We start from the raw sequence: 57127 nt of genomic DNA, 5'->3' as shown, positions 1-57127 counted from the left end.
GAGTGCGATAAAGATCGTGACGCCGGTACAGGCAGCCGAGCAGCTGATCCAGCGGGCCGGCAGTCATCCTTGCCTGCGACTATGGGATCAGCAGGGAAACGTTCTACCAGTACCTGCGCGACGCCAAGCCAGCGGGAACCCTCTCCCGCACCGAGCCGCCGCTCTTGCCGTTACTGGTAAGCGTGCATATTCGATTTCGAACTAATCGTGCTTTCTGAGGCGTGTCGTCCGACTGGGCACACTCCAACCTGCCGTCAGGCACCCACCCGGAACACCGTCATAATAGAATCCAAAGAAGGCTCCTTTACGCCTTTCCTCAAAGGGTCTAAGACTTGAACCTGACACAATGGCGAAAAAGCAGCGCCTTACGCGGCCCGGGTCTGAAAAGCCTGAGCACCTGATACTTGCATACCGACACCAAGTGATATCGACTTATGTGAGATCTGTGCAGCCTACTGCGTCAGTTGTAGCGTGGTACCCACGTGGACAAGGTGTGTGAGCTCCAAGCATGAAGAAGAGCAAGGCGCAAACGCCTGGAAGGTCTCTCGCTGGAGGGCCTAAGTCATCTCGTCGGCAAATGTTGGGAACTGCTATCGGTGCAGTCCTCGCGGCTGCCGTGGGTGCTTCCGCATCAACGAGCAGCGGGCGTGGGGACCGGGAGCGCTTCGTTAGTGTCACCGGAGGACAGTTCATACGCAATGGTGATCCTTGGCGGTTCGCGGGAACGAACTGCTACTACCTGCAGGGAAGCCCGCACGAGGTTATCGACGAAGTCCTCCACACCGCCGCTGCAATGGGTTTGAGTGTCGTGCGGTGTTGGGCCTTCAACGACGGTCCGGACCGGGACATGGCACTCCAACCCGCCCCTTTCGTGTACCCGGAGGATGCCTTCGACTCGCTCGACTACACAGTATTCAGGGCAGGTGAACTGGGTCTGAAGTTGGTTCTTCCCCTGGTCAATAATTGGCCCGATTTCGGAGGTATGCAGCAGTACGTTGCTTGGTATCTCGGTCTTCCTGACGATTCGTACGCCGAAAACCTTCACCACGACCGTTTCTACACAGACCCGTCGATTCGTGCCTGTTTCATGGCTTATGTCAAACACGTCATTACGCGAACCAACCGTTACACGGGTTTGCGGTACAGCGAGGACTCAACAATTATGGCGTGGGAGTTGGCTAACGAACCCAGGAACCGCTCGGACCAGTCTGGTCACGGAATTTATGCGTGGGCTGACGATGTGAGCACGTATATCAAGGTCCTTGCACCGCATCAGCTGGTCGCGGTCGGCGATGAAGGTTTTGGGTTGCCAGAGCTGGGAGACAAAGGCTACCCCTACAGTGCCAGCGAAGGAAACAGATGGCCGGCTCTGACTGCGTTGAGTGCCATCGACTACGCAACTGTGCATCTCTATCCTCAAAACTGGAACCAATCGTCCGCTTTCGGGATAGATCCCGTTGCATGGGGCAAGCAATGGATTGCCGACCACGCAGCTTTGGGCCGACAGGTGGGTAAACCAGTTGTTTTGGAAGAGTTTGGTCTGAAAATCGACACTGATACCGGTATTCCATCGTCTGATGCAAGAGACTCCGCATATGAAGAATGGTTAGTATCGGCAGAAGATTCAGGTTTCGCAGGCACGCAGTTTTGGGTCTTAGCCGTAAAGACGGATGCCGGCAGAACGCCCACGTTGGAAGATGGTTATCAGGTTGTCCATCCCAGTCCGACGTCCACTGTTATTGCAAACCATGCTCTTAGACTGAGTATGCGCGCCTATTGAGGACGTGATGCTTTAGCTAAGCAGCGAGAACTTCGCTGTGCTGGCCGTTCCACCTTCGTCCTCGTGGAATTTGACCTCAAGTCCGTGAGGTGTTTTTTCCCAGTTATGAGGACTTGAAAGCATTTGCCATGCTGCACGCCATGCAGCAACGGAGTGCAGGATCCAGTAAACCGGATTGAGGAGGGCGAAGATCGCGACCCTCCAGCCGTGTCTTCGCCACGTGACTATCCCTGATACAGAAATCATCATGGCGTTGCCGAACAACATGGACAGGGTGCCGCCCACCAGGAGCCAACCCGGCAGGACGAGGCCGACGAATTGGTATCCGATATAAGTCACGACAGTGAAGCCCAAGACCAAGGGGTAAGCAAGAAACGCAAGGGGTGTTCCCAGGATGAGGCCCAGAAACCCTATCGAACCTGCCAATCCCGTGCACTGCACGTAGCGGATGGAGTTTCGGGTATTGACGGCGGCGGTCAACATATAGCCTTTGATCCATCGAGTGCGTTGTCTGATCCATGCGGGTACTTGGGAGCAGGCTTCCTCCCAAGTGGTGGAATCTATCACCCCCACTCGGTAGCCTTCGACAGCAGCCCTCAGGCCCAGATCTGCATCTTCCGTGACGTTCCAAGGATCCCAGGCGCCGATCTCTTTCAGGAGCGTAGTGACGAAGTGGTTTGACGTTCCCCCCAAAGGGAGCGGAATGCCTGATCTTTCAAGCCCGGGGAGCATGGAGTCGAACCAGTGGGTGTATTCGATGGCAAACAAGCGCGTCAGAACGTTTTGGTCCGCGTTGAAGTAGTTCAGGGCTGCCTGGACGCATATCAGCCGTTTCCGGCGCGGGGAGAGGTAGGTCCGGTCAAACTCGTCGTCATGGAAAGCGGAGACGGCAGCGCGTAGTTGCCCCGGATCCGGGCGATCCTCGGCATCGTAGATCACAACGTATTTCCCCCGCGCGAAGATAAGACCGTAATTACAGGCTCTGGGTTTGGTTTGTGGTACCCCTCGAGGCACAACAAGGATGCGTACGTATTCCGGTGGCCGCGAGTTTTTGGCGGCTGCAATCGTCTCAGTGTCGTCTTCTTCCAGCAATACCAGCACGTCCAGTTTGGAGCGCGGGTAGTCGAGCCGGGCCAGGTTCGTCAATAGCTTGTCGATGATGTTGGCCTCACGGAAAACGGGGATGAGGACGGTGTAAACGGGCAGGTCGGCATCCGCTATGCGTTCTCTGCAGAGCGAAAGACCTCGGCTGCGCAGTTCGCGTTCACGTTCTTTTGCGGCGGCCCGGTCGTACAGGAAATCGAAGGGTTGCCGGAGACTGGCTAGGGTCTTGAAGGCGATGTTTACCAGGAAGACGAAGTTGGCGGCAGTCAGCAAGGCGATGACAGCGCCTTGGACAGATACTGCAAAGGAAGCCGCGATCGCCGCGAACAGGACGGCAAGGAGCAGCAATTGCCACCAGGTGAGGGCCGTGCGGGCAGAGTCACCTGGGCGCTCCTCGGCGAGCCGGTCGGCCGATTCATACAGGAGTTCTCGGCGAAATGCTCGCTGGACGGCCTGAGTGATGTCCCAGTCTGTTGTAGTTCTGAACAGGATCTTTTTGGCCCCAAAGCGCCGGGTCGCTTCAGCAGTTATCTGGGCGGAAGGTTCAACTGTCGTTGCCACGGTCAGGACGCCGTCCTCTAAACGCCACGGTATCCAGTCCAGCTCAATAACAACGTTCAAGGGCAATGTTTTGACTAGCGCTTCGTCGGGCGGATTGGCGACGAGGTCAATGAGCGGGCTATCCCACTGCCGGGCCAGAGCCGTGTAAACATGGAGCCGGTTGAGGCCGGTTTCCAAAATAATCTGGCGTCCCAGCGGCCCGCCTTCCCTTCGCGCGTTCTCTCGTGCACGCTCGAGCTGCTCAGGTGTAATCAGCCTTTTTTCAAGAAGATCTCGGCCAAGGGCCTGTTCAAGCCCTTCAGCTGCGTCAACAGGCTTGCGGGACATCAATCCACTGTCCTCTGATAAATCCGGTGCGTGGGCGTAGAAAATGCGAGGGCATACCTTGTGCCGAAGGATGGGTTCTGGCTGATTGCCTCGTAAACCATGTCCCTCGGCCCGGTATAGGAGGCTCCACGGCTGGCTTCGACGTTGACAAACACCCACTCCGCATGAAGGGCGGGATCAAAAAGGGCTGGTGCGAAATGATCTCCGGAGGCGCGGTTGTAAAAGTGGTGAAGCGGGATACCCATAACCGGCAGCACAGCGTTTCCGCCTGCGCTCTCATCCATGAGGATTCCACCACTCGTATAGTTGGCTTGCAGCCATCTTGCTGCTTCAGACGAATTTTGGGTGGACTGCGCGAACAGCCTGCCCTCGGCTAAAACTGCCAGGCGGCCAACCGGGTCCTCACTCCACCAGAGGTTTTGAAGCAGCAGTGCTATCACCAGGCCGCTGAGCGCCCAAGGTCGCAACGATCGGGGCCTCGTGATCCAGCTCACGAAGGCGGCAGCAAGTACCGCGAGAAAGGGAACCGCCGTGAGGGCGAACCGGTTGTTCCACCAGCCCGGTGGCAGAGAGTGGTCGTTGTACATCACGGTCTGCCCTAAATATAGGCTCGCCAGGCCGAAGGCATAGGCGCTACCAGTCACTGCAACGAGCAGCGTCATATTGCCCAAGCCGTGTTTAAGGACAAGCACGAACGCTCCGCAGGCCGCCAAAACGAGAGTTACCCAGCCCACTGTTTCCAGCAACGACCAGTGAAAAGTCCACAGGGTCATGCCGAGGTTACCTTTGGTGGTCACCATGCCACCCTCGGTCATCGCCCTCTGCTGGGCATAAGCGGAGTACTCGCCGAACATGAACTCCAGCGGTTTGCCATAGATGGCCCAGTTGTAAGCAAGCCACCACAGGACCGCCCCGACGGGAACCATGGCGTAGCTCCCAGCCATGGTTAGGGCCTCACGCCAGCTCCCTGAGCGGCGCATGGCTACCACGAGTACAAACGCACTGCCTGTCAGCACCAACGCCCATCCCTCATAACGGGAAAGGACAGCTGCCCCTGAAGGGATGCCTGCAAAGACTGCAAGTTCACCGGCACTCATCCGGCGTCTGCTTGTGGCCCAGTGCGCGAGGCCGGCCATTCCCGCCACGAGGCACATGATCAGTACAGGTTCGGTGAGGGCGGTGGTGTAGACGTACAGCACTGCAGGATTCGCCAATAGGACCAGAACGCTGGCGATGCGGCCCCCACGGTTGAAGCCAAGCCGGGCGGTGATGCGGTAGAGAGCCGAAGCGGACGCGGACAAAGCCAGTATTCCGAGGATGCACGCCCCCCATCCTGTTTTGAACATCCACAGGTTTATAACGAAGGGCATCAGGAGTATGTGCGGCATGGGAAGCCATACCGTCCCCAGCTGTTCAAAGCCGGGGGCCTTGCTGTCGAATACTCGTCGGGCGATGGTTAGATGGCTTTGAGGGTCGGGATAGTCCAGGTTGGTGCCCTGGCCGGTCGTGTAAAGGCAGGCGGCATACCCCACAACTGCCGCAATCATGGCAACGGTGGCTGTTCCGGGAATTCGGCGCCCCGATACAGGAGCCGCCATAAGATCCCAGGTTTTTAGGGCATGCGTCAATGCTGCTGCGGGGACCGATTGCACGCGCGCCAACGTGTCAGTTGTCACGGTCGTCCGCCGCTGCGCGCTCCGTTGCTTCTGCGAAGGTATGGGCTTGCTTGCGGTGTCGGCGCATCAACCAGTGCCGCAGAAACAGCGCCAACGCAAGGACAGCTACGACAACAGCCAACCACAGCCCGTAAGGACGGTAGCTGTCCGCCACTTCCTGTTGCGGGACCACGGCCGTGCTGTCCAGCATCACTGGCTTGCCCCCACTTTGGGTCAGAAGCAGGTTCCGCGACAGGGCTGCCCAGCCACCGTCTTGTTGGTGTACGTAGGCAGCCAGGGATCGCTGCAGGGTGTGGCTGGAGTTGGGATCCCGGTCCGGAACCCACGCCCCCAGCATGAGAATGTTGCGTCCGTTGTGCTCGAATGCCTCCAAAACTCCGAACGGCGCGCTTGCTTCAACACCGTACTGCAGGTTTCCAGCGCTTACTGTGCGGAACCCAGAGAGACGGAGCGGCGCCGATAGCTGGTTCGCCGTGTCTGCCGTAGCACCCACCAGCAGACCGGAATCACTCGACCCCAGCAGGGCCCCCGCATCTACCTTGAGCACGTCAAGCAGCTCGGAGGCCTGGCGCTGCAGGGTAGCAACCAGCAGCGCAGCGTTGATGGTATTTGCCTGAGTTGAAGCGCCGCCGTCGTATGCTACGGGTAAGCGGTGGCCAAGTACTTGCGGAAAACGCTCAAATCCTGGGGCTACGGAGTGCCCGCGCACACCGCTTACGGTGCTTTCGGTGGTGTCCAGCGTCATTTCCATTGGCAGGGTGCTGCCTCCTGTGCAGTTGCCGTTGGAGGGCAAGGCCGTGAGCCTGAGCCTCATCCCGTTTCTCGCTTGGACCTTTCCCGCCGGCACGTCTGCCTTGACTTCGAATCTGTCACCCTCAAGTATGCGGGAGCTCACTATATGGTCGTTCCAGTAGACCGTAAGTGCTGCCTGCCCTCCTGCCGGTATGGCAGTGTGGGTGCCTTTAAGGAGGACGGACCAGGACGATACTGGACCGCCGAAGCGTGACTGGCTAATGCCAAGATACGTTTCCTGCGTGCCGTGGCCGGCAAGCTTCATGTTTGACGCTCCCAGTGCTTGCAGCGACTGTTCGAGGCGGGGTGCAGCCTGAAGAGACATGGTCATGTTGGAGACCGCCGAAGCATCGGCCAATGCCGCCGTGTCGCTTGCCAGTGCCAGGCCTGCTGCGCGAAGTTCGTTCCCGTGGCCAGCGAGCGTCAAAGTTGGCCGACCGTCCGCGGCTGACACGCTTGTGCTTACGTTCCCGTCTTCTGAGGCAACGCGGATGGTGCGGGACCCTGCTGGAAGGCTCGCTACTTGAGTAGGGAGCTCTGAGTCCGGAACGGCCAGTATCTGCGCATCCGGGTAGCGGTGCGCCATGGCTGCGGCGACTGCAAGAATTCCGACAGAAACGTCCTCATTAGGATCATCCGGGACGGGTAGCAGGATTGCGGGCACCCCCGGGGCAAGGAACTCCGCCACCGTGGTCGGCAGCACCTCGCTGCCATCAGAAACTATCGATATAGCGCCCAAAGTCGCCACAGAGGAAGGGTCGCCGCATGCGGCACCTGGGCCTGGGACGTACTGCAGGCCAAGCACCAAATGCTGATCGGAGACATTAGCGGCTGCGAGCACGGCATCTAGTGTCACCGTTGAAGCAGCTGGGGCCTCGAGAAGCACGCCCCCGGGAACTGTCACTCGCACGAGGCCCTCGGCACGCCCCGTAACAGATATCGTGCCCTTAACCGCCCGGGGTTGGAGTCCTGGCACCAAAGGAATGGTTATGTGCTGCTCACTTTGGCCGCTGAAAGCAGAAACGGTACGAGCGCCGGCAGGAGAGTCCGGGGTGCCTTGCGCGCTTGCGCTGATTGCACTACTTACAAGGAGTGCACCGACAATAAACGTACCGGCAAACGTAGCGCAAGTCAGAAGACGTCGCACCATCCAAATAACATGGCGCTGAAACAAACGCGAAAAAATCAAGATCCCCTCATTCACATGCGCCACACCGGCCTCAGGGGAATTACGCATTGGGTCTGCGGCGAATTGACAATGGGGTTCCTAACCTTCCGTTCTGCTGCATGGGTCCGTGCCATTCCGGCATTGGTGGACAAACACGATCAAGCGCGATGCGCCGTTTGCGGAACTCGACAAACTATAGACGGACTAACAAAGGAAATGCGCTCCTTAGAAGGAAACCTCCTTAGCGGGGTTGGAGTGCGCGGTGGCGGACTACGCGGGTGGGACGGTAGACCACCCGGCTCGCGAAGAGGAATCGGGCGGTAAACGCTATGGCTAGCGTGATCACCTGGGCATGCAGGGGCCAGACATACAACATCTCAACCAAGAGGATAAGAAACGGCAGACGAATTAGCGCCTCGGCGTTGTTGAACAGGAGGTGCTGAATTAGGCGGCCACGCAGAGAGTTCACTCCGTCGCGCAGATCGCGGAACACGAAGCGCTCCTGGAGCACGAAGTTGTGCAGGATCGAGATCTCTGCAGCAATGACCGCCGCGACTACGTAATTAATCTCGAACACGCCGTGTAGGAGCGCTGCCATGACCAGCAAATTGACGACCGTACCGAACGCTCCTACCGCGGCGAATCTCGTCATTCGGCCCATTCGAAAGCTCGCCCGCTGCTGTATAAAGTGCATTCCGTGACGCAGGGCGGCCTTGCACTCAACGGCCAAATGATCGCCAAACGCAAGGGGCAACTCCCACACGCGCAGGTCCTGGTGTGCCAGGATCTCGGGCCTAATCTTTTCTGCCACGATGCAGCAGCTTTATCTCGAAGATCACGGTAACTCCCGGAGAGTGTTCGCAGTTGCCTGAAACAGGCGTGCTGCTATTGCCCTAGATAGTAATGATGTGTTGCAATCCTCAATGTCCGGTCGGACTATCGTCTGCCCATTAGGGAGACGGCTCAGGGGCATTTGCCCAAAATTATTAGGAATAAACGAGAGCGTAATATTCATTTGCCCAAGCTGGCGGATGTAACCACTGCCCGAGCCGCTTGCGATGCTCATTAGCCTAGGTTGGTGTGTCCCAACATTTATATATGGACGAGTACCTGCTTTTGAAAATAGGGGCTACTTGGATTACTCCTCCTGAGTTCAGAGCTTCCTTCACATCGTTTTCTTCGAGTGCCGGATTCCTATACTCATATGAGCGTGGCGGCTCTCCCCTTAAAACTGAGATGGTTCTCTAAGTTCCCTGTCTGCGGACGACGGGAAATCAGCCCTCCGGGCTTTCTTTGGTTGAGGGTTTTGGCGTTTCGGTGTTTTGCATGTCGCATTTGCAGAACGGCCCGCGTGTCTCGACAGGACGTTTAAGTGGTGGTCTGCGTCGTCTTCGGAACCAGACTCTGCCGATGTCGATGGTGACCTTAGATCCTCCTACCCCGTTATTTAGGGTTTAGCGGCCGGCGCGGCTGAGACCGATACCGGCTCAACTTCGGGCTGCGTGCCGTACTTCAAGATGGATTCCTCAGCAACTTCCTATGAGGTCGCTTGTAGCAAGGCATATTGCGGACCAGAGTCGCAGCACCCGAGGCGAGGACCGCCGACGCGCCCGCTGTTGAGTCCAACGAGGCTTGAGACACCGAGGATGCGGGTTTCGACCTCCTGGCGGGAGTAGCTGGAGCCGGACTTGCCGGAGGACATGGAGACGTTGGTATAGCTGTAGTCCCTTATCAGGTCTAAGAGCCCGGGGGAAGCCTTTTTCGGCCACGTTGCCGCCATAGACCTTGACGTTCGAGACTGACCAAGTTTCCGCATGTTCACCTCGCCCCACAGCTCGAGGCCCAGGGAGCAAGACTGTAGGATACCCATCCGGCTCAGCTCCGGCCATCTGGAGTCCGGGGCGACATCTTCGATAAGGAACCGGGGCCTTCTCGCGTAAGGCCTTGATGCAGGGACCGCCACCGAAAGCTGCTCCAACTGATCCAGTTCCACGGCGCGTTTGCTGCTGCCGGCAGCAGTAGAGGGCTTACGCCTCGCCTTTACGGTGACCGCACGCTCGATATCGTCGCAGGCAGTGTAAAAGCCACGGCCGCCGCAAGTTCTAAAGGCCCGGAAAGGAGCTGCACCGCATTTTTTGCGCCGACCGAAATGTTCTGAAGCTGCGCTCGGGGCTCATTGTCCGTTGGCCTCGGGAAGCCAAGGCTTATTGATCCGCCTGCTGTCTGTATCGGCCTAGAACCTTAAGAAAGCCAGTTCGATCGGCCGGTGTAGCCGTCGGCGTCGTGAACCAGGTTCTGCACTCATGGAGGGTCAGCGAGGGCGACATTTAGGGCACAAGGAGACCGCCATTCACCAGCGTGAATCACAGGCGAAGACTGGGCCCGCTGCCCACAGCCGGGGATAATCCTGATGGGTTTTCCACCGCTACTGCTGCCGAGGGAGCTGTCCCGGTGGCTGCCATTTCCAGCCGTGGATAACCCGGATTGACCCCAACTGCGGACAGCTAGTAGTCGGCTCGGCTCTGGCCGTGGTAGCCAGACGTTGGGCGGGATCGATCAGGTAGGCGCTTTACCCGGCACTTTCGGTTACTTCGGAGTCCGGTTCGGCCCATTCAAAGGCGGCGACGAGGTGTCCCTCGCGACACGACCTCGTCGAGCGTGCAGCCCCTGAGTATCGAGGACGCCGTGAAGGGTTTCTCCGGACGGTAGCCGGGTCACACCTGAGCCCGCATGCAGCCTTTCCCGAACCCGCGGTGCCGCTTGGCGGGCTCCGCCCGGTGCTATTGCACGAAGACCCGCCCCTGCAGTCGCTTTCTTGCGCCCAGCCGCAGGTCCCTCGTGGTGCCCGGGTCGTGCCCCGGACGTCGCCAAGGGGTTGACAGGCTGGAGCTTATGTCTAATGCTTAGACGAAAGTTTGTGCAGTGGCGCACACTCGATTGGAGCAGTCAATGAAAGACATGTATTTCCAGCCCAAGCACGCCGCAATGTCCCGAAGAAGCCTCCTTTTGGCCGGACTGGGAACGGCTATGTCGGCTCCCTTCCTGGCTTCGTGCGCAGGCTTTGACACGAGCGGCGCGGCCGCCGGGGAAGGGACCGTCGGCTTCCTGTCCACCCAGTTCACGCCCGTGGAGGAGAAGCAGCGATACGAGGCAGTGCTGAAGAAGTTCGCGAAGGCACCCGTCGCCTATAACTCCGTGGATCCGGGCGTCTTCTCTTCCACCGTCAGCACCCAGGCTTCTGCCGGTAACGTCAAGACCTCCCTGCTTGGCGGGCTGCACGGTGAACTTGCCCCGCTCGCGGAGTCCCTGGAGGACGTGGACAACCTCCTCCGCGATCTGTCCGGCCGCGGCTTCACCAAGGAGATGCTCGAGCTGACGAAAGTGGGCGGTTCCACATCGCGCTACGTCCCCTGGATGCAGGCCACGTATGTGGTGGCCGTCAACAAAAAGGCCCTTGAATGGCTGCCCTCGGGAGTGGACGTCAACGATCTGACCTACGAGGGTTTCCTTGCGTGGGCGAAGGCGGCAAAACAGGGAGCCGGACGTCCGGTGTTTGGCATGCCCGCAGGCCCCAAAGGCCTGCACCACCGCTTCTACCAGGGCTTCCTGTTGCCGAGCTTCACCGGCGGCCAGATCACTACCTTCCGGAACGAGGACGCTGCCACGGCCTGGACCTACATGCAGGAACTGTGGTCTGCCCTGACACCGGCCTCCACCAACTTCGACAACATGCAGGAACCACTGGCACGTGGCGAAGTCCTGGTGGGCTGGGACCACGTTGCGCGGCTGGTGAACGCACCGGCCAACAACCCGGATGAGTGGCTGATGGTCCCCGCACCGCGAGGCCCCAAGGGCCGCGGCTACATGCTTATCATCGCCGGCCTCGCACTGCCTAAGAACGGCAAGGAAAGGGACCTGGCAGAGAAAGCCATCCGTGCCCTGTCCGAACCGCTGTCCCAGATTGAGACCCTGCGCAGCAACGCTTTCTTCCCGGTCGTCCAGACGGAACTCCCGTCAGACCTGACCGGCGCCATTGCCCTGGAAGCCGCGGCAGTCCGGCGGCAGCAACGATCAGAAGGCGCCCTCCTTGCCCTTCCCCCGGTGGGTCTGGGCGCGAAGGAAGGCGAAGTATCCCAGGTCTTCAAAAACTGCTTCCAGCAAATCTGCCTGGAAAACCGCCCGATCCAGCAGGTCCTCGATACCCAGGCAACCCAGCTCAATACCATCCTGCAGGGCCTTAACGTTCCGTGCTGGGCACCTGATCCGATCTCAACGAAGTGCGAGGTAGCGTAATGGCCGTAGAGGCACCACCAACTCCCGCCGGAACGCTGGCTCCGCCCCGCCGGCGCAAGATACCTCCCGCGGTCCTGCTGATCGCCCCTTCGGTGGTCTTTATGGCGCTTCTCCTGGGCTGGCCTGTCATCCAGGGAATCCTGCAGGCTTTCCGCGATGAAAACGGCTTCACCCTGGATTTCGTCACGCGGATGGTCCAGGACCCCTACTTCTGGCCCGCCGTGCGCAACACCCTGCTGCTCATCGTGGTGATGATTCCGCTGCAGTTCGCTTTCGCGATCGGCATGGCCCTGATGCTGCGGACCAATCCCCGGCTGCACAAAGTCCACTTCTTCGTCTGGGCCATCCCCCTGGCACTGAGCGACCTGGCAGCCGGGCTTGTCTGGCTGGCTATCTTCAACGACCGCGGCTACCTGAACTCGGCCCTGTCATTGTTCGGCATTGAAGGCGGTTCCTGGCTGGCCTACGACAACCAGACCAGCATGTTTATGTGCGTCCTGATCGCTGAACTCTGGCGGGCAACCTCGCTGGTGCTGATCATTGTGGTCGCCGGCCTGCAAGGCATTCCTAAGGACTACGACGAAGCCGCCCAGGTCTTCGGCGCCACGTTCTGGCAGCGGCTGCGGCACGTGACCCTGCCGCTGCTCAAGCCCAGCCTTCAGGTCGCCCTCATTCTCCGGACAATCCTGGCCTTCCAAACCTTCGCCGTGGCGCAAGCCCTCACCGGACAAAACTTCCCCCTTGTAGTGGGCGAGACCTACCGCTGGTACACCGGCCTGCAGAACCCCAACGTCGCCGCTGCGCTGGCACTGGTCATCCTCGTCGTCTCGATGCTGACGTCGATCTTCTACCTGCGGGCACTCCGCGACAAAAACCAGGGAGGCCTCCGATGAGCAGCACACCAGTGGACACAACACCCATTGCCCGGCAGAAACGCAACCGCTTCCTGCTCCAGGCAGCCTGCATCGCCGTCTCACTTTTTATGCTGATCCCCATCTACCTGATCTCGCTGGCGGCGCTGTCCACGAGGGACTCCCTTAACCAGTTTCCGCTGTCGCTGCTGCCCACCAACCTGTCGGTGGAGACGCTCAACGCGTTCCTCGGGTCCACGGGCATCTTCGGGGCCCTGGGCAACTCGCTGATCGTTGGGCTGGGAACACTGCTCTTCGCCGCAATCATCGGGGTTCCCGCCGGTTATGCACTCGCGCGCTACAGCTTCAAGGGCAAAGACCCCTACCAGCTGTTCCTGCTCTTCACGCGCGCCCTTCCCATCGTGGTCCTGTCCGTTCCGCTGGCCAGGCTCTTCCTGACGGTGGACATCTATGACACGACGTACGCCGTGATCCTGCTGCATACCGCGCTTGCCCTGCCCACCACCATCCTCATCTCTGCCAGCGTTTTCCTTAGCGTTCCCATTGACGTGGAGGAGGCAGCCAGGCTCTTCGGCTGCACGCCGCTCGGAGCCTTCGGACGGGTGGTCCTGCCCATGGCACTGCCGGGCCTGGCGGCGGCGTCGATCTTCACCTTCGTTATGTCCTGGAACGAAGTCCTGGGCGCCTCCATTCTGACCCTGGACCACCGCACACTGCCGGCCCAGGTGCTTAGCTCACTGTCCGACTCACCGCTCGCCTACCGGTTCGCCGGCGGCTTTGCGCTGGTCATCCCGTCCATCATCTTCATTGCGCTGATGCGCCGCTACCTCACCAACATGTGGGGCTCAACCATCCGCTAGGTCCGCCCGACCTATCACCGCACTTCAGAAGGAGCCGATCGTGGCTGATATCCAGATCTCCAACCTCGTAAAGACCTATCCGGGCGGATCCGAACGGGCCACCGATGATGTGTCCCTGCAGATCCAGGACGGTGAGTTCACCGTCCTGCTGGGCCCCTCCGGTTGCGGCAAGACCACCCTGCTGCGCATGATCGCCGGACTCGAGCTCCCCGATTCGGGTTCGATTGCCATCGGCGGCCGTGACGTGACCTACCTGCCGCCCAACAAGCGCAACCTGTCCATGGTGTTCCAGTCCTACGCCGTTTTCCCCCACCGCAAGGTCCGCTACAACATCGGTTTCGGGCTGCGCATGGCCAAAGTCCCGGCTGAAGAAATCGAACGCAAGGTTCAATGGGCGGCAGACCTACTGCAGCTTGGCCCGTACCTGGACCGGCTTCCCGCCAACCTGTCCGGCGGCCAGCGCCAGCGCGTCGCGGTGGCCCGGGCCATTGTCATGGATGCCGACGTCCTGCTCATGGATGAGCCGCTCTCCAACCTGGACGCCCTGCTGCGTCTGACCTTCCGCTCGGAACTGAAAAAAATCGTCCAGGACCTAGGCACCACCACCGTCTACGTCACGCACGACCAGAGTGAGGCCCTGTCCCTCGGCGACCAGGTGGCCGTGATGCGCAAGGGCCGCATCGCCCAGCTCGGTGACCCGCTGGACGTCTACGATGCCCCGGCGGACCGCTTCGTGGGCGGCTTCATCGGATCTCCGCCCATGAACTTCATGGACGCCGCAGTCAGCCACGACGGCGGCACCCTGGTCCTGGGCGAACAGCAGCTTATGGCCCCGTCCATCCTGAGGTCCTTCGCCGGAAGGGACGTGCTGTTGGGCGTCCGGGCCGAAAACGTGACGGTCAGAAACGAGCGGTCCTCGGGCGACGTCGCCGCCACGGTCCTGGTGGTTGAACCCATGGGCTCAACCATCCTCCTCACGGTGGAAGTGGATGGCCACACCCTGAAGGTCCAGGCGCCGCCGACTTTCCGGACGGCACCCCACAAAACGATCTGGCTGGGCTTCGCCCCGAACACCATGCGGGTCTACGACCGCGAAACCTCGATGGCACTGGAGGCCAATTGAACCCCGTCACGTCCGTTTCCATGGAAGAGCTCCGCGGCGCCGCCATTGAGGTCCTGCGCCTCAATGACCTCGGCACCATGACCAGCGCGGCACCAAACCTTTACCCGCACATGTGGAGCTGGGATGCCGCATTCGTAGCCATCGGCCTGGCCCGCACCAGCGTCCCACGCGCCGTCACCGAACTCCGGACCTTGCTCAATGCCCAGTGGTCCACCGGAATGATCCCCCACATCGTGTTCAGCGACAACGACACCGGCTACTTTCCCGGCTTCGACCGGTGGGGAACGGCGGGCGCGGCAGCCCTGCCCCCAGGTGTGAAGAGCAGCGGAATCTGCCAGCCCCCGGTGCACGCTATCGCCCTTCGCCACATCGTTGACCGCGGCCGGGAAAATGGCGGCGCCGACCAGGTGGCGGCGGAAGCGTTTCTTGCCGAGTCCTTTGACGGCTGGCTCGCGTGGCACCGATGGCTCGCCACGGTCCGGGACCCGGACGGTGTGGGCCTCATTGAAATCCACCACGGCTGGGAATCCGGCTTCGACAATTCCCCCCGCTGGGACGGCCCGTATGCACGGGTGGTGCCGGGCGACGTCGCTCCCTTCACACGGCGGGACACCCTCCACGTGGGGGACGCCAGCGAACGGCCGGACGATGCCGAGTACACAAAGTACCTGTGGCTGGTCCAGCAGATGGCGGACGTGGACTTCGACGACGCCGCTGTCCAGCAAGTGGTCCACTTCCGGGTGCGCGACGTGTTCTTCTCCGCCATCCTGGCCGCTTCCAGCGCAGTACTGGCAGACCTCGCCGAGGAGATCGGAAGGGGCGCGGAAGCCGAGGAACTGCGGCTGATGGCGGCCCGGTTCCAGGCCGGAGTGGCGTCCACTGTGGATCCCGCAACGGGCCTGGCGAGGGACTACGACGTGCTGGCCGGACAGTGGATCGGCACCGAGACCGTCTCCGGTTTCGCACCACTGGTGTCCGGCGGAGACCCTGCCCTCCTGGCCGCCCAGCGCGAGCTGCTGCAGGGGCCGCGGTGGATGGGCTTTCCGGACCTCCGGTTCCCGCTGCCGCCGTCCACTTCTCCTGCGAGCGGCGCCTTCAAACCCCGGACGTACTGGAGGGGGCCCATTTGGCCGTTCCTCAACCTCCTGCTTGGCTGGGCCTCTGCCAGGGACGGCGAAGCCGGGCTCTATGGCCAGCTTCGATCGGCTTCGCTTCAACAGTTGGCTGACCTGCAGTTTGGGGAGTACTACGAACCCTTTACCGGCGAACCTTTGGGCAGCCTGGCCCAGGCCTGGACCGCGGCTGCTGCCCTGGAATGGATGGGAGCCGGGCCTGCCGCGGGACACGTCGAAATCCAAGAGAAGCCCCAGTGGCCACAGTTCCGAAGGCACCTGCGGAATCCACCGGTCGCCGGGCCGCAGCGGCACTCCAAGAAAAGGTGATCGTGGGGCTGGATATCGGGGGTTCGAAAACCCATGGTGTCAGGATTGACGGCGGCAGGGTCACCCGGAATGAGGTGGCCGGCAGTGCAAACGTGCAAAACGTTGACCAGGCCACAGCGGCTGCGAATGTCGGGCACCTCATGTCTGCCCTTGGCGGCCTGGATGCTGACGCAGTCTATGTCGGGGCCGGTGGGATCGACACCAGGGAGGACGCGGCGAACCTCCAAAGTCTCATCTCCCCGCATGCTCCCCGAGCCAAGGTGGAAATTGTCCATGACACCAGGCTCATCCTGGCAGCGGCGGGCCAGGACGCAGGGATAGCAGTGATCGCCGGCACGGGCTCTGCCGTTTGGGGAACCAACGAGGCCGGCGATGAGGCCAGGAGCGGCGGCTGGGGTTACCTGCTCGGCGACGAAGGCAGCGGATACTGGTTCGGGCGGGAGGCTGTCCGCCACAGCCTCCGGCAGTTCAACCTGGGACTTGCGCCGGACGAGCTCACACGGTTGCTGTTGTCCGATTGCGGGCTGGAACATCCTGAACAGCTGATCAGCCACTTCCACACCAACCACGACCGGCGTTACTGGGCCCAGCGGTCCGGCGTGGTTTTCGAGGCGGCGGCCCACGGCCATGTGCTCAGTCAGAGCATCATCCGGGAAGGCGGCTGGCATTTGGCGGACCAGGTCCTGCAGGTTGCCAGGCGCCTCGCCCTGGTTGGCCCGGTGGTTCTTGGCGGCGGCCTCGGCGTCCACCAGCCTGCGCTTGTGGAAGCACTGAACGCCCACCTGGCAGGGGAAGGGCTGGCTGCCGCCAAGCCCCTCGCCGTCGAGCCGGTCTTCGGTGCCGTCCACCTTGCCGGCGTTCACCTCGCAGCCGTAACCGGCCAGCCCCTGGAGGGCCCCGGTAAGGAAGTAGGCTTGTAGACCGGAGAAAGGGGGCCGGCGTGACACTTGAAAGAATGCCTGCAAGCCTGGGCGGGGCTACCTCGCACGGGCATCTGCTGGAGCTGATCCGTTCGGCGGACGGCCTGTCGCGCCAGCAACTGCTGTCAACCACCGGGATGTCCCGTGCCACCCTTTATGAGCGGCTGGATACGCTCACCCGCCGTGGCTACATCTACGAGGCCGAACCCCTCAGTTCCACCGGTGGCCGGCCTTCCCGGAAGATCCGCTTCGAGGACCGCGGGCGCGTTGTCCTGGCGCTGACTCTCGGCCAGACACACGGCACCGTGAGCATCACGGACACCACCGGGCGCCAGCTGCGCTCTGAGACCTTCGCACTGGAGATCAGCGCGCCGGCTGACTCAGTCCTCAGTCCCCTGGTTCAAGCAGGACGGGAACTTTTGGAGAAGGGTTCCGACGAGACCTTGTTGGGTATCGGCGTCAGCCTTCCAGCACCGGTGGAGGCTGGTACCGGGCACGTGAAACACCAGACCACCATCCCCGGATGGTCACCCGACTCAGTGGTGCGGGTTGTCAAGGCGACCTGGGACCTGCCGCTGGTTATTGAGAACGACGCGCGTGCCGCAGCCCTGGGCGAAAGGGCCAGTGACGCTGAGACAGTTGTCTACGTCAAGGTCGGAACGGGCATTGGCTGCGGCATCGTGGTGGAAGGCTCCATCCTGCGCGGCGCCCATGGTTCTGCCGGGGACATTGGCCATATCCGCATGTCCGCGGACGGCCCCCTTTGCCGCTGCGGCCGCCACGGGTGCCTGGCTGCCTACAGCTCGGGGCGTGCCCTCAGGGACAGACTGGGCCATCTGGGGCTGACGAAAATTGATGACATCGGCGCCGCAGCAGGGACCGGAGTCCCCGAGGTCCTGCAGGCCCTCAATGATGCTGCGGACGTGCTTGGCCGGGCGCTTGCAGCCACCGTTACCACGCTTAACCCTGACCGCCTGGTGCTGGGTGGGCAAATCGGTGGATTGCCCGAATTTGTGGAAAAGGTGTCCTCCCGTGTCCTCACCGACGTAGTGGAGCGGATCGCCGAAGGCATGGTGGTGGAGGCAGGACATCCGGAAGACCTGGCCGCCTGCCACGGACTCACTACCCTCGTTATGCGCAAGATCTTCGCCCCCGATGCTGTTGACCAGCTCTTTGCGGATGAATCGGAGAGCGCCGCGGGCTAGGGTCGGCGGTGCGCCCTGCAGTACGCACCTTCTTTTATGTCAGGACCCGTTTTTGGGAACACGCACCCGCACCCTACTCTTACTTAGGTTCACCTAAGAAGAAGGACTGACCGTGCGCCCCACTCCCCTGCCGGACCCCGCCCATGCCGGCTGAGACGTTCCGTGACGCCTGGGGGATTCCCCATTTGCGGGCGGACTCCGCGGAGGAACTGGCCTTCCTGCAGGGAAGCAACGCCGCAACCGACCGTTCCTGGCAGATCGAGATGGAACGCTGGCGTTCGGAGGGCAGGACCGCCGAGCAACTGGGCGCCGGGGGCGTGCTGTGGGACCGGTTTGCCCGCCAGTCAAGGCTTGACGACACCGCCCGCCGCTGCTTCGCCACCCTGGACACGGCGACCCAGCGCTGGTGCACGGCGTATGTGGACGGCGTCAACCAGGCACTAACGGACGGCCGCCGGGACGCGCAGGAGTTCCGGGACACCCGGACCGCCCCGGGACGCTGGGAACCATGGACTCCGCTGGGCGTCTTCCTGGTCCATCACATCCTCTTCAGCACTTTCCCCAATAAACTCTGGCGGGAACACGTCGCCGCAACCCTCGGCACGGACGCGGTGGGGCTTTTCAGCATCGAGGCTCCGGTCTGGGCCGGCAGCAACGCCTGGGCCGCAGCCGGCAGCCTGACGGATTCCGGCTTTCCACTGATCGCCGGGGACCCGCACCGGCTCATGGAGCTGCCCGGGGTGTACCAGCAGGTGCGCCTCGCCTGCCCGGAGTTCGACGTCGTCGGGCTGGCCTTTCCGGGCGTCCCCGGGCTGCCGCACTTCGGCCATACCGGAACTGCAGCCTGGGCGGTCACCAACGCTATGGCGGACTACCAGGACCTGTACACCGAGCAGCTCCGGCACAACGGGGGCGCCTTGCAGTCGCTGGGGCCGGACGGCTGGGAGCCCGTGCCGGTGAACCACCAGGAGGAAATCCCAGTGCGCGGCGCCCCCGCAGAAACTGTGGACGTGATCGAAACGGCGCGGGGCCCGGTGATTTCCAGCGGGCCCGACGGCGGGGCGTTAAGCCTGCGGACGCCGTCGCGCTCTGCCGGGGTGCTGGGGTTCGAGGCCCTCCTTCCGCTCCTCCGGAGCCGCTCCGCGGCCGAGGTGGAAGCGGCGCTGCGTTCCTGGGTGGAGCCCGTCAACTGCGTGCTGGCCGCGGATTCCAGCGGGGGCGTACGCCACATTGTCGCCGGCAAGGTGCCGGTACGGAACAGGGAGAACCATGTCCGCCCTGTTCCTGCCTGGTCCGCAGACCACCAGTGGACCGGCGAGTGGGTGGACCTGCCCCGGTCTGCCGTGGATAGGTTTGCCGTCAACGCCAACGACCGCGATTCAGGCGGCGGAGACAGGACCGGGCTCGAATTCGCGTCCGCCCACCGGGCCCTGCGCATCCGGCAATTGCTCGAGGAGGCCGGGCCGGGGCTCGACGCGGACGCCATGCAGCGCATCCAGATGGACACCCTGCTCGGATCATGGCATGCGTTCCGGACGCTGCTGGAAGGGCTGGACCTGCGGAGTGGCCCTGCCGACGAGCTGCGTCTACGGCTCCTGGGCTGGGACGGCCAAATGGACGCCGACAGCAACACGGCGGCAACGTTCTCTGCCTGGCGTTCCGCGCTGGTCCTCGCACTGGCACAAAGCCCCGCCCTGGAACCCTTGACCGCGCCGCACGGCCGCTCGCCCCTGTTCGCGCCGTGGCTGCACCCGGCGGCCAGGCTGGGTTTCGCCGTCGAGACCATCCTTGCGCAGGGTGACCAACACGGCGTCGACGTTGGCGCAGCGGCACGGCAGGCGCTGGAGGAAGTGGCCGCAGCACCGCCGACAGGAACCTGGGGAGCCAGCCACACCCTGCTGCCGCTGCACGCGGCATCGGACTACCCCGCGCTCGGAGCCGCGGCGCCCACTGTGCCGGTAACCTCGTTGTCCGGCGACACCAACTGCGTCCTCTCCACGGAAAGCCTGCCCGGGATCACGGACGGGTCCTTCCGCGGGCCCGTGGCACGCTACGTCTGGGACCTCTCGGACCGGACGAAGAGCCGCTGGATCGTCCCGTTCGGCGCTTCGGGAAATCCGGACAACCGCCATTTCGCGAGCCAGCTGCCGCACTGGGCGGCTGGCGAACTCATTCCCGTTGTTACTGACTGGGACCAGCTCACAAAGGAGAAACCATGACCGGCGCTGATACAGCCATCCCCTTCGCGGCAAGAAGCGCGGTGTACGAGGAGCAGCTCCCGGGCCTGGGCCGCCTGCGGCTCGTCGTGATCACACCCGAGGCGGACGCGGACCTCCTGTACAGCTGGGTGCGGGAGGAACGCGCGCAGTTCTGGGGCATGGGCGCCATGACCCGGGACGAAGTGCGGGACGTTTACCTTTTCCTCGACAGCCTGGAGACACACCACGGGTTCGTGATGGTGGTGGAGGACCAGCCTGTGGGGATTTTCCAGACGTATGAGCCACTGCACGATCCCGTGGGTGAAGCGTATCCCGCCCGGCCGGAGGATACGGGCATGCACCTGCTCCTGGCCCCGGCGGTACAACCTGTTCCCAACTTCACTGCGACCCTGATGTCGGGGCTGATCCGGTTCCTCCTGACCGACCCGTCGAAGGACCGCGTCGTGGCGGAACCGGATGCGCGGAACAGCAAAGCGATCGGGCGGCTTGTGGGCTACGGCTTCGAGCCTGGCCAACGGGTGCAGCTGGCGGAAAAGGAAGCCCAGCTGGTGTTCCTTACGCGGGAGAAGTTCGAGTCACGCCCGGCCGGATAAGCCCCGGCGGCAGACTATTCCTCGCCGTTGTCTTCGGCTTCCAGGTATGTCGCCATGGCTTCACACGCCTGTTTCCAGCGCGCGTTCAGGGCATGCCGGTTCAACGGCGAGAACATGCCGTCGAGGACTTTTTCCATTGCGTCGTATGCGGCGTCCCGGGCCCGTTCCTGCGCCGCCGGGCTGTAATAGTTCATGTCGGTAGTTCGTTGTCAGGGTGGGCTCGGATGGCGGAAAACTGACGGCTCTTAACCGGCCGGCCGGAGCGACGTGATCATCCGCCTGATGTCCTGGTACTCGGCGGTGTCCATGTATTTGCGGGCCTGTTCCAGGTATGGCAGGGACCCGGCACCGGGCGTCACGTTGTTTTCCGGGTTGAAGAACGCACCGAACATCGCCGCGGTGGGCGGCCAGGTGAAGAAGTGGAAAATCGGACATGCCGAGCCGCCGGTGGGAGCTTCAACGGTGGTGATGCCGTAGGCGGCAGCAGGGGTATCGGCGGGGCCGGGGGCTGCGGCATCGCCGCGGGTTTCAAACACGTACCGGGGCACGTCGCCGTTTTGGGCCAGCGCCGGGAGTTCCTGCGACTCAAACTCCGAGAAGGGATACTTCTCGGTGCAGGTGGAACCGGTGGCCATGTTGGTCCGGAGGGTGGCCAGCGGCTTCCCTGCTTCATTGGTGACCTCCGCGAAGGCACCCCCGCCTTCCGGGAGCTCCCCTGCCGGGTCCCGGACGCTCCACTCGGCCGGCAGGTCAAACGCGAGCTGCCCGTCCGCCGTCGTAAAGGTCATCCATGCCGTCCCCTTGGCGGGGGGCTTTGCGGTCGTGGTGGCCGTCGTGGTGGCCTGGCCGTCCGGCGGGCCTGAGGTGACGGAAGGACTGGGGGAAGCGGACGTGGCGGGGGCGGTGGCCGTCGCCGCCGGGGTTGTTGCCGTCGGCGGCGCTGCCTGCGGGCCGCAACCCGCCAGCACAACAGAAACCAGAATCATCGCGGGAAGGAGCCCGCCGGACCTACGCATATCACCCTCCCGGGGCTAGGAAAACCTGTCCTCCAATTGTGGAACCACGTACAGGTTTCGGGCCGGGCGTTGAGTGATTGGCGCCGAACCGTTGCGCCGAATAACAGAAGAGTTTGGGAGCCTTAACGCGCGACGGCGGCCCGCCCCTTGGGGAGCCGGCCGCCGTCGAGCGCGTTTTGTTATCAGAGGGTAGCGGTGTCGATCACGAAGCGGTAGCGGACGTCAGAGGCGAGGACCCGCTCGTAGGCGTCGTTGATCTTCTCAGCGGGAATTACCTCGATCTCCGCCCCGATGCGGTGCTCGGCGCAGAAGTCGAGCATCTCCTGGGTTTCGCGGATCCCGCCGATCATGGAACCGGCGAAGGAGCGGCGGCCCATGATGAGGGCGAAGGCGTTGACCGGGAGCGGTTCGGCGGGGGCGCCGACGTTGACCAGTGCGCCGTCGAGGGTGAGCAGCTGCAGGTAGGAGCTGATGTCGATCGAAGCACTGACGGTGTTGATGATCAGATCGAAGGTGCCCGCGAGCTGTTCGAAGGTGGCCGGATCGCTGGTGGCGTAGTAGCTGCCCGCGCCCAGCCGCAGCCCGTCTTCCTGCTTTTTCAGCGACTGGGACAGGACGGTTACCTCAGCACCCATGGCGGCGGCGAGCTTGACGGCCATGTGGCCGAGGCCGCCGAGGCCGACGACGGCAACCTTCTTGCCCGGGCCGGCGCCCCAATGGCGGAGCGGGGAGAAAGTGGTGATGCCGGCGCACAGCAGCGGGGCCGCGGCGTCGAGCTCGATGCCTTCGGGGATCCGGACCACGAAGTCTTCGGTCACCACGACGTGGGTGGAGTAGCCGCCCTGGGTGATGGTTCCGTCGCGGTCCACGGCGCCATAGGTGCCGACGTTCCCGGCCAGGCAGTACTGCTCTTCGCCCTTCAGGCAGTTGGCGCATTCGCGGCAGGAGTTGACCATGCAGCCGACGCCGACGCGGTCACCCACAGCGTGCATGGTGACAGCGGAGCCAACTTCCGTGACAACACCGGCGATCTCGTGGCCGGGAACCAGCGGGTACTGCTGCGGGCCCCAGTCGCCGCGGACGGTGTGGATGTCTGAGTGGCAGATGCCGGCGAACCTGATCTCGATCAGGACGTCGTGGGGGCCCACTTCGCGGCGTTCAATGGTGGTCGCAAAAAGGTCCTCTGTGGCGGACGGGGATGCATAGGCCTTGACGGTGGTCATGGTTCTCCTGTGGTTCTTGGGGGGATATCGAAATGCTACAGGGTCAAACAACATCAAACCCTGCGGTGGGGAGGCGTAGCGAGGGCCTTGCTGAAACGGGTTATGGCAGAACCCCTTTAGCGGGTCTCGTACTCGTCTTGAGCGATGTGCTCCGCAGGGGGACGTACGGGTTGCGGGCGGGCCAGGACAAGGAGTCCGAACAGGGAAAGCAGCGCTCCGCCGATCATGAGCAATGCCATGGGCACGGCTGTGTCCGAGCCGCCAAGTCCCGCTATCGGAGCGACGACGCCGGCTGTGGTCCACTGGACGAGTCCCAGCACGGCTGAGCTGGTGCCCGGGTGTTCGGGTACTTCGGCCGAGGCGAGGGCGCCGCCGTTGGTATTAATCAGGCCTTGGGCCACCATGAGGGCGAAAAAGCTGCCCACCGCCACCAGCAGCGGGGTGGCCCACCACAAGGCCCCGGCCAGCATGGCCACCCCGGCAGCCAGGGCGATGATTTGCCCCGCGAAGATGACCTTCCGGGTAGACACGCGGCCGGCGAGACGCGCCGAGACCAGCGCGGCGATGGTCATGCCGCCCGCGTTCGCCGCGAACACGATCGAGTAGGCCACGGGCGACAGGCCGTTCATGTTCTGCAGGATGAACGCGGACGTTGCCACGTAAGCGAACAAAGCAATGAAGGCCGACGACGCCACCACCACGTAGCCGACGAACCGGCGGTTGGAGAGCACGGCCTTCGCCGCGCGGCCGAATTCCCCCAGCCCGCCTGCGTGCCGCTTTTCCGGCGGCATCGACTCCGGAACGATGAACAGCGCACAGAGGGTCATCAGGATACCGAGGGCCGCAAGTGACCAGAAGGTCATCCGCCACCCGGTCAGCTGGAGGATCACAGCTCCGAGCAGCGGGCTGATGATCGGGGCGACGCCGCCGATCCCCATCACGAGGTTGAGGACCCGGACCAGCTGCGGCCCGTGGGCCAGGTCCACAATGACGGCGCGCCCGATGACCTTGGCCCAGCCGCCGCCGATGCCCTGCAGGAACCGGGCCAGCATCAGGATCCAAACGTCCGGTGCCACGGCGCACGCGACCGACGCGACGGTCATGAGCACTGTTCCCGCGACCAGCGGCATCCGCCGGCCGCGCTGGTCGCTGAAGGGCCCGCCCACCAGCTGTCCGAGCCCCATCCCGGCGAAGAACGTGGTCAAGGTCAACTGCACGGCGGATGCGGTGGTGCCGAACTCTTCGGATACACGCGGGAAGGCCGGAACATACATATCGGTAGCGAGCGGTGCCACGGCCGTCAGGAAGATGACCGTGGCAACCAGCGTGGCCGGGACGGCGCCGGCCGATGGCCTGCGGGTGGTTGCGGTCGGCAGCATGGGTTGTGGTGCTCCAGCTCGTTGATGGCTAAAGGGGGGCTATCTCCATCAAACCGGCAACCGGCAAGCGTAGCGAGGGCCCTGCCGTAACGGGTTCTGGCAGACCCTCCTTAGGGTTTGCGGTTTCGTCGTAACGTGTCCGTATGGATAACCGAGCCGAGGTCCGGCAGTTTCTTTCTACCCGCCGGGGGCGCATCACCCCGGAACAGGCGGGTATCGAACCGTACGGCGGACGGCGCCGCGTGCCAGGACTGAGGCGTGAAGAGGTGGCCAGGCTGGCCGGGGTCAGCGTTGACTACTACACCCGGCTGGAACGCGGAAACCTCACCGGGGTTTCCGACAGTGTGCTGGACGCCATTGCCCAGGCGCTGGAACTGGACCGTGCTGAACACGACCACCTCTACGACTTGGCCCGGGCGGCCAACACGTCGGGACGCAAGCGTGCTGCGAGCGCCGCCGGTTCCGTCCCGTCCGGGGTGCGGCGCGAGCTGCAGTACCTCTTGGACACCATCACCGGAGCGCCGGCCTTTATTGGCAACAACCGGATGGATATCGTGGCCGCCAACGCTCTGGGCTACGCGTTGTACTCCGACATGTACCGTGGCACGGCACGGCCGGCGAACCATTCACGGTTCATCTTCCTGGACCCCCGAGCGCACGATTTCTACACGGACTGGGACCGGGCAGCCAACGTCAACGTCGCCATCCTTCGCCGCGAAGCGGGGCGCAGCCCGCACGACAAGGGCATTGCCGAGTTGATCGGCGAGCTCTCCATGCGCAGTGACGAGTTCCGTACGCGCTGGGCTGCACATAATGTCCGCCGCCACTATGCCGGCACAAAGTTCTTCAAGCATCCCGTGGTGGGACTCCTCGAGCTGAACTATCAGGTCCTGGGGCTGGAAGAGGATCCCGGCCATACCCTGACGGTCTACCCCGCCACCCCGGGCAGCCCCTCCGAGGAAGCCCTCAAACTTCTCGCCTCGTGGGCCGCGACCGAGAACATCGTCGAATCAGCCCAACCCCACGCCCGGAGCTAAACACCAGGCGCTAAACTCCCAACCTGCCCTGCGAGGCGTGCCGTTATGCCAGGGGAACGGCGAGGATCCGGTCATCCCCCGGCTGCGGATCACCGCGGCCGTCGGTGTTGTTGGTCATGAACCACAGCTGCCCGTCCGGTGACAGTGCCACGTCGCGGATGCGGCCGTACTCCCGGCTGTAGTGGTCGGTGAACGTGGTGGGATCCGAGACGGGAACCGACCGCAAAACCTGTCCCCGGAGGTTGGCGATGAACAGGGTGCCGCCGGCATGTGCCATGCCGCTGGGACTCGCCGTGCCTGGCTGCCACTGCTGCAGGGGATCCACAAAACCTTCCCGGCCCGCAATCCCTTCCACGGTGGGCCACCCGTAGTTGGCACCAGGCCTAATGACGTTCAGCTCGTCCCAGGTGTTCTGCCCGAATTCGGTGGCGAACAGGGTTCCGTCGTCCGCCCACGCCAGGCCCTGCGGGTTCCGGTGCCCGTAGCTGTACGTGAGAGAGCCCGGGAAGGGGTTGTCGGCCGGGACCTCACCCTCCGGAGTCATGCGCAGGATTTTGCCGGCAAGGGAATCCCGGTCCTGGGCGCTGTTGCGCTGTTGCGCGTCCCCGGCCGTCACGTACAGCATGCCGTCGGGACCAAAGGCGATCCGGCCGCCGTCGTGGGTACTCGCGGCCGGAATCCCTGCCAGCAGTGTGTTCGGCTGCCCGAGTGAGAGAGATCCTGGTGTGCCGGTCACGGCAAAACGCTGGACCCGGTTGCCGTCCGACGCCGTCGAATAGACGTAGAGGTCGCCGCCGCCACCTACCGCGAGGCCCAGCAGTCCTGACTCTCCCCGGCCAACCACCCCCTCAACGGTCCCGATGGGCCGCGCAGAACCATCCGGCGCGAGTTCGAGAATGCGCGCACTGTTCCGCTCACTGACCAACGGCGTCCCGTCGCGGAACACAACGGACCACGGCGCGGCAAGGCCAGTTGCAACTGGCTCCGGCGTCCCGGCGATCATGGCTGGGGCCGTCCGGGCTGGAATGGCTGTGGATGTGGAAGCGGCCGGAGCGGAAGTAACCGGAGCCGAGGACGACGGGGCAGGGAACGTAGCTGTGGGCGACTGCGGCGGGGTTGCCGTGCAGCCAGCCAGGAGGATACCCGTCCCCATGGCAGCCGCGGTAAGGGTCCGGTGACGCATGCACTTCTCCAATCAATCACGGTGCCCAGGACAGGGCTCCTTCCAGCATCGCCCCTTGCCGCCCCATGCAGGAGGGAGAAACGCTCCCCAGGCAGTCTCTGTTGGAACCTGTTACGGCAGAACCCCCATCTTTCAGCGCCGAACCCCTGCAGTCCAGACACGGGTCCGGCCTTTGCCAGTCACATTAACCTCCGTTGCGGATCATGGCGCCGGGTTTCTCGATTTGTCCTCCTGATGGCGCCGTAAGTAGCGCCGTTTCCTCCCGTTTCGCTTCCGTTGCGCGGTGCTGGCCAAGGCATTGAAGACCGTGCTTAGGTGTTTCCACAGCCCACGCCGGGCCAAGCGCAACACACGCCGACAGTGAACAGGAGGACCGATGCCGCATCCATCCACCAGCCCGCAAAGCACCCGCACTTTCGGTCCGCTGTGTTGGCTCCGCCGAATGTGCACCCGCTCCTTGGTTTCGACAAGCTAAGCCACCAGCCGCTGACCCAGCACCGCAGCATCACCGCAACAGCGTCCGACGGCGGCACGCACCTCCTTCCCTTTTCCCCGGCTATCCGGGTCCCCGGGCGCTTCGTCGCGCCCTGATGCCCACATATCGTCCCCTCGAAAGGCACCACATGTCCCCCGCTGCATCCTTCCCGCCCCAACAATCGTCCAATGGTGCCTTCACCCGGCGCCGCGCGCTGGGCGCACTCCTGGCCCTGCCCGCACTCGGTCTCCTCACGGCCTGCGGCGGAACCGCTACCGCTGGCAACGCCACCAGCCAGGCGTCCTCCGCACCGCTCGCCGCGTCAGTTCCGGCGGGAACCACCATCAAAGTCGGTGACCCGAGCATCCGGGTTGCCCTGGAACTGTCCGGCCTGATCAAGGACCTGGACGGCATCAACGTGGAGTTCGCCAATATCTCGGGCGGCCCGCAGACCACCGAAGCCTTCCGTGCCAACGCCCTGGACGTCGGCTCGGTGGCGGACATCCCGCCCATCCACGCCACCTGGACAGGTTTGGATGTCCGGATCATCGGCAGCGCCTACCGGCAGGACGCGGTGAACCACCCGCTGTACGAACTCGGCGTTGCGCCGGGCGCAGGCATCACCAGGCTGGAGGACCTGCGCGGCAAGAAGGTGGCGTACAGCCCGGGCCAGGCCCAGGGCGCGCTGGTCCTGCGGATCCTGGAAAAGGCCGGGCTCGCCCAGGATGACGTGCAGCTCATCGAGCTGCCCAGCACGGGCGATGCCTACTCCTCGGCGCTCTCCAGCAAGCAGGTTGACGCAGCACCGCTGGGCGGCGTCCAGATCAAGCGGTACCTCGCAAAGTACAAGGCCGACGGCGCCGCCACCCTCCGTCACGGCCTCCGTGACGACCCGGGGCACTTGTACTCCCCCGCCAAGGTCCTGGCCGATCCCGCCAAGGCCGCCGCCCTGGCCAAGTACGTCGAGGCGTGGGGCAAGGCCCAGCGCTGGGTGGAGGACCACCCCCAGGAATGGCTCGAAGGCTACTACATCAAGGACCAGGGACTCTCCGCCGAGGACGGGCAGTACCTGATCGACGCCGCAGGCAAGCGGGACGTCCCCACATCCTGGACGGAGGCCATCGAGCGGCACCAGCAGACCATCGACCTGCTGGCTCGGGAACAGAAGAAACCGCAGCTGAAAGCGGCGGACCTCTACGACACCCGCTTCGAGGCCATCGCGGGCACCGCCTTCGCCGGGGCGGGCAAGGGCGGTGCAGCATGAGCGCGGCTCCGGTTCTGGAACGTCCCGCCGTCGAACCCCATTTGGACCCGGCCCTCGCGGCACGCGAGGACGTGCGGCCCACCGGCAGGAGGCTGGGTCCCGGACGACGGCGGCGCCTGGCCTGGCTGTTGGGCCCCTCCGCCCTGCTGGGGCTCTGGACAGTTTCTTCCGCAACAGGCCTGCTGGACCCGCGGATTCTCTCCGAGCCGTGGACCGTGGTGGCCACCGCCGGCGAACTGATCGCGGACGGCAGGCTGCAGGAAAATCTCGCTATCTCCGCCCAGCGCGCCGGCCTGGGGCTGTTCTTCGGCATCGTGGTGGGTGCGGTGCTGGCCCTCCTCGCCGGGTTGAGCCGGGTGGGTGAGGCGTTGATTGACGGGCCGGTGCAGATCAAGCGCGCCATCCCTGGCCTGGCACTGATTCCACTCCTCATCCTGTGGTTCGGCATCGACGAGACCATGAAGGTGCTCACCATCACCCTGGGCGTCTTCGTCCCCATCTACCTGCAGACCCACGCCGGCCTGCGCGGGATCGACCTGCGCTACGTCGAGCTCGCCCAGACGGTGGGGCTTAGCCGCGCCGCCTTCATCCGCAAGGTGGTTCTTCCGGGCGCACTGCCGGGGTTCTTCCTGGGCCTGCGTTTCGCCGTCACCGGAGCATGGGTATCCCTGGTGGTGGTTGAACAGATCAACGCCACCAGTGGCATTGGCTACATGATGGAGCTCGCCCGCACCTACGGCCAAACCAACATCATCGTCCTCGGACTTGCTGTCTATGGCATTCTCGGCCTGTTGTCCGACGGCGCCGTCCGCTTCCTCGAACGAAAGGCCCTATCATGGCAACGCACTCTGGCGGGCTGACAGCCGTCGCACCGTCCGCCGTCCGCTCCTCCTCCGTCCGCTCCTCCTCCGGCGCAGCCCCTGCGGCCGGCGCAACCAAGGCAGTTTCGGTCCGGAACCTGATCCGCAGCTTTGGCCCGAAAGGCGTCCTGAACGGCGTGGACCTGGACATCGCCCCCGGCGAGTTCGTGGCCCTCCTCGGCCCCAGCGGCTGCGGCAAAAGCACCCTGCTGCGGGCCCTCGCCGGGCTGGACCACGACGTCCGCGGCAGCGGCGTGATCAGCGTCCCCGAGCGCGTGTCCGTGGTCTTCCAGGATTCGCGGCTGCTGCCGTGGGACAGCGTGCTGGGCAACGTCACCCTGGGCCTGCGGGAGCACGACGCCGAGTCCCGGGCACGCAAGGCCCTCGCCGAAGTGGGGCTCGCCGGTAGGGAAAAATCCTGGCCACATGAACTTTCCGGCGGTGAGCAGCAGCGCGTGGCGCTGGCCCGGTCGCTGGTCCGGGAACCGCAGCTGCTGCTGGCCGACGAGCCGTTCGGCGCCCTCGACGCCCTCACCCGCATCAAAATGCACGGACTGCTCCAGGACCTGGTGGCCCTGCACCGGCCCGCAGTCCTGCTGGTCACCCACGACGTGGACGAAGCCATTGCCCTCGCCGACCGGATCGTGGTGCTGGACCGCGGCCGCGTTGCCACCGTCCGCACCGTGACGCCGGAGATCAGCACCGCAGTGGATGCCGCCGGCCACGAAGCCCTCCGCCGCGACCTCCTTGCCGACCTTGGCGTCGTCGGCACCAGCCACTGACCTCTACCTCAGCTGAAGGACCATCCCATGACTTCTGACAACTCTCCCACTACCCGCCAACTCCACCTCAACGCCTTCCTGATGAGCACCGGACACCACGAGGCATCCTGGCGGCTGCCCGAGAGCGACCCGCAGTCCAGCACCAACGTGGAGCACTACAAGCAGCTTGCCCGAACTGCTGAACGCGGCAAGCTGGACTCCATCTTCTTCGCCGACTCCCCCGTACTGTTCGGTGAGGTGGGCCGGCGCCCTGCCGGCAAGCTCGAACCCACCGTCCTCCTGACCGCCATTGCCGGCGCCACGGAACACATCGGCCTGATCGCCACCGCCTCCACCACCTACAACGAACCCTTCAACCTGGCCCGGCGGTTCGCGTCAGTGGACTGGGTCAGCGGCGGCCGCGCCGGCTGGAACGTGGTCACCACCGCCGGACCGGACGCCGCCCGCAACTTCGGCGTCGACGATCAGCCCGCCCACGCCGTGCGGTACGAGCGTGCCGCCGAGTTCATTGAGGTGGCGCAGAAACTGTGGGACAGCTGGCAGGACGACGCCGTACTGGCGGACAAAGTTGAGGGTGTGTGGGGAGACGGCGAAAAGATCCGCGTGATCGACCACGAAGGCAAGCACTTCAAGGTCCGCGGCCCGCTCAACGTCCCCCGTTCCCCGCAGGGCCACCCGCTGATCGTCCAGGCCGGATCGTCGGAGGACGGCAAGGACCTCGCCGCACGGTACGCGGACGCCGTCTTCACCGCCCACCAGACGCTCGCTGATGCACAGGCCTTCTACCGGGACCTCAAGAACCGCACCGCTGCTGCTGGCCGCGACCCGGAGACCATCAAGATCCTGCCGGGCATCGTGCCCGTCATCGGTGCCACCGAAGCGGAAGCGGTGGAGCTGGAACGGGAACTGGACCGCCTCATCAAGCCCGAGTACGCCCGCATCCAGCTGGCCAAGACCCTGCGTGTTGCTCCTGAAGACCTTCCCCTGGACCGCCAGTTGCCGGACAACCTGCCCAGCGAGGACGAGATTGAGGGCGCCAAGAGCCGTTACACGCTGATCGTCCAGCTGGCCCGCCGCGAAAAGCTCACCGTGCGCCAACTCATCGGACGGCTGGGCGGCGGACGCGGTCATCGCACCTTCACAGGCACCCCGGTCCAGGTTGCGGACGCCATCCAGGAATGGTTCGACGGCGGCGCGGCTGACGGCTTCAACATCATGCCGCCGGTGCTGCCCTCGGGGCTGGAAACGTTCGTGGACCAGGTGGTCCCCATCCTTCAGGAACGCGGCCTGTTCCGCACCGAATACACCGGCAGGACACTGCGGGAGCACTACGGCCTGCAGCGCCCGGCCAACCGCTACACCGGTGCGGGCGCAGGGGAACTGGCATCCATCGGATCGGCGTTCTGATGGGCCGGCAGCTCAAACTCAACCTGTTCATCTACCCCGGAGGCCACCACGAGGCCGCGTGGCGGCACCCGAAGTCCCGGACGGACAGGGTCCTGGACATCCGGTTCTACCAGGAACTGGCGCAGCGCGCGGAGGCCGCCAAGCTGGATGCCGTGTTCTTCGCGGACGGGCCTGCGCTGGAGAACAACGTGCAGTACGCCACCCGGTTCCGGCTGGAGCCGTTCACGTGGCTCTCCGCCATTGCGGTAGCCACGGAACGGATTGGCCTGATAGGTACGGCCAGCACCACGTACCTTGAGCCGTACAACGCGGCGCGCCTGTTCGCATCCTTGGACCACCTCAGCGGCGGCCGCGCAGGCTGGAACATCGTCACCACCGGCGCGGAGCGGGCGTCCCGGAACTTCGGGCTGGACGAGCATCCGCCGCACGCCGAACGCTACTCGCGGGCGGACGAGTTTGTCCGCGTGGCCGGCAAGCTCTGGGACAGCTGGGAGGACGGGGCAGTGGTGTCCGACGCCGGCACGGGAGTTTTCGCGGACACCTCACGGATCCATCCCATCGGGCACGAGGGCGAACACTTCCGCGTGGAGGGACCGCTGAACACTCCGCGGTCCCCGCAGGGTAGGCCGGTTTTCGTGCAGGCAGGGTCCTCCGCCGACGGGAAAGCCTTCGCCGCGCAGCACGCGGAAGCGGTTTTCACCGCGCACCAGACCCTGCAGAGCGCGCAGGGGTTCTACGCCGATATCAAGGCGCAGGCCGCGGCGAACGGCCGGAACCCGGAGCAGCTCCTGGTCCTGCCGGGCATCAGCCCCTACCTCGGCTCCACCGAGGCGGAGGCACGGGCCCTCAAGCAGGAGTTCGACGAGCTGACCCAGCCGGAGTACGGGCTGGGCATCTTGCGGAAACTGCTGGGCGTGGACCTCGACGGTGTCAGGCTGGATGAGCCCTTCCCTCCGGACCTGCTGGCGGCAGCGGGCCGGGCGGGCAGCCGCAGCCAGCTGCTCCTGGACGTGATCCGGCGGGAAGGCCTCACCGTCCGGCAGGTATTGCACCGTTTCGCCGGCGCCCGCGGGCACTACGTGTTCGCCGGAACACCGGTCCAGGTGGCGGACGAGATTCAGCGCTGGTTCGAAGACGGGGCCGCGGACGGGTTCAACGTCATGCCGCCGTGGCTGCCGGGCGGTTTCGAGGCCTTCGCGGATGAGGTTGTCCCCATCCTGCAGTCACGTGGCCTCTTCCGCACGGAATACACCGGCCGGACCCTGCGCGAACACTTCGGACTCGACCGTCCAGGCAGCCAGTACACCGCTCAGAGCCCACACAGCGCTGCAAGCCAGCACAGCAAACAACTGTTAGGAGCATCCGCATGACCGAATACCGCAGCTTGGGGTCCACCGGACTCAAGGTCAGCCCGCTGACCTTGGGGACCATGATGTTCGGGGCCATCGGGAACCCGGACCACGAGGATTCCATCCGGATCATCCACCGGGCCCTCGATTCCGGCATCAATCTGGTGGACACCGCCGACGTCTACTCCAAGGGCGAGTCCGAGGTCATCGTGGGCAAGGCCCTGAAGGGCCGCCGGGACGACGTGGTGCTGGCCACCAAGGTCTACGGCCGTCTCGGCGAGGACGTAAACCAGGCAGGAAATTCACGCCGCTGGATCATCCGCGAGGTGGAGGACAGCCTGCGCCGGCTGCAGACCGACTGGATCGACCTCTACCAGGTGCACCGGCCGGAACCGGACACGGACATCGACGAGACGCTGGGGGCGCTCACCGATCTGGTGCGGCAGGGCAAGATCCGGTACATCGGCACCTCCACCTTCGAGCCTGGCCAGATCGTCGACGCCCAGTACGTAGCCCGCGAGCGACACCGAGAGCGGCCTGTGACGGAGCAGCCGCCGTACTCCATCCTGGCGCGCGGCATCGAGCGCGAAGTGTTGCCCCTGGCCCAGAAACACCGGCTCGGCGTTCTGCCGTGGAGCCCGCTGGCCGGCGGCTGGCTGAGCGGCAGGATCAAGGCCGACGGCGCGCACAGCACCTCCAGCAGGGCCGTCCGGCAGCCGGAACGGCACGACCCGTCGTCGGCCGAAAATGCCCGCAAAACGCAGGCCGTGCTGGAGCTGACCGAACTCGCGGGCCAGGCCGGGCTGTCGCTCATCCATCTGGCCCTCGGCTTTGTGCTGGAGCACCCGGCCGTCACGTCCGCCATCATTGGGCCCCGGACGCTGGAGCATTTGGAGGGGGCGCTCGGCGCGGACAAGGTCAGTCTCTCCGAGGACGTGCTGGACCGGATCGACGAGATTGTCCCGCCCGGCACCACCCTGAACCAGGCCGACGCCGGCTACCGGCCGCCGTCGTTGACGGAGCCGTCGCTGCGCCGCCGCAGCCGCTGATCTGCCCTGTCAGGTAGAGCGTCAGGTGGGCCGGACGGCGCGGGAAGCTCCCGCCGTCGTCCGGTTACCTCTCTCACCCCCGTCAGGCTGGGTGCACCCGCGTGGTGAGGTAGAGGCGGTGGGCGGTGATGACCAGCGCAAGCCAGGCGGCCCCCAGCGCCCATGCCCCCAGCACGTCGGTAAGCCAGTGGTGGCCCAGATAAACACGGCTCAGCCCCATGGTGGCGGCAAAGACTCCTGCTGCCACCGCCGTGAGGACACGGGCACGGGAGGACTTGAGGCGGAGGATCACCAGGTACGCCACGATGCCCGCGATCACCACGGAGTTCAACGAGTGGCCGCTGGGGAATGAGGCGGAGTACTCGTAGGGAGGGACCGCATCTGCCAGGTCCGGCCTGGTCCTGCCCACCAATTCCTTGCCTGCGATGGTCATCAGGAGCGAACCGAGTCCGGCGGTGAGCATCAGGATGACCGGGGTCCAGGACCGTCGCCTCAGGGCCAGCCCAATCATGATGGCCAGCGCCAGCACGGGCATCCCCACGGTCCCGCCCACGTCGGTGTAGCCGGTGATGATCGTGTCCAGGCCCGGTGACCGGAGTGTCTTGGCACCGTCCAGGATCGGATGGTCCAGCCCGGCAACGCCGTCGGCTTGGACCACGGATTCATAGACCTCGGCGAATACGGCGGCGAGCGCAACGGCCAGCACTGCCCCGACGGAAAGGGTGAGGACCAACGCCGCATGGGAGCCGAGCAGCCTGCTGGCCCGTTGGACTGTGGAGGCCAGGAATTGGCCGGGTTTGGTGTCCCACCGGGTGAGGTCCTGCCCGCCGACAAAGCGGTCCTGGTGGACTTCACCGCTCACGCCGGTCTCGGGCGGTTTCGTTTCTGCAGCCATGTCTCCTGAACCCTCCCTGCCGGTTATCCGAAATTAGTAAGCAACCTTACCTTGCGCGGCGCCAGCGGGGAGGAACTACGCATTCACTGCCCGGCGCGGGGACGTTTCCAGTTCGTTGAGGCAGTAGTTCTTAAACCAATGCCGGATGCCCTGCGGCAGCTTGGGGTAGGTCACGGCGAGGACTTTCATGGTGCGGTGGAAGCGGCGCTCATGGCGGTCGCTCCATGGCAGGCCGAAGTCCTGGCGCAGCTGGTCCGGAAGGAGACCGGCCGTGAGGAACCGGGCGAGCGGCATGATCGCCCGGTACCACAGTGCTGCGCGCTTCGGGTACAGGAGGCCGCGGCCCACGCGAACAGCGGCGTCGCTGGCCCGAAGGTTTGCCATGCGTTCTTCGTAATAGCGGTTGAACTCTTCACGGTCCTTGGGCCATTTGCCGGGTGGAAGCTGCAGGGCGGTTCCGAGCCTGGCGTAGTCCTGGTACATGGCATCGGCGGATTCGTCGTCGAGCGGGCCGTAAATCTTTTCAATGATGGTGAGCGCAGTGTCGTAAAGCGTTGCCGTCACCCACAGCTGCAGCTCCGGATCGTAGGCGTTGTACCCGGGAGATTTCTCATCGGCACCCCGGCGCACAGGTATATGGGCGCGGTTCACCCTGCGGCGGACCTCCTTGACCTGCTCCTCGGTCCCGTAGGTGACTGCGTACACGTACGTGAGGGTGCCTTTGAGCCGATTGATCGGGCGGTCCGTGAAGGTGCTGTTCTCGGCGACGCCGCGGCCCACCGCCGGATCGGCAAGCTGAAGCAGGATGGCCCGGCCCGCCCCCGCCAGCAGGATGCCCTCCGCGTTCAATTCGGCAAGTTCTCGCGCCATCTCAACAGGGTACCGGAGCGCGCCGGGCGGCGGGATGGGAGCTGCCACGAAGAACAGCCCCCTCGCCCCGGCCCCTTCAGCTGGCCGAGTCAGGCCGCGTACTCCGTGCGGCCGCCAACGACGGTGCGCAGTACGCGGGCATTCAGCAGTGATTCCTCGCCGTCCTTGAAAGGATCGGCGTCGAGCACGGTGAAGTCCGCAGCGAGGCCAGCCGCCAGGCGGCCACGGCGGTCCTCTTCCATAACTGAGGCCGCAGCGTCGCGGGTTGCGTGTGTGATGGCCTCAGCCAAGGGACGGGCGAAATGGGGATTGTTGGGCGGAAAAGACGGGTCCAGAGCCGACTGCCTCGTTGCGGCGACGAACATGTTCTGCAGGGCCTCGTACGGCGCGGTGGGGGCGTCGGTGGAAAAGGCCAACAGGGCGCCGGCCGCCACATATTCGGGCCAGGCGAAGCTGCGGTCCGGCCGGTCGTCTCCAAGCATTGCCACCCAGTTGCCGTAGATGGCAGGGTCGGCGTGGACGGGCTGCATGGACGCAGTGACGCCGAGCCGGGCCATCCGGGCAGGGGTCTCCGGTGAGGCGTATTCGAGGTGCTCGATGCGGTGGCGGCGGTGGCGCGGCCCATTTATTTCTGCAGCACGTTCCAGCGCATCCAGGGCAATATCACTGGCGTGGTCCCCGATGGCGTGGAGGGCAACCTGCAGCCCGGCGGCATCGGCGGCTGCCACCACCGGATCCAACTGCTCAGGGGACCAGATAGGCCCGGCCTGTGAACCGTCCGCGTAGGGCCGGTTCATGGCAGCAGTGCAGGCGTCGATCACACCGTCCAACGCCAGTTTGATGCCGGCCACACGCAGCCACTCGGTATTGACGTCCCTGGCCAGGAGCACGGCGCGTTCCACCTGCGCCAGGTTTTCGGCCTCGTCGCCGGTGTTGTGAATGAACCAGTGCGCCACGACGCGGATCGGCAGCCGGCCGCCGCGCCGCCCTGCCGCACGGAGGAATGCCGCCAGGTCGAGTTCACCCAGTGCCATGTCCACTGCCCCGGTCACACCGGCGGCCAGGTAGGCCGCAATGGAACGTTCGACGGCGGCGTCGCGGTCAGCGTCCGAGGTCACCTCCCCCAGGAACGGCCACACAAACTGCTGTGCTGCGGTCTCGTACAGCATTCCGTCCGGTTCGCCCTGGCTGTCCCGCCCGATGCGTCCGCCGAGTGGATCAGGGGTGTCCCGGGTAATGCCCAGTTCCTTCAGCGCGGCCCGGTTCACCCAGCAGGAGTGGTAGTCGTTGGCATCAAGGTAGACGGGTACATCTGAGACTGCTTCATCGATCATGGCCGAGGTTGGTGCTCCGGGCAGCGAGTCGAACAGCCAGCCCCTGCCCAGGATCCGGTTGGCACCGGGGTCGGCAGCCCGTGCGGTGCGCAGGCGTTCCTGTATCTGAGGCAGGGTTCTGGCATCTGTGAGGCCCACCTTTCCCAGTGCCTCGCCGAGCATCATCACGTGCGTGTGGGCGTCGATGAACCCCGGCAGCACCAGCCTCCCGCCCAGGTCTACCACCTCTGCGGCGTCACCGGCAGCCGCAGCGGCGGTGGCATCGCTGCCTACATGGGTGAGAGTGCCGGCGTCGGCAATGAACGCTTCAGCCCAGGGGTCAGACTGGTCGGCAGTGAAGACGCGGGCGTTGCGGTAAAGCACAGTCATGGGGTTTCAGACTCCTGCGGTTCGGATGGTGGCAATGTCGGATGAGTTTGGAATGGTTGAGGCGTGTTCCGCCTCGACCCGGGATGAGAGCCTGGCGATGAGCACGGCGGGAACCAGGAGCACCAGGCTGAAGCCGGCGAGCACCCAGCCGAGGGCGGGAAAGCCGAACGCCTCTCCGATCCAGGCCCCGAACATCGGCGCGAAGCTGGATCCCACCAGGTAGACCCCCAGCACGGGGCCGGACCAGCGGCCGCTGGCATCGAGCGCGGCCGCCGTAGCGATGAAGAACATAAAGGCAACGGCGTACACCGTGTTCCACGCGATCATGGTGACAAGGAAAATGGTGGGGTCGGTGGTGAGGCAGGCGGTCAGTTTCAAGGCGCTGCCGAGTACCAGCAGGATGCCCAGCGGGAGCGCCCGGCCCAGCCTGGTCCCCAGGAAGATCAGCGCGATGGCGGCGAGCAGCCCTCCTGCAGTGGACGCGCTCAGCACCAGCCCCAACTGTTCCTCCGTCATCCCGGCCTGGGCAACACCGATGGCTCCGGACATCGCCCAGAGTGAGTCTTCGCCCACCGCCCAGAGCGCGAAAATTGCCAGCAAAGCGAAACCTGCCACGGTGATGGTCCTGGTGGTGATGGTCCCCGTGGTGACGGCTCCCCCGGTGGCAGCTGCCGCCGTCGTACTTGGCGCGGGTGACGCACCCGGCGTTCCGTCGTGTCCCTCTGGCGCCTCAGCCATCGGCAGCCACCCGGCGGTGAACAGCAGCACGAGGGCAAGCCCGGCCACAAAGCCGAAGGCACTCCCCATCCCGATGCCCACCGCCGGGATAACAGCCAGCACAACCGTGACGATGGCACGGTTCGCCAGTCCGCTGATACCGGACGCCCGGTTTGGATTGCGGAGGGCGGCCAGGGCTGCCCCGCCGGATGCCACGGCACCGCCGGCTCCAATACCACCGGCGATGATGCCGATGATGGACGCCGCGGGAGCCAGGTCAAGGGCGGCGAGGCCAAACCCTGCCGCCGTCACGGCCAGCCCCAGCCGTGCCACGAGGTACCGCCCGCGGCCTTCCGTGAAGCGGGTGACCAGGAGGCATGCGAGAGCCGTGGCCAGGAGGCAGGCGGTCATGAGTGTTCCGGCTTCCGTCGCGCCCACGCCGAGGGAGTCCTGAATGGCGAGGATCATAAACGGGACGAGGTTGGCGCTCATAAAGCCGACAACGCCGATGCCGAACGTGGAGACGGCGCGTTGTGTGGTCAGCGGAAGCCGCTGCGGTTCTGGCTGGGTCATTGGATGTGTCCTTTGAACAGGAATATGCGCGGTACAGGGCCGGCGGCGCTCCGTTGCGTCCTCCGTGCCTGCTGCCATCACCGGCAGCGTCCGCTAAAACGAATGGCGTTCGTTTTATTATGCATGTGACGTGGATCAAAGGGAAGAGTCCATAGACTGGCATTTGACGAAGGGAGCCCCATGCCACGGCCCAGAACCCCGATCCTGTCGGTGGACCGCATCGCCGATGCCGCCATCGAACTGGTGGATGAAGGGGCCGGCTTCGGCGTCAATGCCCTCGCCCGCCGCCTTGGCGTCACGGCGTCGTCCCTGTACAACCACATCTCCGGGCGCGACGAAATCATCGAACTGATGCGCGCGCGGCTGGCCACCCAATCCATCCCCTATGTTCCGGAGGATGCCGGCTGGCACGAGGTGGTCTCGCTGATTGTCCGCGGCCAGCGGGAGATGTACGCGGCCCACCCGTTCGTGGTGCCCCTCATCGTGGGTAAGACCATTACCGATCCCGGAGTGATCACCGCCTACGAGCGGATGGCATCGGCCCTCATCGCCGGCGGGTTCCCTGACGACGACGTGCTGACGATCATCTCAGTCATCGACTCTTTTTCACTGGGCGCCGGCCTGGACCTTGCAGCCCCCGACGACGTGTGGGAACCAACCGAGTCCGCCGCCACTTTGTCGCGGCTGCTCAAGGCATCCGGCCACGGCCGGGAACGCAGCGACCGGGCTTTCGAGACCGGCCTTCAGCTCCTCCTCGACTCGCTTCGGATGCGGTTAGCTTCGCACTGACGCCCGGCGGTCCGCCTGCGTCAAACCATAAGGAAGGCTGTCCACAGCCTCGCCTGGGATCGATCACAGCTGAGTCACGATAAAGCACACTAACTGAGTCGCCTGAAACGGGCTATTCAGCGCTCATTGGCGTGTGCTACTACTGGGAGCGCGCACGGTCTAAAACAGCTTTTGCGGTTAGGGACCGTATTCCACTTCGTACCGTCAGGGAGGACGACATGAAAAAGTACGACTCAATGATCCACCACCCAAGAAACCGGAAACGACGATCAGCACTGGTGGTGACGTCACTCCTCGCTGCTGCGGCACTGCCGGCAGGAATCGCCCCGGCCGTTGCCGAGAGCCCCCAAAGCCAGGCAGCGGGCGCCGTCGTCAACGGAGATTTTTCCCAGGGACTGGCCGGCTGGAAGGCCACCGGCGACCCGGCCTCAACCACCACGGCGGCAGAGGCCGGAAATCCCCAACTGGTCCAGCGGCTCGGCTCAGACGGCACGGTGAACCTGCGCCAGAAAACCGGGAACCTTGCTGAGGGCTGGTGGACGGTTTCAGCGCGGGTCAAGGCTGAGGGGACACTTGGGGCTTCCCGGATCGGACTCAAGAACTGCGGTGTCGACGGCGAGACCGTCCTTCCGTCCACGGCACAGGACGGCGCGTGGCTGCAGATTTCCGCCGACGCTTACGTCACGAAGAGTGCATGCGAGATAGTCATCGAAACCCGCGGCAAGGCCGGTGACTGGGCAGTGGCTGACGACGTCACGCTCACCCCCGGATCTGTGCAGCGTGTTGTCCGCGGCGCCGACCTTTCCAACCTCGCAAAGAACGAGGACATGGGCGCGGTGTACTTCGACGCACACGGCCGGCCGGTGGACGCGGTGGAGGCCTTTGCCGATGCGGGGGCCAACCTGGTGCGGCTCAAGGTGTGGGTCAATCCCGCTGACGGCTACAACACCACGGACGAAGTAGTCGCAACCGCCAAGCGCGCCAAGGTAGCCGGCATGAAGGTCCTGGTGGACTTCCACTACAGCGACCGGTGGACCGATCCCGGTGCCCAGGGGATGCCGGCGGCCTGGGCGGGCCTGGGCCCACAGGCTGTGGCCGATGCCGTGTACGCCCACACCTTCGAGGTGCTGACTGCGTTGAAGAACGCCGGCGCCACGGCGGACTCGGTGCAGGTGGGCAATGAAATCAACCCAGGTATGCTCTGGCCCCTCGGACAAACCTGGGACGTCAACCCGACGGATGACGTCAAGGGGGCCCAGTGGGACAATCTGGCACTGTTCCTGTCGGCCGGCGCCCGGGCCACCAAGGACGTCAACGCCCAGACGGACGTCATCCTGCATTTGACCAATATCAATAACGGAATCGGCGGCCTGACCTGGTGGTACGACGAGGTCACCAAACGGGGCGTCCAGTTCGACACGATCGGTCTGTCCTACTACGGCTTCTGGCACGGTTCCATGGCTGACCTGCAGAACGCCGTCACCACCCTGTCCGCCCGCTATGACCGGAACGTGATCGTGGTGGAAAACTCCTACCCGTTCACGCTCGCGGACAACCCGGTTGATCCGTGGGAGAACGTCATAGCCCGGGAAAACCAGCTCATCCCCGGCTACCCGGCCACACCGGAGGGACAGACAGCCAACTTCCGGGCGGTCCAGGACGTGGTGGCCTCCGCACCCGGCGGACGTGGTCTCGGCGTTGTTTCCTGGGAGCCTGCCTGGACCGCGGTTCCCGGCAACGGCTGGGATCCGGCGGACGCCACTACGGGCAACGCGTGGGAAAACCAGGCGATGTTCGGCTTCGACGGCCGGGCCCTTCCGGCGCTGCAGGAATTCGCGCCGGATCCCGACGTCAAACACTGACCCCTTTGCGCAGAAAAGCCGCGCCTGCCCATCAGGGCAGGCGCGGCTTTTCTGGCTGGCCCGTTAAGACTAATGTGCTTCGAGGTCCTCGAGTGACTTGCCCTTTGTATCGGAGGACAGGAAGGTGGCCGCGGCTGCCAGGAGGCAAATCCCGAAGGTGATCAGGCCAATGACCACCGGAACGTTTCCTGAACCGGGAGGAGCCACCGCCGTGAAGATGCTCGGGAAGAACGATGCGATCATAAGGCCAACGTTCTGCGACACCGCGAAGCCGGTCACGCGGATCCGCATGGGGAACTGTTCCTGGAAGAACGTGGCAAAGGTTGCGTTCCACATCTGGAAGAAGATGCCCTGCACGATCACCACACAGACAAAGACCAGGAACAGGCTCTTCTGGTCGATGGCCCACAAGTAGGCCCCGGACATGAGGCCCCCGCCGATTCCGCCGGCCACCATCAGCACGCGCCGGCCAATCCGGTCGGACAGGGCGCCGAACACCGGGATGGTCGCTACTGCGGCGAGGTTGGCCACGAGGGTTACCCACAGGAACTCGCTGCTGGAGAAGCCGATGCCGTAGCCCTCCTGGGTCGCATAGGAGACGCCGAAGATGAGGGTCGCCATGCCCACCACGTTGGTGAAGGTCATGATGACGCACAGGATCATAACGCGCGGGTGCGTGCGCAGGAGGTCAACGATCGGGAACCGGCGCTTGGCTGTACCGCTTTCGGATTGCGCCAGGTAGGCCGGGGGCTCCTGGACCCGCCGGCGGATGATGTAGCCGGCAAGGATCACGAAGGCGCTGAGCAGGAAGGGAATGCGCCAACCCCAGCTCTGGAACTGGTCGGCGGGGAGAAGGGCCGCCAGCGGAAGCAGGACTCCGGTGGCCAGGATGGATCCCACCTGGGTGCCCTGAAGGCTGAAGCTTGTGAAGAAGCCGCGCCGGGCGTCCGGTGAGTGCTCCACGATCATGGCGCTGGCGCCGCCGAGTTCGCCTGCCACCGCAAAACCCTGGATCAGGCGGAGGGCCACCAGAAAGATGGGGGCGAGGATACCCACCTGCCCGTACGTGGGCAGGAGCCCGACGGCGAAAGTTGCGAAGCCCATCAGCAGCATCGCCAGGACAAGCACGTTCTTGCGCCCGTGCCTGTCGCCGTAGGCGCCCAGGACAACAGCGCCCACCGGACGGGAAACGTAGCCCACCGCGTAGGTCGCCAACGACGCGATGATCGCGACTGTGGGGTTTTCGGAAGGGAAGAAGATGGCCGGGAAGACGAGCGTCGCGGCCAGGCCGTACAGCGCGAAGTCGTAGTACTCCAGCGCTCCACCGATCCAGCCGCTCATCGCGGCCCGCTTCGGGTCCCTGCCTTCGATGCTGGTTTTGTGGCCGGGCTGGGCATTCCCGTTGGTCGTTATGGTCATTCGCTGATTTCCTTCTCGTCGTTGGCAAGGAACCGGAAGTGTCCTATTCCGGATTGTTTTAGTGATCATGGGGATGCCGCGGAGCTGACTGGCTACGTTGAGGGGCCAGTAGGTTGCTGCCTTTTTGAATCGTTTCATAAAGTATAAACAGTGCTGCTGGTCACGTCAAAGCCACGTGGGAAGGTGTGGACTGACAGGTGGCCGCCCCTTCTGGTCCCTAGGATGGCCTGAGATGAAAGGACGCCACATGACTGTTTCGCTCGAAAGCCCTTTGCTGGACGTCAAGGCCGAGCTGGCTGCCCTCTCGGCCGCCGACGCTTTCTCCGGCGTCGTCCGGGTGGAGCGGGCAGGCGAGGTGCTGATGGAGTCTGCCCATGGCACAGCGAGCCGGCGCTGGAACGTCCCGGTAACCCCCGGAACCCGCTTCGACGTTGCGTCGGTGACGAAACTCTTCACCGCCGTCGCCATCCTGCAGCAGGTGGATGCCGGCACACTCCACCTCGATGAATCCATCCATTCCTACGTGGACCTGGCCGGAACCACCATCTCCCCCGCGGTGACGTTGCGGCACCTGCTCAGCCACACCTCCGGCATAGCAGATGACGCCGATGAGGAAGCGGGTGAGTCCTACGCGGCGCTGTGGCTGGACCGCCCCTCCTACTCCGTTACAAAAACCGCAGACTTCCTGCCGCAATTCGTGCACAAACCTGCCGTCTTTCAACCCGGTGACGGCTGCAGGTACTGCAATGTGGGCTACATCCTGTGCGGCCTCGCCCTGGAGCATGCCACCGGCGAAACTTTCCGCAGCACAGTGCGCCGGGAGGTGTTTGCCAGGGCGGGGATGGGGACCGCCGGGTTCTTCGACATGCGTGAAGCCGAGCCCGACGTTGCAGAAGGCTGGGAGCCCGTCCGGGAAGGACCAGGCGGGCCCGTCAAGGGGTGGCGGCAGAACATCTACTCCTACCCGCCCATCGGCTCCCCCGACGGCGGCGCCCACGTCACAGCGGCGGACCTCACCCGATTCCTGACTGCCGTCAGCAAAGGTGAACTGCTCAGCCAGGCCACAACCGAGGCCTTCCTCACGCCGCACGCGCTGCACAGCTCCAAGCCGGACCCGGCGCCGGGGGCACGGGCCGAACTTCATTATGGGCTCGGCCCTGCCATCGAGCTCACCTCGGATGGGGCTGTGCGTTCCATTTACAAGGAGGGCATCAACGTGGGCGCCAGCGCCATGGTCCGCTACTACCCTGCCCAGGATGTCACCCTCGCTGTTGTAGCCAACAGCGAAGACGGTGCCTGGGGACCGCTGCGGAAGCTGGACGCGATCATCACCGCAACCTGAGCCGCCTAATGGATCAGCTCGCGGGTCAGCCCAAAAGGCACCTGGTCGCTTAAGGAGACGCGGAAGTGGCCGGGGTTGAGGCGGGTGACCAGGATCCCGTGGGTCCGGCTGCGGGTTGCGATCACCTGCAGGTCCTTGACAGCCGAATTCAGCCGGTCCTCGACCTCGTCCGCGCTGCTAACCCTGACTTCCCTGTACTCAGCGGTTGCGGTTGCCATGTCTTACCCCTGTTCCGTGCTGGAGTGGATAACGCACACGGTCCCGGCGGGGACCACAGCGGTACCAGTGACCGTTTCGCCGCTGAGGAGGTCGCGCCCGGCGGCGGGGTACTCGGCGTCGGTGTCCGCATGGTTGATCAGGAAGGTGAAGGTGTCCGTCCCGGCACTGCGGGAAGCGACTTCCAGCCCGGCCGGCGGCCGCGGTGCCGCCTCAATGCCGGCGCTTCCGACGGCGTCAAGCACCACAGCGGCGAGGTCGCCGCCGTCGAGCTTGGTGGAGACGTACCAGGCGGTTCCGCTGCCGAAGTGGTTGCGGGTTACGGCGGGACGCGAAGCTGCGGGCCCGTCCACGTAGTGGCTGAGAACGGTGGCGGTGCCGGGATGGATTTCCTCCGCCCAGACGCTGCCCGCGGCACCACTGCTCAGGGTGACTGTCTCATCCTCGCGGAGCGGCAGGAACTCGTGGATTTCCAGGCCGAGTACGTCGCGGAGGGCGCCGGGTGACGCGCCAACCGGAACGGTATCGTTGGTGTCCACGATCCCGGAGAAGTAGGAGACCAGCAGGTTGCCGCCGCCCTGGACGTAGTTCTTGAGGTTGGCTGCAGCCTTGTTCCCCACCAGGTAGAGGGACGGGGCGAGCACGAGATCGTATCCGGAGAGGTCCGTCTCCGGGTGCGCGAAGTCGACGCTGATGCCGGCCTGCCAGAGTGCGGTGTAGTACGCCTCGATGCGTTCGCGGTGGTTGAGGTCGCTGCTGGGCCGCCATTCCAGGTCCTGCGCCCAGAAGGACTCCACATCCCAGAGGATGGCCACCCGGGACTTCACTGTGGACCCCTTGGCAGCGGCGAGCTTCTTCAGGTCATCGCCCAGGTCCAGCACTTCACGCCAGATCCGGGTGCCGGTACCGGCGTGCGGAAGCATGGCGGAGTGGAACTTTTCGGCACCGAACCGGGACGCCCGGAACTGGAAGAACATGACGGCGTCCGCGCCACGGGCCAGGTGGGAGAGGCTGTTGCGCGCCAGTTCGCCCGGGCGTTTGGCGATGTTCCGCCCCTGCCAGTTCACCGCACCGGTGGAGTGTTCCATCAGCATCCAGGGCTTGTTCCCTGCAAGGGAGCGGGTGAGGTCGGCGTCCATGGCGAGCAGGATGTGGTTGTCGGCCCGTTGGGCCACGAGGTAGTGGTCGTTGGCGACGATGTCCACTTCCTTGCTCCACTTCCAGTAGTCGGCCGCGAGGCAGTTGGTGGCCATGAAGTTGGTGGTGACGGGAATGTCCGGGGTGTACTTGCGGATGACGTCCCGCTCGTTGATGTAGCACTCCAGCAGCGCGTCCGAGGTGAAGCGGCGGAAGTCCAGGCGCTGGGACTGGTTGCTGACGCTGGCCGAGAGCCGGGGGGCGTCGATCTCGTCCCATTCGCCGTACTTTTGGCCCCAGAAAAGGGTGCCCCAGGCTTTGTTCAGTTCCTCCAGGGTGCCGTAGCGGGCCCGGAGCCAGTCCCGGAACGCCGTCACGGAGTAGTCATCGTAGGAGTCGCTGATCGGAGCGCCGTACTCGTTGTGCACATGCCAGAGGACCAGTGCCGGGTGTGAGGCGTAGCGGCGGGCCAGCTGCTCCGTGATGTTGGCGGCGGCGCTGCGGTACTCGGGCGAGCTGGGGCTGGCCATGCCCCGTGAGCCGTTCCCAAGGGTGACGCCCTCGCGGTTGACCGGACGGGCCTGCGGGTACCTTTTCCAGAACCATGCCGGCGGGGCTGCCGTGGGCGTGCCCAGATCCACACTGATGCCGGCGTTGTGCAGGAGGTCCATCAGGTGGTCCAGCCATTCGAAGTCATACTCGCCTTCGCGCGGTTCCAACAGGACCCAGGAGAAGATGCCGATGCTGACCAGGTTGATTCCGGCTTCCTTCATCAGTGCGATGTCCTCCACCCACACCTCGCGCGGCCACTGCTCAGGGTTGTAGTCCCCGCCGTAGCAAAGGCCGGCAGGCCGCTGGACCCAGGGCGCAGGTGAGCGCTCAGGCGCTGCAGCGGTCTGCGGCACCGTGCGGTGAAGGACGTCTGTCATGGGGGATTCTCCTTAGGACTGTGTGCGGTCCCAGTTCTATCACAGGGCAAATGGGCAACACCATCACCCATCCGCTATTGACACAGCTTGCAGCACTATGAATTACTGGAACCGCTCACAGTCATGCGGCCTCGGTTCGGATGAGCGGTGATATTTCAGACAGACCATTCAGCTTTTCGACAAGGAGGACGAAATGCGCAAGTCATTTCGTGCAGGCGCCGTGGCCATGCTCGCCGCGGCCGCGATGCTCACCGCAGGATGCTCCGGTACTTCAGGTACGGACGCCGGCTCAGCCACTGATCCCAACCAGAAGGTGGAACTGACCTACTGGGCCTGGGCCCCCAACCTGGACAAGGTGGTGGAGGTCTGGAACGAGAAAAACCCCAACATCCACGTCACCGTCAACAAGCAGGACGGCGGCGATCCCGCCGTCACCAAGCTGCTCACAGCCGTCAAGGCCGGCAGCGGCGCCCCCGACCTGATCCAGGCCGAATACCAGAAGATCCCCACGCTGGTCGCAGCCGACGCCCTCGCCGACCTCTCCGGCACTGAAGCCAATGAAACCAAGAGCCACTTCCCGGAAGGCGTATGGGACTCGGTGACCCTCGGCGGCGACGCCCTCTACGCGGTTCCGCAGGACACCGGCCCCATGGTGTTTTATTACCGCGCGGACATCTTTGAAAAGCTGGGCCTTTCCGTTCCCACCACCTGGGATGAGTACGCCCAGGCCGCCAAGGCAGTCCACGCCGCTGACCCCGAGGCCTACCTCGGCACCTTCTCCTCCAACGACGCCGGCTGGTTCACCGGCATGGCCCAGCAGGCAGGTGCCTCCTGGTGGGGTGTCGACGGCGACGCCTGGAGCGTCAACATCGACGAGGACCCCACCAAAAAGGTTGCCGAGCACTGGGGCGGCCTCGTGGAAGAGGGCACCATCGACAACAAGCCCATGTACACCCCGGAATGGAACACCGCCCTTAACACGGGCAAGCAGGTGGGCTGGCTGAGCGCAGCCTGGGGCCCGGGCGTTCTCTCCGGCAACGCCAGCGCCACCGCGGGGCAGTGGAAGGTGGCACCCATGCCGCAATGGGATGCTTCCAAGCCCTCCACCGGCAACTGGGGCGGCTCCTCCACCGCCGTGACCACCCAGTCCAAGAACGCCGAGGCCGCCGCAAAGTTTGCCACCTGGCTGAACACCGACCCCGAAGCAGTCCAGGCTTTGGTCAAGGAAACCGGCGTCTACCCCGCGGACAACGCAGGCGCCAAGTCCGCGCTCACGGAGGCACCGGAATTCTTCTCCAACCAGCCTGACTTCTACGAGGTGGTGGGCGACGCCGCGCAGAACGTGGGCTCCTTCACCTACGGGCCCAACGTCAACGTGGCCTTCAACGCCTACAATGACCAGTTCGCCAAAGCTGCCCAGGCCAAGCAGAAGAGCGCCTTCAGCGACGCCGTGAAATCCATGCAGCAAGTCACCGTTGAGGACCTGAAGCAGGCCGGCTTCACGGTCAAGTAGCGTCCCGCAAGCAGCAACTGACTCCGGTTCCGGGAGGGGCATCCCCAAGGCCCCTCCCGGAACCGGCACCATCTCGAATCCAGACAAGTTCGAATCCAGACAGGTTCGAATCCCACAAGCTCCAATCCACACAAGCTCCAATCCACACAAGGAAGTGCACCCGTGGCAATGACCGTGACCAAGCCCGGTCCGGCGGCTGATACCGCAGCCGGACCCTCCAGGCGGGCGAAGAATTTCAAATCCCGGGTGCTCATCCCCTACGCGATGCTCGCCCCGGGCATCATCCTTTTCCTCGTCTTTATGGCCGCCCCCATCGTCTACACGCTGGTGCTGAGCTTCCAGAAGAAGAAGGTCAGTGGCCTGGGCCTCGGCAAGGGCTCCCAGAGCCAGGTGTTTGCGGGCTTCGAAAACTACGTCAGCGCCCTGACGGACCCGGAGTTCCTGGGCAGCGTGCTGCGCGTGCTGCTGTACGGGCTCATCCTGATCCCGCTGATGCTCGGCTTCGCCCTGCTGTTCGCGCTCCTGCTGGATTCCCGCCGAACCAGGGCCGGCAGCTTTTCCCGCACCGCCATCTTCCTTCCCTACGCCGTGCCCGCAGTCATCAGCTCCCTTCTGTGGGGCTTCCTGTACTTGCCCGGCGTGAGCCCCTTCCACTTCCTGGCCCGGCAGTTCGGCGTCGCGCTTCCCTCGCTGCTGGACCCGAACCTCGTCACGTTCGCCATCTGCAACATCGCCCTCTGGGGCGGCGTGGGCTTCAACATGATCGTGATGTACACATCGCTGAAGGCCGTGCCCAGCGAAATCTATGAGGCAGCGAAGCTGGACGGCTGCTCAGAGGTCCAGACCGCCCTGCGGATCAAGATCCCCATCATCGCCCCGTCGCTGGTCATGACGGCGCTGTTTTCGATGATTGCCACGCTCCAGGTCTTCGCCGAGCCCACCACCCTGCGGCCGCTGGCCAACAGCCTCTCCACGAGCTGGTCCCCGCTCATGCTGGTCTACCGCGACGCCTTCACGCGTAACGACGTGTACTCAGCCGCCGCCACCAGCATCGTGATCGCCGCCGCCACCTTCATCATTTCCTTCCTGTTCCTGCGCGTTGTGCAGAAGCGGGCCTTCGGACAGGAGAACTGACCGTGACCATCCTGGCGCCCAGCCGCACCGAGAATACAAAGACAGTTCGCACCTCCAAGGGCGCAGTTTCGGCCCACGACAAGCCGAGCTACCTGTCCACCGGGATCCTGATCCTAGGCGCGCTGTACTGCCTGTTCCCTGTGATCTGGGTGGTGGCCGCCGCCAGCAAGGACGGCAACGAGCTGTTCTCCACCTTCACCCTGGCCCCCAGCACGCACCTGTGGGACAACATCGTTGCCCTCACCGAATACCGTGACGGGCTGTTCTGGCGCTGGATGGCCAATACCGCGTTGTACGCAGGCGTGGGCGCCATCGTCTCCACCTGGGTCTCCGCCCTCTCCGGCTATGTCCTGGGAAAGTTCGATTTTCCCGGCAAGTCCGGAATCTTCAAGGTGCTGCTGATGGGCGTGCTGGTCCCCGGTGTCATCCTGGCCATTCCCCAATACCTGATGCTCGCCCAGGCCGGCCTGACAAACACCTATTGGTCCGTGCTCCTGCCCCAGATCATCAGCCCCTACGGCATCTACCTCGCCCGGATCTATGCAGCAGCGTCGGTACCCGGCGATGTCATCGAGGCCGCCCGCACCGAGGGCGCCAAGGAAATGTACATCTTCAACCGGATTGCGGCCCCCATGATGCTGCCCGGCCTGGTGACCATCTTCCTCTTCCACTTCGTGGCCATCTGGAACAACTTCATGCTGCCCTACATCATGCTCGGCGACGACCATTTGTTCCCGATCACGGTGGGCCTGAACGGGCTGCTGAACCAGGGCGCCTCCGCACCGGCCCTGTACACTCTGGTCCTGGCCGGCGCCCTGCTGTCGATCGTCCCGCTGGTCATCATGTTCCTGCTGCTGCAGCGCTACTGGCGGGTCGACCTCGCCGCCGGCGCTGTCAAGGCCTAGTACTGGATAGGCTTTGAAGATGACTCAACCCACCTCCCGGCCGAGGCCAAAGATTGACGACGTGGCCAAAGAAGCCGGGGTGTCCCGCGGCACGGTCTCCCGCGTGCTCAACGGCGGACACTGGGTTAGCCCGTCCGCTCTGGAAGCTGTCAACGCCGCCATCAAAAAGACCGGCTACCGAGTCAACCCGCATGCCCGGAACCTGGCCACCAACCGTGCCAACTCGGTGGCTTTCCTGCTGACCGAAACGCATGACCGCCTTTTCGAGGACCCGAACTTCGCGGTCCTCCTGCGCGGGGCGGCAGACGCGCTGGCAGTCCATGACATTCCGCTGGTGCTGATCCTGGCCGGCACTGACGACGAACAGCGCCGCGCCACCGACTTCCTCACGGCAGGCCATGTGGACGGCGTGCTGCTGGTGTCCTCGCATGCCACCCGGAAGGGAATCATCTCTGACATCATCTCCGCGGGCATCCCTGCCATTTCCTGCGGTATCCCCCTCGGTTTCGAAAAGAAGATGGGCTACGTGGCGGCCGACGACTACGAAGGGGCCCGGGACCTCCTGCGGTACCTGCGTGATGCCGGCCGCCGGCGGATCGCCACCATCACTGGCCCACAGGACACCTCCGGCGGCATCCGCAGGCTCGAGGCCTACCGCGACGACCAGGGCGCCGGCATTGATGAGGCGCTCATCGTCCACGGTGACTACAGCAAGGAGAGTGGGGCGAAAGGCATGCGGGAACTTCTCGGCCGGGCTCCTGATATCGACGCTGTTTTCGCTGCCAACGACCTCATGGCGATCGGTGCCCTGGAGGTGCTGCACGAGGCCGGGCGGCGGACACCTGAGGACGTCGCCGTCGTCGGCTTCGATGACATCAGCGCGTCCTCCACTGCTACCCCGGCGCTCACCACCGTGCGCCAGCCCTTCGAACGCATCAGCGAGGAAATGGTCCGCCTGCTCCTGGATGTCATTAGCGGCAAGCGCCCCGCGGCCATCACCATTCCCACCGAACTGGTGGTCAGGGAATCAGCCTGACCTTTCAGCCGGCCACGTGAAAAACGGAAGCGGACGACGCCGGAACCTCCCGGCGTCGTCCGCTTCCGTAGTTGCCGCTGCGGTTGTTGCCGCTACCGGCTGAAGCGGACCTGCTTCCAGGACAGGACAGGGGCGCTGGACGCGCTGTTCCGCGACGCCGTGAACCGGACGTAGTGGGTAACGTCTTCTGCGCCGGCCACGGTGATGCGCTGCAGGTCATCCGCGGCCGGCAGGTCGTAAATGTCCAGCCATTCTGAGCCAGCCGCGAGCGGCTTGTCCGCGGCGAAGACGTGGCTGTCGCCGTTGATGATATAGACCGGCCCGTCGAATCGGTTCGTTTCCTCGATGATGGTCTTTACGATTTCCTTGAAACCAGACACCGAGTTCGGGCTGGGCTTACGGCCGTTCAGGGGCGGGGGAGCGAACATGTCGGCCTGGGTCATCAGCACCACGGCACGAAGGTCCCCGCGCGTGGCGTCAGCAAACGTGTCGCGGATCTGGTCCACCGCAGCGCCAATCCGGTGATTCACGTCGGCCCGCTGCTCGGGGGTGGCGGTCGTTTTGCCCAGACCGCTCCAGGGCTGCAGCCCGTTGTTGCTGCCCTGGATGTTCAGCACGGAGAAGGCCACGCGGTTCTGGGTGAAGCGGACGTTTTCCGGAAGCCCGCGCCCTACCTGGGACCTCACGGACATGGCGGCACCGAGGGTGTTGCCGGGTTCGTCGAAGAACACTTCCCTCAGCGTGTCCAGCCGTTCCAGCGGGTTGTACGCGCCGTTGTCGATGCGGTGGCAGTCCACCCACTCGTTGTCGCCCGGCGTAAAGACCAGAGGGAGCTCAAAGGTGTCGAACTGCTCCCGGATCCTCGTAAAGTAGCCGTCGGAACAGGGTGACGTTCCGTTCTTGATGTCGCCCACGTGGGCCACGAAGTCAAGCCTGCTGTCCGCGTTGATGTCCTGGATGCGGTCTGGGAACTTGGCGACTTCCGCGTCGCCGTAGGGCATGTCCCCAATAACGCCGAAACTAAAGCCGTCGTTCTTGGGTGCTTTGTCCGCAGCGCCCGCGGGCGTGGACGCGACGAGACCGAGCGCGAGCAGGGCCGCCGTCGTCGTTGCAATTAGCGTTTTTGAAGTCATCAGTTTCGCCTGTCTGCTTACCGGGGGGCTATTTGTGCAGGTGATGAGGAGCTGCTTCAGCGCCTCGACATCGACGGTGTTGACGTAGTTTACTCCCGCGTCGAACGCTCGTTCCAGAGGTTTTTGCCTGGGGCCGGTCTTGGTGCTGCCTGGCAGTAGAGGGTAAAGGTCGGGGATTTTCAGAGTGAGGCCATCCGAAAGATGATGTGGGGGCTTCAAGCCCAAGTTCCTTAGACTTGCCAGTGGACACAAGCCGCAACACCGAACAAAGGAGCCATTAATGAGTGGAGTAGTTGTTGTAGGAGTGGATGGCAGCGAGTCGGCCAGGAAGGCTGCGGAAACTGCAAGGGACCTGGCGGTGTCCCTGGGAGCGTCCCTTCACATTGTGACCGCATTCGAGTTCGAGACCGCCGAGACCTTCGGCGCAGGGTCGGACAAGGTCAGAATCTCGAACGCCGACAGTGCCGAACACGTCGCGAGGTCATTGGGTAACTCGGGACAGGGCCTGGAGATCACCCATTCTGCCGCTCGCGGCAAGCCGGCTGATGCACTGATCAAGGAAGCCATCCGACTGGACGCCCGGCTGATCGTGGTGGGCAACCGCAGGATGCGCGGCATCGGCCGGCTCCTGGGCAGCGTCGCCAACAGCGTGGCGCACAACGCCCCCTGCGATGTCTACATCGCCAACACCTACGAGGACTAACAGCTAAGCCAAGCGAGCGGCCGACGGCGGAAGGTCCCGCCGTCGGCCGCTTGCGTTTCGCAGCAGGAAAGTGCGGGCCACCTGGACCAGTGGTATTGCCCCTCCACCACGTAGTGGCCGGGAGCCATGCGCCCAACACGGCCAGCGCACTGATCCAGGTTGTTCCCTGCCGCTTCAGGCCCGCACGGTTACCTAGCTTGAGACGTCCTTTTCGATTTCCTCGGCGAGGTCATCCACCTCTTCCGGGCGCAGTTCGATGCCGGCCTCCTCAAAGCGTTCCTCGAGCACATGGCTCACGTCATCCTCCACGTGGCCCAGCCGAATTTCGTCGCGGACCTCGTCCGCGATGCTTTCAGGAGTCTCCGTATGGGCTGTGTCCTCCACAGTTTCGTCGTCGTCAAAGGGGGCGCTTGAGGTATCGGCTGAGTCAGTCATAACTCATGGTTACCGGTTGCCGGTGAACGGTCAATGACCCGGCGCGCCCAAGGTGAAGCGGCCGACGGCGGCCCCTCCCGTCGTCGGCGTACTTGAATCCTTCGGTTCCCACAGCGCCGCTTCCGTCAGTTCCCGAAAGTGAGCGCCTGCGCGACGGTAACGGCGATCAGGGCAAGGAACGTGGCAGCAACCGCCCACGCTTCCAGACGCTGCCGCACGGTCCTGCGCTTTGACCCGTTACCCGTTGATCTCCACTTGCACATAGTCCTCCCGAAGGAACATCCGGCGTTCCTGCCAGCCGTCAAGTACAACCCAAATGATCGAGCCATCGGGCGTGGCGGTGTCCACAAAGCCCGAGCCGATAGGCAGCCCGTGCTGCGAAAGCCGCACCCGCTGCCCCCTCGGCAGGGCGTTCCACGACACCCGCCGCCACTGATGCCCGCCCGCCGCGTTCACGGCACTACCGCAGGATGACCGTGCGGTTGCCCAGCAGCAGGATCCTGCCCTCGCAATGCCAGCGGACGGCGTTCCGCAGCGCCACGCACTCGGCGTCCCACCCTGCCGCCACCAGGTCCTCAGCGGTGTACGTGTGGTCCACCTCGATGACCTGCTGGGCGATGATCGGACCCTCGTCCAGTTCCGCGTTCACGTAGTGCGCGGTGGCCCCCACGGTTTTGACGCCCCGCTCATACGCCTGGTGGTACGGCTTGGCCCCCTTGAAGCTGGGCAGGAACGAGTGGTGGATGTTGATGGTACGGCCCGCGAGCTTGGCGGAGAGCTCGTCGCTGAGCACCTGCATGTAGCGGGCCAGGACCACAAGTTCGACGTCGAGCACGTCCACAAGGTCCAGGAGCCGGGCTTCGGCGGCGGGCTTGGTGTCCCTGGTGACCGGCACGTGGAAGAACGGTATGCCGTCCCACTCCACCAGGCTTGCCTGGTCCGGGTGGTTGGACACGACGGCGACGATCTCCACCGGAATATCGCCCGTCCGCGCCCGGAACAGCAAGTCGTTGAGGCAGTGCCCCATTTTGGACACCATCACCAGCACGCGGCGCTTGCGGCCGTGCGGCTCCAGATGCCAGTTCATCTGCCATTGATCGGCCAGCGGCGTGAAGCGGGCGCGCAGGTCCTCGGTGCTGAACGGCTGCTGCTGCGGATCAGGCCCGGAGGCGAAGTGCACCCGCATAAAGAAGTGCCCCTGGGCCTTGTCCCCGTACTGCTTGATGTCGATGATGTCGCAGCCGTGCTCCAGCAGGAAGGCCGAAATCGCGTGGACAATTCCCGGGGATTCCACGCAGTCAACCGTCAGGACATGCTCGACGGCGGCAGGACGTTCCGCCGTCGAGGCACCCTTGGCAGGGGTTGGAACGGGCGTTACCAGGGTGCTCACTTATTCACCCCGTCATTCAACGCGCCGTCAAAGTCCCGCCCGATGGCTGACGCTTCAGTATCCATATCCTGCGCCAGCTCCGACTTGAACGTGGCGTAGCGGGCCAGGTGAGCAGGCCGTCGCCGCAGGATCAGCCACGCGGCGCCGAGCACCAGGAACCACACAGGGGTCACCAAAAGTGCCAGCAGGGTGTCCGGCTGCGTGGTCAGTGCCCACAGGACGAAGGCGAAGAATGCGAACACCACCCAGACCATCGGCACGCCGCCGGGCATCCGGTACTTCGAGCCCTCGTGCAGCTGGGGGCGGCGGCGCCGGAACGCGAGGTAGCTGGCCAGGATGATGGACCAGACGAACACAAAGCAGACGGCGGACACGGTGGTCACCATTTCGAAGGCCTTGCCGATGTCCTGGCCCGCGTACATCAGGATGACGCCGGAGAGCAGCAGCACGCAGGAGAGGAACAGGGCGTTCTGTGGCACCTTGCGCCGGGACAGGCCGCGGAAGACCGACGGCGCGTCCCCTTCCTGCGCCAGACCGTAGACCATGCGGGAGGTCGAATAGATGCCGGAGTTGGCCGAGGACATGGCCGAGCTGAGCACCACCAGGTTCACGACGGTGGCCGCGGCGCCGAGGCCGGCCAGGGAGAACATGGCGATGAACGGGCTGTGGCCGGCCTGGAACTGGGTCCAGGGGGTCACTGACATCAGGATGATGAGGGCGCCCACGTAGAAGAGCAGCACGCGGATGGGGATGGAGTTGATGGCCCTGGGCAGGTTCTTCTCCGGGTCCTTCGCCTCAGCCGCCGTGGTGCCCACCAGCTCGATGCCAACAAACGCGAACACAGCGATCTGGAAGCCGGCCACAAAGCCCATGAACTCGTTCGGGAACATGCCGCCGTGGCTCCACAGGTTCGTGAAGGTGGCAGGGCCGGCGTCGGACTGGAAGCCCGTGAAAATCATGAACATACCCACGATGATCAGCGCCGCGATGGCAATGATCTTGATCAGCGCGAACCAGAATTCGGTCTCGCCGAACGCCTTCACCGTGACGAGGTTCAGGAGCAGCAGGATCGCCACGGTAGCCAGGCCCGGGATCCACAGCGGGAGTCCCGGCCAGAGTTCCTTGGAGTAGCCGGCGATCGCGATGACGTCCGCGATGCCCGTGATCACCCAGCAGAACCAGTAGGTCCAGCCGGTGAAGAAGCCCGCCCACGGGCCCAGCAGGTCCGCGGCGAAGTCGCTAAAGGATTTGTAGTTCAGGTTGCTCAGCAGCAGTTCGCCCATCGCCCGCATGACGAAGAACAGCATGAAGCCGATGATCATGTACACAAAAATGACGGACGGTCCGGCCGCGGAGATGGTTTTGCCCGAGCCCATGAACAGGCCCGTGCCGATGGCGCCGCCAATGGCGATCAGCTGGATGTGCCTGTTGGTGAGCTGCCGCTCAAGATGCGGCTCCTGGTGGGGCGTTACAGGGTTAGTTGTCACGTGCTGCTCCTCGGATCAATGCTGTCTGGAGTGCTGAAGTGGCCGCCTGGTCCGGGCCCGCAGGCAGGGGATCGAGGCTGTTGAAGCTGTAAAGGTGGATGCCGGCGATGGTGCCGGGCTGGCTTTCGAGGCCGGTGATCAGGCTGTCCGGCGAGTAGCGGTCCCCGCTCAGGAGTTTGCGGGCCAGCGGGCCCTTGCGGCTGAGGAACTTCAGGGAGCTTCCGACGCCGATCTGCCTGGACAGTGCCACCAGCTTGGTCCGCGGGACGGACCCGGCCACGCCCGCCCACACAGGCAGGTGGACGCCCTCACGGCGCAGGAGCGCTGCGTAGTCTTGGATCTTGCCGGCGGAAAAGCACATCTGGGTGACCACATGCGAGGCGAGGTGTTGCTTGGCCAGAAGTCCGTCCAACAGGTCCAGCGGGCTGACGAGGGGATGGCCTTCCGGATAGCCCGCGACGCCGGCCCGCATCATTCCGCTGCTGTACTGGGCAATGTCCTCCAGCACGGAAAGGGCGGAGCCGTAAATGCCGGCGGGCTGCTTCCGGTCGCCGCCGATGACGAACACTTCGCGGATGCCCGCGGCATCGCAGCCGCGGACAATCTCGGTGAGCTCGGCCCGGCTGCGGATGCTCCGCGCGGCGAGGTGCGGGATTACCTTGTACCCGGCGTCGCTCAGCTCCACTGCCGTGCGCGTGGTCCGCTCGATGCCGTGGTGCGGCAGGCATGTCACGCTCAGCGTGGTGGTCGTGGGCACCAGGGCCTGGACCTGCTCCACGATTCCCGAGGATGGGATGATTTCGATTCTGACGGGGAACATCATTGGTCCTGTCTGTGCATCAGGGTGGGTATCCCAACTCAGGCTGTGGCTGCGAGAAGGGAACTGGCTTCCTGGCGGGTGGTGCCGGAGGACTCGATGTGGGCCAGTTCTGCCGGGATCTCCCAGCCCTTCTTGCGCATCGCGGTGGCCCAGAGCCTGC

Annotated in this window: 48 protein-coding genes and 2 pseudogenes (1 of these 50 cut by a window edge); 27 read left to right on the top strand and 23 right to left on the bottom strand. The window is 64.4% G+C overall.

Annotation, left to right across the window (positions count from 1 at the left end; genetic code table 11):
• Together AC5RV1_RS06850 and AC5RV1_RS06845 are read left to right on the top strand one after the other, a co-directional pair.
• Window positions 1–218: pseudogene (locus tag AC5RV1_RS06850) on the top strand (hypothetical protein) (its annotated part extends 162 nt beyond the left edge of the window); the annotation flags it as partial.
• Window positions 219–508: 290 nt separating this feature from the next.
• Window positions 509–1780 carry a glycoside hydrolase 5 family protein gene (locus tag AC5RV1_RS06845; protein ID WP_493993990.1) on the top strand — a complete coding sequence of 424 codons (1272 nt, stop codon included), beginning with the start codon at window positions 509–511 and terminating at the stop codon, window positions 1778–1780.
• A gap of 12 nt (window positions 1781–1792) precedes the next feature.
• Here the strand turns inward: AC5RV1_RS06845 and AC5RV1_RS06840 are convergent, their stop codons facing one another.
• The 4 genes from AC5RV1_RS06840 to AC5RV1_RS06825 all read right to left on the bottom strand — a co-directional run bounded on the left by AC5RV1_RS06840 (window position 1793) and on the right by AC5RV1_RS06825 (window position 8219).
• Window positions 1793–3772: a glycosyltransferase gene (locus AC5RV1_RS06840; RefSeq protein ID WP_493993989.1), complete on the bottom strand. Its 1980-nt coding sequence runs from the start codon at window positions 3770–3772 to the stop codon at window positions 1793–1795.
• Entirely contained in the window at window positions 3772–5319 is a 1548-nt protein-coding gene (locus tag AC5RV1_RS06835) for a glycosyltransferase family protein (RefSeq protein ID WP_493993988.1), read from the bottom strand. The genes AC5RV1_RS06840 and AC5RV1_RS06835 overlap by 1 nt, the downstream gene beginning before the upstream one ends.
• A gap of 118 nt (window positions 5320–5437) precedes the next feature.
• Window positions 5438–6988 carry a hypothetical protein gene (locus AC5RV1_RS06830; RefSeq protein WP_493993987.1) on the bottom strand — a complete coding sequence of 517 codons (1551 nt, stop codon included), beginning with the start codon at window positions 6986–6988 and terminating at the stop codon, window positions 5438–5440.
• Between the two features lie 661 nt (window positions 6989–7649).
• Window positions 7650–8219, bottom strand: coding sequence for a GtrA family protein (locus AC5RV1_RS06825; protein ID WP_493993986.1), 570 nt, complete (start codon window positions 8217–8219; stop codon window positions 7650–7652).
• A gap of 2138 nt (window positions 8220–10357) precedes the next feature.
• Between AC5RV1_RS06825 and AC5RV1_RS06820 the strand changes: the two genes are divergently transcribed.
• The 9 genes from AC5RV1_RS06820 to AC5RV1_RS06780 all read left to right on the top strand — a co-directional run bounded on the left by AC5RV1_RS06820 (window position 10358) and on the right by AC5RV1_RS06780 (window position 20935).
• A complete protein-coding gene (locus AC5RV1_RS06820; RefSeq protein ID WP_493947776.1) occupies window positions 10358–11701 on the top strand; it encodes an ABC transporter substrate-binding protein in 1344 nt (447 codons plus the stop codon).
• Window positions 11701–12594, top strand: coding sequence for a carbohydrate ABC transporter permease (locus AC5RV1_RS06815; protein ID WP_493993985.1), 894 nt, complete (start codon window positions 11701–11703; stop codon window positions 12592–12594). The genes AC5RV1_RS06820 and AC5RV1_RS06815 overlap by 1 nt, the downstream gene beginning before the upstream one ends.
• Window positions 12591–13433, top strand: coding sequence for a carbohydrate ABC transporter permease (locus AC5RV1_RS06810; RefSeq protein ID WP_493993984.1), 843 nt, complete (start codon window positions 12591–12593; stop codon window positions 13431–13433). The genes AC5RV1_RS06815 and AC5RV1_RS06810 overlap by 4 nt, the downstream gene beginning before the upstream one ends.
• Window positions 13434–13473: 40 nt before the next feature.
• Window positions 13474–14556 (top strand): ABC transporter ATP-binding protein, encoded by a 1083-nt coding sequence (locus tag AC5RV1_RS06805; protein WP_430227334.1) that lies wholly within the window; start codon window positions 13474–13476, stop codon window positions 14554–14556.
• Entirely contained in the window at window positions 14553–15998 is a 1446-nt protein-coding gene (gene ggh / locus AC5RV1_RS06800) for a glucosylglycerate hydrolase (RefSeq protein ID WP_493993983.1), read from the top strand. Before AC5RV1_RS06805 ends, ggh begins: the two co-directional genes overlap by 4 nt.
• Entirely contained in the window at window positions 15926–16918 is a 993-nt protein-coding gene (locus AC5RV1_RS06795) for an N-acetylglucosamine kinase (protein WP_493993982.1), read from the top strand. The genes ggh and AC5RV1_RS06795 overlap by 73 nt, the downstream gene beginning before the upstream one ends.
• A 20-nt stretch (window positions 16919–16938) precedes the next feature.
• The gene (locus AC5RV1_RS06790) at window positions 16939–18123 is read left to right on the top strand and encodes an ROK family protein (RefSeq protein WP_493993981.1); all 1185 of its coding nucleotides are present in this window, start codon (window positions 16939–16941) and stop codon (window positions 18121–18123) included.
• 143 nt (window positions 18124–18266) lie between these two features.
• A complete protein-coding gene (locus tag AC5RV1_RS06785; RefSeq protein ID WP_493993980.1) occupies window positions 18267–20342 on the top strand; it encodes a penicillin acylase family protein in 2076 nt (691 codons plus the stop codon).
• Window positions 20339–20935 carry a GNAT family N-acetyltransferase gene (locus AC5RV1_RS06780; RefSeq protein WP_493947782.1) on the top strand — a complete coding sequence of 199 codons (597 nt, stop codon included), beginning with the start codon at window positions 20339–20341 and terminating at the stop codon, window positions 20933–20935. The genes AC5RV1_RS06785 and AC5RV1_RS06780 overlap by 4 nt, the downstream gene beginning before the upstream one ends.
• Window positions 20936–20949: 14 nt before the next feature.
• Here AC5RV1_RS06780 and AC5RV1_RS06775 read toward each other — a convergent pair whose 3' ends face one another.
• The 4 genes from AC5RV1_RS06775 to AC5RV1_RS06760 all read right to left on the bottom strand — a co-directional run bounded on the left by AC5RV1_RS06775 (window position 20950) and on the right by AC5RV1_RS06760 (window position 24553).
• A complete protein-coding gene (locus AC5RV1_RS06775; RefSeq protein ID WP_493993979.1) occupies window positions 20950–21129 on the bottom strand; it encodes a hypothetical protein in 180 nt (59 codons plus the stop codon).
• 51 nt (window positions 21130–21180) lie between these two features.
• Window positions 21181–21951 carry a hypothetical protein gene (locus tag AC5RV1_RS06770; RefSeq protein WP_493993978.1) on the bottom strand — a complete coding sequence of 257 codons (771 nt, stop codon included), beginning with the start codon at window positions 21949–21951 and terminating at the stop codon, window positions 21181–21183.
• Window positions 21952–22133: 182 nt separating this feature from the next.
• Window positions 22134–23174 carry an NAD(P)-dependent alcohol dehydrogenase gene (locus AC5RV1_RS06765; protein ID WP_493993977.1) on the bottom strand — a complete coding sequence of 347 codons (1041 nt, stop codon included), beginning with the start codon at window positions 23172–23174 and terminating at the stop codon, window positions 22134–22136.
• A 116-nt stretch (window positions 23175–23290) separates the two neighbouring features.
• Window positions 23291–24553 carry a multidrug effflux MFS transporter gene (locus tag AC5RV1_RS06760; RefSeq protein WP_493993976.1) on the bottom strand — a complete coding sequence of 421 codons (1263 nt, stop codon included), beginning with the start codon at window positions 24551–24553 and terminating at the stop codon, window positions 23291–23293.
• 143 nt (window positions 24554–24696) lie between these two features.
• Between AC5RV1_RS06760 and AC5RV1_RS06755 the strand changes: the two genes are divergently transcribed.
• Entirely contained in the window at window positions 24697–25590 is an 894-nt protein-coding gene (locus tag AC5RV1_RS06755; protein ID WP_493993975.1) for a helix-turn-helix transcriptional regulator, read from the top strand.
• A gap of 43 nt (window positions 25591–25633) precedes the next feature.
• Here the strand turns inward: AC5RV1_RS06755 and AC5RV1_RS06750 are convergent, their stop codons facing one another.
• Entirely contained in the window at window positions 25634–26773 is a 1140-nt protein-coding gene (locus AC5RV1_RS06750) for a PQQ-dependent sugar dehydrogenase (protein WP_493947788.1), read from the bottom strand.
• Between the two features lie 360 nt (window positions 26774–27133).
• On the opposite strand from AC5RV1_RS06750, the gene AC5RV1_RS06745 reads away from it, so the two are divergent.
• The 7 genes from AC5RV1_RS06745 to AC5RV1_RS06715 are packed head-to-tail and all read left to right on the top strand — an operon-like array spanning window position 27134 to window position 33959.
• Window positions 27134–27364 (top strand): hypothetical protein, encoded by a 231-nt coding sequence (locus AC5RV1_RS06745; protein ID WP_493993974.1) that lies wholly within the window; start codon window positions 27134–27136, stop codon window positions 27362–27364.
• A 32-nt stretch (window positions 27365–27396) separates the two neighbouring features.
• Window positions 27397–28512, top strand: a complete 1116-nt coding sequence (locus AC5RV1_RS06740; RefSeq protein ID WP_493993973.1) for an ABC transporter substrate-binding protein — start codon at window positions 27397–27399, stop codon at window positions 28510–28512.
• On the top strand, window positions 28509–29372 hold the full coding sequence (locus tag AC5RV1_RS06735; RefSeq protein ID WP_493947791.1) for an ABC transporter permease: 864 nt from the start codon (window positions 28509–28511) through the stop codon (window positions 29370–29372). The genes AC5RV1_RS06740 and AC5RV1_RS06735 overlap by 4 nt, the downstream gene beginning before the upstream one ends.
• On the top strand, window positions 29348–30154 hold the full coding sequence (locus tag AC5RV1_RS06730) for an ABC transporter ATP-binding protein (RefSeq protein ID WP_493947792.1): 807 nt from the start codon (window positions 29348–29350) through the stop codon (window positions 30152–30154). Before AC5RV1_RS06735 ends, AC5RV1_RS06730 begins: the two co-directional genes overlap by 25 nt.
• Window positions 30155–30181: 27 nt before the next feature.
• Window positions 30182–31561, top strand: a complete 1380-nt coding sequence (locus AC5RV1_RS06725; protein ID WP_493993972.1) for an LLM class flavin-dependent oxidoreductase — start codon at window positions 30182–30184, stop codon at window positions 31559–31561.
• Window positions 31561–32931 (top strand): LLM class flavin-dependent oxidoreductase, encoded by a 1371-nt coding sequence (locus AC5RV1_RS06720; protein ID WP_493993971.1) that lies wholly within the window; start codon window positions 31561–31563, stop codon window positions 32929–32931. Before AC5RV1_RS06725 ends, AC5RV1_RS06720 begins: the two co-directional genes overlap by 1 nt.
• Window positions 32928–33959, top strand: a complete 1032-nt coding sequence (locus AC5RV1_RS06715) for an aldo/keto reductase (RefSeq protein WP_493993970.1) — start codon at window positions 32928–32930, stop codon at window positions 33957–33959. Before AC5RV1_RS06720 ends, AC5RV1_RS06715 begins: the two co-directional genes overlap by 4 nt.
• Window positions 33960–34041: 82 nt before the next feature.
• On the opposite strand, the gene AC5RV1_RS06710 is transcribed toward AC5RV1_RS06715, so the two are convergent.
• The 4 genes from AC5RV1_RS06710 to AC5RV1_RS06695 all read right to left on the bottom strand — a co-directional run bounded on the left by AC5RV1_RS06710 (window position 34042) and on the right by AC5RV1_RS06695 (window position 38717).
• Entirely contained in the window at window positions 34042–34854 is an 813-nt protein-coding gene (locus AC5RV1_RS06710; protein ID WP_493993969.1) for a phosphatase PAP2 family protein, read from the bottom strand.
• Between the two features lie 75 nt (window positions 34855–34929).
• A complete protein-coding gene (locus AC5RV1_RS06705; protein WP_493947797.1) occupies window positions 34930–35724 on the bottom strand; it encodes an oxygenase MpaB family protein in 795 nt (264 codons plus the stop codon).
• Between the two features lie 89 nt (window positions 35725–35813).
• Window positions 35814–37427 carry an amidohydrolase gene (locus AC5RV1_RS06700; RefSeq protein ID WP_493993968.1) on the bottom strand — a complete coding sequence of 538 codons (1614 nt, stop codon included), beginning with the start codon at window positions 37425–37427 and terminating at the stop codon, window positions 35814–35816.
• Window positions 37428–37433: 6 nt separating this feature from the next.
• Complete coding sequence (locus tag AC5RV1_RS06695; protein ID WP_493993967.1) at window positions 37434–38717, bottom strand: MFS transporter; 1284 nt, start codon at window positions 38715–38717, stop codon at window positions 37434–37436.
• A 180-nt stretch (window positions 38718–38897) separates the two neighbouring features.
• Here AC5RV1_RS06695 and AC5RV1_RS06690 point away from each other — a divergent pair, with 180 nt between their 5' ends.
• Both AC5RV1_RS06690 and AC5RV1_RS06685 read left to right on the top strand, forming a co-directional pair.
• Complete coding sequence (locus tag AC5RV1_RS06690) at window positions 38898–39506, top strand: TetR/AcrR family transcriptional regulator (protein ID WP_493993966.1); 609 nt, start codon at window positions 38898–38900, stop codon at window positions 39504–39506.
• A 218-nt stretch (window positions 39507–39724) separates the two neighbouring features.
• Window positions 39725–41368 carry a glycoside hydrolase family 53 protein gene (locus tag AC5RV1_RS06685; protein ID WP_493993965.1) on the top strand — a complete coding sequence of 548 codons (1644 nt, stop codon included), beginning with the start codon at window positions 39725–39727 and terminating at the stop codon, window positions 41366–41368.
• Between the two features lie 69 nt (window positions 41369–41437).
• Here AC5RV1_RS06685 and AC5RV1_RS06680 read toward each other — a convergent pair whose 3' ends face one another.
• Window positions 41438–42787 carry an MFS transporter gene (locus AC5RV1_RS06680; RefSeq protein WP_493993964.1) on the bottom strand — a complete coding sequence of 450 codons (1350 nt, stop codon included), beginning with the start codon at window positions 42785–42787 and terminating at the stop codon, window positions 41438–41440.
• Window positions 42788–43034: 247 nt separating this feature from the next.
• On the opposite strand from AC5RV1_RS06680, the gene AC5RV1_RS06675 reads away from it, so the two are divergent.
• The gene (locus AC5RV1_RS06675; RefSeq protein WP_493993963.1) at window positions 43035–44129 is read left to right on the top strand and encodes a serine hydrolase domain-containing protein; all 1095 of its coding nucleotides are present in this window, start codon (window positions 43035–43037) and stop codon (window positions 44127–44129) included.
• Between the two features lie 5 nt (window positions 44130–44134).
• Here the strand turns inward: AC5RV1_RS06675 and AC5RV1_RS06670 are convergent, their stop codons facing one another.
• Both AC5RV1_RS06670 and AC5RV1_RS06665 read right to left on the bottom strand, forming a co-directional pair.
• The gene (locus AC5RV1_RS06670; RefSeq protein ID WP_493993962.1) at window positions 44135–44347 is read right to left on the bottom strand and encodes a hypothetical protein; all 213 of its coding nucleotides are present in this window, start codon (window positions 44345–44347) and stop codon (window positions 44135–44137) included.
• A gap of 3 nt (window positions 44348–44350) precedes the next feature.
• A complete protein-coding gene (locus AC5RV1_RS06665; RefSeq protein WP_493993961.1) occupies window positions 44351–46411 on the bottom strand; it encodes a beta-galactosidase in 2061 nt (686 codons plus the stop codon).
• 193 nt (window positions 46412–46604) lie between these two features.
• On the opposite strand from AC5RV1_RS06665, the gene AC5RV1_RS06660 reads away from it, so the two are divergent.
• The 4 genes from AC5RV1_RS06660 (at window position 46605) to AC5RV1_RS06645 (ending at window position 50999) form a co-directional block, all read left to right on the top strand.
• Entirely contained in the window at window positions 46605–47924 is a 1320-nt protein-coding gene (locus AC5RV1_RS06660) for an ABC transporter substrate-binding protein (protein ID WP_493993960.1), read from the top strand.
• 168 nt (window positions 47925–48092) lie between these two features.
• Complete coding sequence (locus tag AC5RV1_RS06655) at window positions 48093–49058, top strand: carbohydrate ABC transporter permease (protein WP_493994033.1); 966 nt, start codon at window positions 48093–48095, stop codon at window positions 49056–49058.
• A gap of 2 nt (window positions 49059–49060) precedes the next feature.
• A complete protein-coding gene (locus AC5RV1_RS06650) occupies window positions 49061–49963 on the top strand; it encodes a carbohydrate ABC transporter permease (RefSeq protein ID WP_493993959.1) in 903 nt (300 codons plus the stop codon).
• 19 nt (window positions 49964–49982) lie between these two features.
• Window positions 49983–50999, top strand: coding sequence for a LacI family DNA-binding transcriptional regulator (locus AC5RV1_RS06645; protein WP_493993958.1), 1017 nt, complete (start codon window positions 49983–49985; stop codon window positions 50997–50999).
• 92 nt (window positions 51000–51091) lie between these two features.
• Here AC5RV1_RS06645 and AC5RV1_RS06640 read toward each other — a convergent pair whose 3' ends face one another.
• Window positions 51092–52132, bottom strand: coding sequence for a hypothetical protein (locus tag AC5RV1_RS06640; RefSeq protein WP_493993957.1), 1041 nt, complete (start codon window positions 52130–52132; stop codon window positions 51092–51094).
• A 280-nt stretch (window positions 52133–52412) separates the two neighbouring features.
• On the opposite strand from AC5RV1_RS06640, the gene AC5RV1_RS06635 reads away from it, so the two are divergent.
• Entirely contained in the window at window positions 52413–52835 is a 423-nt protein-coding gene (locus tag AC5RV1_RS06635) for a universal stress protein (RefSeq protein WP_493993956.1), read from the top strand.
• A 192-nt stretch (window positions 52836–53027) separates the two neighbouring features.
• Here AC5RV1_RS06635 and AC5RV1_RS06630 read toward each other — a convergent pair whose 3' ends face one another.
• From AC5RV1_RS06630 to AC5RV1_RS06605, 6 genes and pseudogenes are all read right to left on the bottom strand, one after another.
• The gene (locus tag AC5RV1_RS06630; RefSeq protein WP_163166098.1) at window positions 53028–53270 is read right to left on the bottom strand and encodes a hypothetical protein; all 243 of its coding nucleotides are present in this window, start codon (window positions 53268–53270) and stop codon (window positions 53028–53030) included.
• A gap of 237 nt (window positions 53271–53507) precedes the next feature.
• Window positions 53508–53660, bottom strand: coding sequence for a hypothetical protein (locus AC5RV1_RS06625; protein ID WP_493947812.1), 153 nt, complete (start codon window positions 53658–53660; stop codon window positions 53508–53510).
• A 70-nt stretch (window positions 53661–53730) separates the two neighbouring features.
• Entirely contained in the window at window positions 53731–54651 is a 921-nt protein-coding gene (purU, locus tag AC5RV1_RS06620) for a formyltetrahydrofolate deformylase (RefSeq protein ID WP_493994032.1), read from the bottom strand.
• 5 nt (window positions 54652–54656) lie between these two features.
• The gene (gene cycA, locus AC5RV1_RS06615) at window positions 54657–56147 is read right to left on the bottom strand and encodes a D-serine/D-alanine/glycine transporter (RefSeq protein WP_493993955.1); all 1491 of its coding nucleotides are present in this window, start codon (window positions 56145–56147) and stop codon (window positions 54657–54659) included.
• Window positions 56137–56970, bottom strand: a complete 834-nt coding sequence (locus tag AC5RV1_RS06610; protein ID WP_493993954.1) for a methylenetetrahydrofolate reductase — start codon at window positions 56968–56970, stop codon at window positions 56137–56139. Before AC5RV1_RS06610 ends, cycA begins: the two co-directional genes overlap by 11 nt.
• A gap of 35 nt (window positions 56971–57005) precedes the next feature.
• Window positions 57006–57127, bottom strand: a pseudogene (locus AC5RV1_RS06605) (lipoyl synthase); the annotation flags it as partial.

This window comes from Arthrobacter sp. Hb9-2 (assembly GCF_059091165.1).
Note: the sequence above shows the minus strand (reverse complement) of the source record. Positions and strands in the feature narration are given on the sequence as shown.

What these genes read in the sequence shown, in the direction of transcription:
- AC5RV1_RS06845 (WP_493993990.1), top strand. Translation starts at nt 509, where the DNA reads ATGAAGAAGAGCAAGGCGCAAACGCCTGGAAGGTCTCTCGCTGGAGGG.
- AC5RV1_RS06840 (WP_493993989.1), bottom strand. Translation starts at nt 3,772, where the DNA reads ATGTCCCGCAAGCCTGTTGACGCAGCTGAAGGGCTTGAACAGGCCCTT.
- AC5RV1_RS06835 (WP_493993988.1), bottom strand. Translation starts at nt 5,319, where the DNA reads ATGATTGCGGCAGTTGTGGGGTATGCCGCCTGCCTTTACACGACCGGC.
- AC5RV1_RS06820 (WP_493947776.1), top strand. Translation starts at nt 10,358, where the DNA reads ATGAAAGACATGTATTTCCAGCCCAAGCACGCCGCAATGTCCCGAAGA.
- AC5RV1_RS06815 (WP_493993985.1), top strand. Translation starts at nt 11,701, where the DNA reads ATGGCCGTAGAGGCACCACCAACTCCCGCCGGAACGCTGGCTCCGCCC.
- AC5RV1_RS06810 (WP_493993984.1), top strand. Translation starts at nt 12,591, where the DNA reads ATGAGCAGCACACCAGTGGACACAACACCCATTGCCCGGCAGAAACGC.
- AC5RV1_RS06785 (WP_493993980.1), top strand. Translation starts at nt 18,267, where the DNA reads ATGCCGGCTGAGACGTTCCGTGACGCCTGGGGGATTCCCCATTTGCGG.
- AC5RV1_RS06780 (WP_493947782.1), top strand. Translation starts at nt 20,339, where the DNA reads ATGACCGGCGCTGATACAGCCATCCCCTTCGCGGCAAGAAGCGCGGTG.
- AC5RV1_RS06775 (WP_493993979.1), bottom strand. Translation starts at nt 21,129, where the DNA reads ATGAACTATTACAGCCCGGCGGCGCAGGAACGGGCCCGGGACGCCGCA.
- AC5RV1_RS06770 (WP_493993978.1), bottom strand. Translation starts at nt 21,951, where the DNA reads ATGCGTAGGTCCGGCGGGCTCCTTCCCGCGATGATTCTGGTTTCTGTT.
- AC5RV1_RS06765 (WP_493993977.1), bottom strand. Translation starts at nt 23,174, where the DNA reads ATGACCACCGTCAAGGCCTATGCATCCCCGTCCGCCACAGAGGACCTT.
- AC5RV1_RS06760 (WP_493993976.1), bottom strand. Translation starts at nt 24,553, where the DNA reads ATGCTGCCGACCGCAACCACCCGCAGGCCATCGGCCGGCGCCGTCCCG.
- AC5RV1_RS06755 (WP_493993975.1), top strand. Translation starts at nt 24,697, where the DNA reads ATGGATAACCGAGCCGAGGTCCGGCAGTTTCTTTCTACCCGCCGGGGG.
- AC5RV1_RS06750 (WP_493947788.1), bottom strand. Translation starts at nt 26,773, where the DNA reads ATGCGTCACCGGACCCTTACCGCGGCTGCCATGGGGACGGGTATCCTC.
- AC5RV1_RS06740 (WP_493993973.1), top strand. Translation starts at nt 27,397, where the DNA reads ATGTCCCCCGCTGCATCCTTCCCGCCCCAACAATCGTCCAATGGTGCC.
- AC5RV1_RS06735 (WP_493947791.1), top strand. Translation starts at nt 28,509, where the DNA reads ATGAGCGCGGCTCCGGTTCTGGAACGTCCCGCCGTCGAACCCCATTTG.
- AC5RV1_RS06730 (WP_493947792.1), top strand. Translation starts at nt 29,348, where the DNA reads ATGGCAACGCACTCTGGCGGGCTGACAGCCGTCGCACCGTCCGCCGTC.
- AC5RV1_RS06725 (WP_493993972.1), top strand. Translation starts at nt 30,182, where the DNA reads ATGACTTCTGACAACTCTCCCACTACCCGCCAACTCCACCTCAACGCC.
- AC5RV1_RS06720 (WP_493993971.1), top strand. Translation starts at nt 31,561, where the DNA reads ATGGGCCGGCAGCTCAAACTCAACCTGTTCATCTACCCCGGAGGCCAC.
- AC5RV1_RS06715 (WP_493993970.1), top strand. Translation starts at nt 32,928, where the DNA reads ATGACCGAATACCGCAGCTTGGGGTCCACCGGACTCAAGGTCAGCCCG.
- AC5RV1_RS06710 (WP_493993969.1), bottom strand. Translation starts at nt 34,854, where the DNA reads ATGGCTGCAGAAACGAAACCGCCCGAGACCGGCGTGAGCGGTGAAGTC.
- AC5RV1_RS06705 (WP_493947797.1), bottom strand. Translation starts at nt 35,724, where the DNA reads ATGGCGCGAGAACTTGCCGAATTGAACGCGGAGGGCATCCTGCTGGCG.
- AC5RV1_RS06700 (WP_493993968.1), bottom strand. Translation starts at nt 37,427, where the DNA reads ATGACTGTGCTTTACCGCAACGCCCGCGTCTTCACTGCCGACCAGTCT.
- AC5RV1_RS06695 (WP_493993967.1), bottom strand. Translation starts at nt 38,717, where the DNA reads ATGACCCAGCCAGAACCGCAGCGGCTTCCGCTGACCACACAACGCGCC.
- AC5RV1_RS06690 (WP_493993966.1), top strand. Translation starts at nt 38,898, where the DNA reads ATGCCACGGCCCAGAACCCCGATCCTGTCGGTGGACCGCATCGCCGAT.
- AC5RV1_RS06685 (WP_493993965.1), top strand. Translation starts at nt 39,725, where the DNA reads ATGAAAAAGTACGACTCAATGATCCACCACCCAAGAAACCGGAAACGA.
- AC5RV1_RS06680 (WP_493993964.1), bottom strand. Translation starts at nt 42,787, where the DNA reads ATGACCATAACGACCAACGGGAATGCCCAGCCCGGCCACAAAACCAGC.
- AC5RV1_RS06675 (WP_493993963.1), top strand. Translation starts at nt 43,035, where the DNA reads ATGACTGTTTCGCTCGAAAGCCCTTTGCTGGACGTCAAGGCCGAGCTG.
- AC5RV1_RS06670 (WP_493993962.1), bottom strand. Translation starts at nt 44,347, where the DNA reads ATGGCAACCGCAACCGCTGAGTACAGGGAAGTCAGGGTTAGCAGCGCG.
- AC5RV1_RS06665 (WP_493993961.1), bottom strand. Translation starts at nt 46,411, where the DNA reads ATGACAGACGTCCTTCACCGCACGGTGCCGCAGACCGCTGCAGCGCCT.
- AC5RV1_RS06660 (WP_493993960.1), top strand. Translation starts at nt 46,605, where the DNA reads ATGCGCAAGTCATTTCGTGCAGGCGCCGTGGCCATGCTCGCCGCGGCC.
- AC5RV1_RS06655 (WP_493994033.1), top strand. Translation starts at nt 48,093, where the DNA reads ATGACCGTGACCAAGCCCGGTCCGGCGGCTGATACCGCAGCCGGACCC.
- AC5RV1_RS06645 (WP_493993958.1), top strand. Translation starts at nt 49,983, where the DNA reads ATGACTCAACCCACCTCCCGGCCGAGGCCAAAGATTGACGACGTGGCC.
- AC5RV1_RS06640 (WP_493993957.1), bottom strand. Translation starts at nt 52,132, where the DNA reads ATGACTTCAAAAACGCTAATTGCAACGACGACGGCGGCCCTGCTCGCG.
- AC5RV1_RS06635 (WP_493993956.1), top strand. Translation starts at nt 52,413, where the DNA reads ATGAGTGGAGTAGTTGTTGTAGGAGTGGATGGCAGCGAGTCGGCCAGG.
- AC5RV1_RS06630 (WP_163166098.1), bottom strand. Translation starts at nt 53,270, where the DNA reads ATGACTGACTCAGCCGATACCTCAAGCGCCCCCTTTGACGACGACGAA.
- AC5RV1_RS06610 (WP_493993954.1), bottom strand. Translation starts at nt 56,970, where the DNA reads ATGATGTTCCCCGTCAGAATCGAAATCATCCCATCCTCGGGAATCGTG.